Here is a 44,981-nt window from a genome sequence, read left to right on the forward strand (position 1 = left end):
GACATCGGTCTCGGCGTGCCGGGGATCCCCGCGCCCCAACACGGCACGCCGCTCTCGGGGTTCGTGGAGCGGGCCGCCGCGCTGTGGCGCTCCGACGAGCAGCAGCGTCCGCACATACTGGGTGCGCCAGCGGTCACGGGTACGCCCGCCGTACTGCCGGTGTGGGAGTGGGAGAACCCGCCGGAGGACGTGGACGTCTCCCGCAGCGGCCAGACGCGGGTGAGCCTCGCCGACACCGAGACACTCCGCGCGGCCCGCGCCCACTACGAGCAGATGTACCGCAAGGCGGGCGGCATCGCGACGCGCGCCCGTATCGTCGGCTTCCTCAACAACGAGACCGCGCCGCTGCTGCGCGGCAGCTACACCGACGCGACAGGGCGCCAACTGCACCGCGCCACGGGCGGGTTGGTGGCCATCGCGGGGATCTGTGCGTACGACTCCAACGCCCAGGGCCTCGCCCAGCGCTACTTCCATCAGGCGCTGCGCCTGGCCAAGGCCAGCGGGGACCGCGGGCTCGGTGCGTATGTCGTGGCCCTGCTGGTCAACCAGACGCTGTTCATGAAGGAATACCGCCAGGCCGTGGCCTTTGCCGAGGCGGCGCTGCGAGCTGCGGGCAAGGAGCTGACGCCGGCGCTGGCGACCGATCTCCACGCGATGCAGGCGAAGGCCTACGCCTATCTCGGCGACAGCAGCAACGCCCTGGCGTGCATCAGGCGTGCGGAGGCGGCCGCCGAGCGCATCAGCACCAGTGCGGAACCGGATGAGACCGGCTACGTCCAGCCGGGTCTGGTCAATGTGCAGGTGGCGGAGGCGCTGCTCAGACTCGGTGACCTGCCGGCTGCGCGGGAACAGGCCGCCGCGGCGGCCGGCGCTCCCGCACACGACCGGGGTCGGGTCCACCGGCTGGCGATGCTCGCCCAGATCGAACTGCGCCAGGGGGAGGCTGACAGGGCCGTGGCCACCGCTGTCGAAATGGCCGAGGCGGCCCGGGGGATGGAGTCGCAGCGGCTCAGGGACCGGCTGCGTGTGGTCCGGAATCATCTGGCCGCGAGCGGATTCGCACAGGCCGATGAGGCCGCTGCACTCATCGACAGGGCTTTGCGCGTTCCCCTGTGACCGTGCTCCTGCTGCGATGTTGCCATCTACTTGTCGGAAGGTGGCAGAAACGTGCAGTGGACGAACTTAAGCGAACAGACTGTGTACAAGAACCGCTGGTTCCGGGTCAACCTGGCGGACGTCGAACTCCCCGACGGCCGCCACCTCGACCACTTCGTCATACGGCTGCGGCCGGTGGCCGTGGCGACCGTCGTCAACGAGGCCAACGAGGTGCTGCTGCTCTGGCGCCATCGCTTCATCACCGACAGCTGGGGCTGGGAACTCGCGGCCGGCGTCGTCGAGGACGGTGAGGACGTCGCGGTGGCCGCGGCCCGCGAGATGGAGGAGGAGACCGGCTGGCGGCCGGGCCCCCTCCAGCACCTGCTGACCGTCGAGCCGTCCAACGGACTGACCGACGCCCGGCACCATCTCTACTGGTCGGACCAGGGGACGTACATCGGTCATCCCGAGGACGACTTCGAGTCCTCGCGCCGCGAATGGGTCCCGCTGAAGCTGGTCCCGGACATGATCGCCCGCGGTGAGGTACCGGCCTCCAACATGGCTGCCGGACTGCTGATGCTGCACCATCTGCGGCTCGGCTGAGCGCTGAGCCTGTCGGCTGGGGCGTGTTGTGAAAGCAGCGTCGTCCGCCCGAAGGGCGGGCCGCGCGGCGTCAGGTGCACCGCACTCGCTTCGCTCGCTCCGTCTCGGCTCATTCCTTCATTCTCCGGATGCCGAGCGCTCTCTGCGTGCCGGCCGGAAGCCCTCGTAGTGGACTGCTTGGGCTCTCGGCCGGTGCGGCGAGAGTGCGTGCATGGCGTCGCGTGGCAGACGGGACTTTCACAACACGCCCTAGTGCCCGAGGGCCTGCCAGACCGCCACCGCCAGTGCGCCGACGGCGGCCAGGACGGCTACCGTGGGCAGTGGCCAGCGGGTGTGCTCCAGGGTGCTGATGCGTACGGTCAGATCGGTCAGGTCCTTGTCGATCTGACCGTCGCGCTGACTGAGCAGGGCGAGCCGGCCGTCGATCTTGGCGAGACCGACGTCGAGGCTGCGGTGCAGCTCGGCGAATTCTTCGACGACCACGGGAAGGTCGGGGTCGGAGGACACGGTTCCGCTCCCTTTCTCTCTGAGGAGGGCCGGAACCGAGTCAACTCGCCTTGTGCACAAGGCGACAGGCAGTGCGCGGGGCATATGCGAGCACGCCCCGCACACTCCGTGCGAATCAGGAGTACGGGTAGAAGCCAGAGCCCGTCTTGCGGCCGAGACGACCCGCGTCCACCATCCGCTGCAGCAGCGGGGGAGCGGCGTACAGCGGCTCCTTGAATTCGGCGTACATCGAGTCAGCGACCGAGGCCACCGTGTCCAGGCCGATCAGGTCCGCGAGCTTCAGCGGGCCCATCGGGTGGGCGCAGCCCATCTCCATGCCGTTGTCGATGTCCTCGCGGCTGGCGATTCCCGACTCGAACATCCGGATCGCGGAAAGCAGATACGGAATGAGCAGCGCGTTGACCACGAAGCCCGAGCGGTCCTGCGCGCGGATCGCGTGCTTGCCCAGGACGTTCTGCACCAGCGCCTCGGAGCGCTTCACCGTCTCGTCGGACGTGGTCAGCGCCGGGATCAGCTCGACGAGCTGCTGGACCGGAGCCGGGTTGAAGAAGTGGATGCCCATGACCTGGTCGGGACGGGAGGTCGCGACCGCCAGCTTCACCAGCGGGATGGACGAGGTGTTGGAGGCGAGGATCGCGTCCGGGCGGGTCACCACCTGGTCGAGGACCTGGAAGATCTCATTCTTGACCTGCTCGTTCTCCACGACGGCCTCGATGACGAGATCGCGGTCGGCGAACTCCCCGAGGTCGGTGGTGAAGCTGAGGCGGGCGAGCGTGGCGTCGCGCTCCTCCTCGGTGATCTTGCCGCGCTCGGCGGCCTTCGAGAGGGAGTTGTGCAGCCGGGTACGGCCGATCTCCAGGGCCTCGCCGGTGGTCTCGGCGACCATCACTTCGAGGCCGCTGCGCGCGCACACCTCCGCGATGCCCGCGCCCATCTGGCCACAGCCCACCACTCCGACACGAGTGATGTCCGTCAGCGAGTCCGTCACATCCAGCCTTCCGCAGATCTGTCCGGACGAGTCCCCCGTATGATTCCGGCGCCCGTCCCGGCCCTTGACGTTACTCCTGACCTGCGGGTGAATGGCGTGTCGGGTTAACAATCGCTTACTGAGCAGGGGGCGACGCATGAGGTCTGTCAGCCGAAGAGGACTGGTGGCGGGGGCGGCCGCGGTGGTGTCGGCCCTGGTGCTGCCGGGTGAGGCCGTCGCCCGACCGCTTCCTTCGCACCGCGAGATGCGCGGGATGTGGATCGCGACCGTCGCCAACCGGGACTGGCCCTCAGTGGCGGGACTCACAGCGGCGCAGCAGCGCGAGGAGCTCATCGCGTACCTCGACACGGCGGTGAAGCGGAAGCTGACCGCCGTGATCCTCCAGGTCAGGCCGACCGCCGACGCCCTCTGGCCCTCGCCGTACGAGCCCTGGGCCCAGTACCTCACCGGGGTGCAGGGCCAGGACCCGGGCTGGGACCCGCTGGGCACCGCGGTGAAGGAGGCCCACCGGCGCGGGCTCGAGCTGCACGCCTGGTTCAATCCGTACCGCGTCGCCAACCACACCGACCCCTCACGGCTGGCGCCCGGGCACCCGGCGCGCGTCCACCCGGACTGGGTCCTTCCGTACGGCGGGAAGCTCTACTACAACCCCGGTCTGCCCGAGGTCCGGCGCTTCGTGCAGGACGCGATGCTCGATGCCGTACGCCGCTACGACATCGACGCCGTCCACTGGGACGACTACTTCTACCCGTATCCCGTGGCCGGGCAGACCTTCGCCGACGACGACGCGTACCGGCGCTACGGCGCGGGCTTCGCCGACAAGGCGGCCTGGCGGCGGGACAACACGGACCGGCTGGTGCACGAGACGGCCGCCCGCATCAAGAAGATCAAGCCGCGGGTGCGCTTCGGGATAAGCCCCTTCGGCGTGTGGCGCAACCAGGCGACCGACCCCGCCGGGTCGGCCACGACCGCCGGCGTGCAGACCTACGACGATCTGCACGCGGACACCCGTAAATGGGTCAGGGAAGGCTGGATCGACTACATCTGCCCGCAGGTGTACTGGAACATCGGCTTCGCTGCGGCGGACTACGCGGCGCTGGTGCCCTGGTGGGACGGTGTCGTACGGGGCACGGGCGTCGACCTGTACATCGGCGAGGCCCTGTACAAGGCGGGCGACCCGGCCCAGCCCGCGCCGTGGCAGGACCCGGCCGAGCTGTCGCGCCACCTCACCTTCGCCCACGGCTGCCGCCAGGTGCGCGGCCATGTCTTCTTCTCCGGCAAGGAGGTCGCCACGGACGCGACCGGCGCGATGGCCAGGGTGGTGGCCGACCACTACGCCTAACTGGTCTCGCGGTGCTGCACCACGGAGTCGGGGCCCGGTGACATCAGGGCCTCGTGGCCGTCCTCGAAGCGCACACGGTACGGAGGCAGCCCGCCGGTCCCCAGCACTTCGACGATCTCCGCGATCCTGTCCTGCTGTCCGACGGTCCTGCCATGCACCAGCAGATGGTCCCCCACGCTTGCTTGCATGGGATCAATTCTACGACTGGCAGCGGGAGTTGAAGCCCGCTGCGTCACGGCGATGCACACCAGAACGGCCCCCGCCGCCACCGGCGCGGCGGGGGAGAGGTGCTCCCTGAGCAGTGCCACCGACCAGACGAGCGTCAGCAGGGGCTGGGCGAGCTGGAGTTGACTGGCCTTGGCGACGCCGATGTCCGCCATGGCCCGGTACCAGATGACCAGTCCGAGGAACTGGGCCCCCACCGCTACCCAGAGCAGGCCCGCGACGCTGTGGACCGTGAGATGCACCGGTTCGACGGACAGGGCGAAAGCCGCTGCCGGAACGGCGACCGGCAGGCACAGCACCAGGGTCCAGCCGATCACCTGCCAGCCGGGCATCTCCCGTGCCAGCCGCCCGCCTTCGGTGTAACCGGCCGCGCACACCAGGAGTGCGGCGAAGAGGAAGCCGTCCCCGGCGGACAGCGCGCCACCGGACTGCTGCACGGTGAACGCGATCACCACGGCGGCCCCGGTCAGGGCGGCCGCCCAGAAGGTCCGCGAGGGCCGCGCCCCGGTCCGTACGGCGGCGAAGACGGCCGTGGTCAGCGGGAGCAGGCCCACCACCACGGCGGCATGGGAGGTGGTCGACGTCTGCAGCGCGAGCGTGGTGAGCAACGGGAAACCGGCGACCACGCCCAGTGCCACCACCGCGAGCCCCGCCCAGTGGCGGCGAGGGGGGAAGGGGGCCCGGCAGGCGATCAGTGCGGCGCCCGCGACCAGCGCGGCGAGCACGCACCGTACGGTCACCAGCGACCAGGGGCCGAAGCCTTCCAGGCCCCAGGCCGTCGCGGGGAAGGTGAGGGAGAAGGTGACGACAGCCAGGGCGGCCAGGAGGGTTCCCGAGCTGACCGCTATCGAGCCGGAGTGAGTAGCGCTATTCTCTGCTGTCATGCATGAGCGTAGCAGTGTGGCTGATCTGGTGAAATCCCTGCGGGACGAGCTGAACCGCTATCCAGTGGATGGAAAACTGCCGTCGAGCCGCGTCATGGTGGAGCACTACCGGGTCAGCCCGGTGACCGTCTCGCGCGCCCTCGCCCAGCTGGCCGCCGAGGGGCTGGTCGTCACCCGCCCCGGCGCCGGCGCCTACCGTGCCGAGCCCCGCGCCCGGCCCGCCGAGTCCGGCGACACCTCCTGGCAGGAGGTCGCACTCGGTGTGGAGGGCGCCACTGGCGCCACCCCGCGAACGGTCGACGCCTCGGGTGTACTGGTCTCGCTCGCCACCCCCGCACCGGGCGTCATCGAGTTCAACAGCGGCTATCTGCACAGCTCGCTCCAGCCCGAACAAGCGATGGCCGCTGCCCTCGCGCGCGCCGGACGCCGTCCCGGCGCCTGGGGACGGCCGCCGACGGACGGACTCCCCGAGCTCCGCGAATGGTTCGCGCGCGGGATCGGCGGCATGATCACCGCGGCGGAGGTGCTGGTCACCTCGGGCGGCCAGAGCGCACTCACCACCGCGCTGCGCGCCGTCGCCCCGCCCGGCGCCTCTGTCCTCGTCGAATCGCCCACCTACCCGGGCATGCTGGCCATCGCCCGCGCTGCCGGGCTTCACCCGGTGCCCGTCCCGGTGGACCGCGACGGTGTACGCCCCGAACTCCTCGCCGCCGCTTTCAAGGCCACCGGCGCCCGCGCGTTCGTCTGCCAGCCGCTCTTCCAGAACCCGACCGGCGCCGTGCTCTCCGACGAGCGCCGCCCCGAAGTCCTGCGCATCGCCCGCGAGGCCGGGGCCTTCGTCATCGAGGACGATTTCGTACGCCGGCTGGTCCACGAGGACGCGGGTCCGCTGCCGCGCCCGCTCGCCACCGACGACCGCGACGGCACTGTGATCCACGTCTGCTCGCTCACCAAGGCGACCTCGCCGAGCCTGCGGATCGGCATCCTGGCCGCCCGTGGACCCGTACTCGAGCGGATGCGCGCCATCCAGATCGTGGACAGCTTCTTCGTGCCGCGCCCGCTCCAGGAGGCCACCCTCGAACTCGTCGGCTCACCCGCCTGGAACCGCCATCTGCGCCGGGTGTCGGTCGAGTTGAGGAAGCGCCGCGACACCCTGACCACCTCCCTGAGCCTGAACCTCCCCGAACTCGCCCTGCCGCACATCCCCTCCGGCGGCTACCACCTCTGGCTCCGCCTCCCCGACGGCACCGACGAGGCCGCCCTCACCTCTGCCGCCCTTCGTGCGGGCGTCTCGGTCACACCCGGCCGCCCGTACTTCTCCGCCGAGCCACCCGCACCGCATCTGCGGGTGAGCTTCGCGGGCGTATCGGGCCCCGCCGAGATCATCGAGGGGGTGCGCAGGCTCCGTACCGCCTGCGACGAGGTGCTCGGATAGCCTCCGTTAGCCTCCGTACATGAGCGAAACGACCTTCGGCGCGTACGAGATATCCGCCGACCCGGGCCGCCTGGACGCGGCCCGCATCCACCACTGGCTCTCGACCGACGCGTACTGGGCGCTCGGCCGCAGCCGCGAGAAGCAGGACTCGGCCATCGCAGGGTCGCTCAACTTCGGTGCGTACGACGCCACTTCGGGTGAGCAGATCGCCTACGCCCGGGTGGTCACCGACCACGCCACCTTCGCCTGGCTCTGCGATGTGTACGTCGACCGTCCGGCCCGCGGCACCGGCCTCGGCACCGCCCTGGTCGCCGCCGTCCGCGACCACCTGGAGCCCAGCGGGCTGCGCCGCATCCTGCTGGCGACCGCGGACGCGCACGGCGTGTACGAGAAGATCGGCTTCACGACGCTGGAGAACCCGGACAAGTGGATGGCCCTCGGAATCCAGTGACCACGTGCTGAGTGACTAGGGGAGGGACCGCTCGAGTTCCGTGACGAGCAGCAGCTCCTTGGCGGGGCCGCCCACCTGCCAGACCATCCGCCAGCTGTCGGGTCCGTAGACCTCGAACTCGCCCCGGTAGAGGTCCGCCGAGCACGGATGGTCGGCGGTGTGGCGCCCCGTCCGCAGATCCAGATCGTGGAAGAACCGCCCGTCGGAGAAGTGGACGTCCATCGTCCCCGCCGTGTCACCGGGCAGGAACCGCAGCGTCCGCTCCGCGGGCCGCGCGACGCCCTGCCAGGTGAAGGTGCCGGACTCGTGGTGCAGCAGCCCGCCGCCGTCGAGCGGCCCGAACTCAGTACGCCCCGTGAAGTGCCCCTCGGCGCCGTTCGCCAGATCGCGGACGGTGCGCTCGACCCGCCAGGTCCCCGCCAGATAGGCCAGGGCGTCGGGCACGGGATGCATGGGGGCGGATCTCCTAGGACGGTTGCTCAGGAACTGCGTGTACGACCCGGACGACCCTACTCGTACCCCTTGACCAGCAGGGCTTTCGGTCGGACGATCACCGCCATGGACATACGGGTCACGCTGGTCGCCGCCGCGCGCAGTTCCTCCCGCCTCGCCGAGCGGTTCGACGACGACCGGCCCCTCGACCAGACCGGCTGGCACGAGATCCAGCTCGTCGCCCACACCCTTGTCCCGCTCGGCGCGGCCGAACTGCGCTACTGCTCACCCACCGCCCGCTCCCGCGCCACCGGCGAGGCGCTCGGCTACGCCCCGCTCGCCCAGCCCGGACTCAGCGACTGCGACATGGGCCGCTGGCGCGGCCACACCCTGGCCGAGGTGACGGCCCGCGAACCCGGCGCCGTGGACGCCTGGCTCGCCGACCCGCGCTCGGCCCCGCACGGCGGCGAATCGCTGCTCGCCTTCATCTCCCGGATAGGCCGCTGGCTCGACACCCGCCCCGCCGACGCCGGGGACAGCATCGTCGCGGTGGCCGAACCGGCCGTCGTACGGGCCGCGTTGGTGTACGCACTGAAAGCGCCGCCCTCCGCGTACTGGAACGTGGACGTCCGGCCGCTGTCGACGGTCACGGTCAGCGGCCGGGCGGGCCGCTGGAGCCTGCGTCTGGAGGCCGGGGTCTGACCTGTCGGCACGGCCGGGGCAGGATGGCCCCGTGAATCATGTCCTGTGCGGGCTCGCCGCCAATGAAGCCCTGCCGCCCGAGCTGGTCGACCGGCTCATCGCCGTCGCGGACTCCGAGATCGCCGACCATCTCGCGCAACGGACCGACCTCAGCGGTGCGCAGGCGAGAGCGCTGGCCGCGCGCGTCGAGGATTCCGCGGTGAGGCTCGTTCACGAGGGCCGGCTCACCGCCGCCGACATCGATCCGGTGACGCAGCCGGATGCCGCGCTCGCCCTGCTCGACCGGGGCGCGGGACGCCCGGAGTGGGCGCGCCTCTTCGCGGTGGACCCGGCCGTCGGGCGCCGGGAGAAGCTGGCCGCCTGCCCGGGCCTGCCGCCCGAGGTGGTGGAGACGCTCGCCGTGGACCCGGACGTAGGAGTCGTCGCGGAGCTCGCCCTGTGGGGCACATCGGAGGTGGCGGCCCGGCTTGCTTCGCATCCGCATGCCGAGGTCCGCCGGGCGGTCGCGGCCAACGGGGCGACGTCCCCGGCCGTACTGGCGATGCTGATCACCGGCGAAGGACTGCCCCCGGCACGAAGTTGCCTGGTCTGCGACCGCGAAGAGATCCCGTACGTACACGATCCGCAGTGCCCTCGGCCCGACTGCGACCTGCTGCCCGGCGCCTCCTGCGACGGATCGCACGAGTCCACCGTGCACAACATGCAGTGGCAGGTGCTGGGGAACGAGGCCACGCCCACAGAGGCTGTCGTCGCCTTCGCCGATCACCCCTCGATGCTGCTGCGCTGCCAACTGGCCGCCCGCCCTGACCTGCCGCCCGAGGTGGCGGAACGGCTCGCCGTCGATCCCCTTCCCGGGGTACGGGCCGACCTCGCCGAGAATCCCGCGATCGGCGAGGCGCTGATCCGCACACTGGCCGCCGACCGCGGTCACGACGTACAGCGCAGGCTGGCGCACCACCCGCAGGTGCCGCTCGACGTGCTCGCCGCCCTGGCAGGCTCCACCAAGATCGGCGCGACTCCCGTTCCCCGGATCGCCGCTGCCTCTCCCGCCGAGATCGAGGAACTGGCCAAGTCGCCCTGTCCGGCGGTACGGATGCTCCTGGCCCAGCGCCGTGATCTGCCGGCCGCGATCCGCGACGCGCTGGCCGACGACCCCGACGCGAAGGTGGTCAAGTCCGTCGCGCCGCACCCTGGCCTCCCGGAGGACCGGCTCCGCGCCCTGCTCGCCCGGCACGGTTCCCGGGTCGCCGCCGGGGTGGCGGCCAATCCGGACGCCACCGCGGACCTCCTGGTGGAGCTGAGCCGGCAGGAGCCGCCGGTACGCAAGGCCTTCCGAGAGATCGCCCGTCACCGCAACGCGACGGCACCGGCCCTGCTGGCCTGCCTGGCGGACCGGCGGGCGAGACCGATCGCCGCCGGTCATCCGGCCCTCCCGCCGCCGGTCGTCGTGGAGCTGCTCGCCGACGCCGACTGGCAGGTGGTGGAGGCCGCGGCGGCCAATACTTCGCTGCCGCGCGCCGTGATGACCGAACTGGTGCCCTAGCCCCGGTCGGGGTCCGCGCCCAGTTGCTCCTCGATCCGCTCGATCCGCCGCAGCAGCGGCTGGAGCTCCCGGCGTACGGCCTCGGCGACCGGCTCCGCACTCTGTGCGGCCGGTGCCGTCGCCTGGGTACGGAGGTGGAGGTATCCGGCCAGGGCCGCACTCACCGCGCGGCGGACCGCCCGCGGCTCGGCGCCGAGGGCGCGCAGCACCTGGCCGCCGGTGCCGTCGGGTTCCGTGACGATGCCGAGCAGGAGGTGCTCGCAGCCCACGTAGTGGTGGCCGAACGATGTCGCCTCGGTGACCGCCAGCTCCAGCGCCTCGGCCGCAGGACCGTCGAACCGGGCCGGGTCCGCGGGCCCGGCAACCTCTGCCGCCGCCTCTGCCGCCGCCTGTTGTTTCGCCAGATCGCGGGTGATCTGCTGCGGTTCGATCTCCATCGCCTGCAGGACCCGTACGGCCAGATTGCCGCCCTCCTCCAGGATCGCGCCCAGCAGGTGCCCGGTCCCCATGCGGGGCGCACCGGTGGCCCGCGCCTGCTCCGATGCCAGCTTCAGGACCTGCTGGGCCCGCTGGGTGAAGTTCGTGAGTGCTCCCGCGGGCTCCGCGCCGGTGGGGGCCGCGACGGTCTCCCGGATGGCGATCACTCTCCGTACCGCCTGCTCCAGGGCCCGCTGGCAGACCGCGGACACCGGGACGCCGGTCTCCTTGACCGCTTCCGCCAGCTCGTCCGGCAGATAGACGTTGATCTTCGGCATGAGCTCCGCCTCACTCTCGCGTGATGGAATAACCCCAAGCTACCCCCAGTGGGGTTATGATCGCTACTCTTTGCATAACACTGCATTGTTACGTATAGTCATGCCATCAACGAGGAGGGTCCGATGGCGGTACGAGCAGCAGTGGCAGGGGCGAGCGGGTACGCGGGCGGGGAAGTCCTGCGTCTGCTTCTCGCGCACCCCGGCATCGAGATCGGCGCCCTCACCGGAAACTCCAACGCGGGCCAGCTGCTCGGCGCACTGCAGCCGCATCTGCTCCCGCTGGCAGGCCGGACGCTGGAGCCGACCACCGCCGAGGTGCTCGCCGGTCACGACGTCGTCTTCCTCGCGCTGCCGCACGGCCAGTCCGCCGCCGTCGCCGAACAGCTCGGCGACGATGTGCTCGTCGTCGACATGGGCGCCGACTTCCGGCTGAAGGACGCGGCCGACTGGGAGACGTTCTACGGCTCCCCGCACGCCGGCACCTGGCCCTACGGCCTCCCCGAACTCCCCGGCGCGCGTGCCGCGCTGGCCGGCACGAAGCGTATCGCCGTCCCCGGCTGCTACCCGACCGCCGTCTCCCTCGCGCTCTTCCCGGCGTACGAGGCCGGAATCGCCGAGCCCGAAGCGGTGATCGTCGCGGCCTCCGGCAGCTCCGGCGCGGGCAAGGCCGCCAAGCCGCATCTGCTCGGCTCCGAGGTCATGGGCTCCATGTCCCCGTACGGCGTCGGTGGCGGCCACCGCCACACCCCCGAGATGATCCAGAACCTCTCCGCCGCGGCGGGCGAGCGCGTCGGCGTCTCCTTCACCCCGACGCTCGCCCCGATGTCCCGAGGCATCCTCGCCACCTGCTCGGCGAAGGCGAAGCCCGGGGCCCGGGTCACCGCGGAGACGTTGCGTGCGACGTACGAAAAGGCCCTCGCCGACGAGCCGTTCGTGCACCTTCTCCCCGAGGGGCAGTGGCCCGCCACCGCCTCCGTGTACGGCTCCAACGCCGTCCACATCCAGGTCGCGTACGACGAGGCCGCCGGCCGCATCATCGCGATCAGCGCCATCGACAACCTCGCCAAGGGCACCGCGGGCGGCGCGATCCAGAGCATGAACATCGCCCTCGGTCTTCCCGAGGACACCGGACTTTCCACGATCGGAGTAGCACCGTGAGCGTCACGGCAGCACAGGGATTCACGGCGGCGGGCATCACCGCCGGAATCAAGGAGAGCGGCACCCCCGACCTGGCCCTCGTGGTCAACAACGGGCCGCGCCGCGCCGCTGCGGGCGTCTTCACCTCCAACCGCGTGAAGGCCGCCCCCGTCCTCTGGTCGGAGCAGGTCCTCAAGGGCGGCGAGGTCACTGCGGTCGTCCTCAACTCCGGTGGAGCCAACGCCTGTACGGGCCCCAAGGGCTTCCAGGACACGCACGCCACCGCCGAGAAGGTCGCGGAAGTCCTCGGACAGAACGCGGGCGAGGTCGCCGTCGCGTCGACCGGTCTGATCGGCGTGCTCCTCCCGATGGACAAGCTGCTCCCCGGTATCGAGAAGGCCGCAGCCGCACTCTCCGCGCACGGCGGCGAGAAGGCCGCCATCGCCATCAAGACGACCGACACCGTCCACAAGACGTCGGTCGTCACCGGCGACGGCTGGACCGTCGGCGGCATGGCCAAGGGTGCGGGCATGCTCGCCCCGGGCCTCGCCACCATGCTCGTCGTCCTCACCACCGACGCCGACCTGGACAGCGCGACGCTCGACAAGGCGCTGCGCGACGCCACCCGGCAGACCTTCGACCGGGTCGACTCCGACGGCTGCATGTCGACCAACGACACGGTCCTGCTGCTCGCCTCCGGAGCGTCCGAAGTCGCCCCCGCCTACGCGGAGTTCGCCGAAGCGGTACGTACCGTCTGCGACGACCTCGCCCGCCAGCTGATCGGCGACGCGGAGGGGGCCAGCAAGGACATCCGTATCGAGGTGATCAACGCCGCGACTGAGGACGACGCCGTCGAGGTGGGCCGCTCCATCGCCCGTAACAACCTCCTCAAGTGCGCCATCCACGGCGAGGACCCCAACTGGGGCCGGGTGCTCTCCGCGATCGGCACCACGGGCGCCGCCTTCGAGCCCGACGAGCTGAACGTCGCCATCAACGGCGTCTGGGTCTGCAAGAACGGCTCGGTCGGCGACGACCGCGACCTGGTCGACATGCGCTACCGCGAGGTGAAGATCACCGCGGACCTGGCCGCAGGCAGCGAATCGGCGGTCATCTGGGCCAACGACCTGACCGCGGAGTACGTCCACGAGAACAGCGCGTACAGCTCATGAGCGCGCGCAAGCACACCGCGCTGCCCAAGGCGCAGATCCTCATCGAGGCACTGCCCTGGCTGACCCGTCACCAGGGCAAGACCGTCGTGATCAAGTTCGGCGGGAACGCCATGATCGACGAGGAGCTCAAGGCCGCCTTCGCCCAGGACGTCGTCTTCCTGCACCACGCGGGCCTCAAGCCCGTCGTCGTGCACGGCGGCGGCCCGCAGATCAGCGCACAGCTCGATCTGCAGGGCATCGTCAGCGAGTTCAAGGCGGGCCTGCGCGTCACCACCCCCGAGGCGATGGACGTCGTACGGATGGTCCTCGCGGGCCAGGTCCAGCGCGAACTGGTCGGCCTGCTCAACCAGCACGGCCCGCTCGCCGTCGGTATGACCGGCGAGGACGCGCACACCATCACCGCCACCCAGCACTTCCCGCAGATCGACGGCGCACCGGTCGACATCGGCCGGGTCGGCGAGATCACCGAGATCAACACCGGCGCCATCGAGGCGCTGCTCGCCGACGGCCGTATCCCGGTCGTCTCCTCGATCGCCCGATCCCAGGACGACCACCATGTCTACAACGTCAATGCTGATACGGCGGCTGCGGCACTCGCTGCTGCGCTGGGCGCCGAGACCCTGATGGTCCTCACGGACGTCGAGGGCCTCTACGAGGACTGGCCCAACAGCGACGACGTGATCAGCCGCCTCACCGCCACCGAGCTGGAGAAGCTCCTGCCCGAGCTGGCCAGCGGGATGGTCCCCAAGATGGAGGGCTGTCTCCACGCGGTACGCAACGGCGTCACCACCGCCCGGGTGATCGACGGGCGGGTCCAGCACTCGATCCTGCTGGAGATCTTCACCGACGAAGGAATCGGCACGATGGTCGTGCCCGACGCAGTACCCGGTCCGGAGGGGGACTCATGAGCAACCAGGAGCTGTCGCAGCGCTGGCAGGGCGCGCTGATGGACAACTACGGCACCCCGAAGCTCTCCCTCGTACGCGGCGAGGGCGCCAGGGTCTGGGACGCCGACGGAAAGCAGTACACCGACTTCGTCGGCGGCATTGCGGTCAACGCACTCGGCCACGCCCACCCGGCGGTCGTCGCCGCGGTCTCGCGGCAGATCGCCGAACTCGGCCACATCTCCAACCTCTTCATCGCCGAGCCTCCCGTGGTGCTCGCCGAGCGGCTCCTGCAGCTCTTCGGCCGTCCGGGCAGGGTCTACTTCTGCAACTCCGGGGCCGAGGCCAACGAGGCCGTGTTCAAGATCGGCCGGCTCACGGGCCGGACGCACATGGTCGCCACCGAGGGCGCTTTCCACGGCCGTACGATGGGCGCCCTGGCGCTGACCGGCCAGCCCGGCAAGCAGACCGGATTCAAGCCACTCCCGGGCGATGTGACGCATGTGCCGTACGGGGACGTGGAGGCGCTGCGCGCGGCCGTCACCGAGAACACCGCCTTTGTGATCATCGAGCCGATCCAGGGCGAGAAGGGCGTGGTCGTACCGCCCAAGGGCTATCTGCGGGCGGCCCGCGAGATCACCCGCGCCACCGGCACCCTCCTGGTGCTCGACGAGGTGCAGACGGGCATCGGCAGGACCGGCACCTGGTTCGAGTACCAGGCGCACGAGGGCGTCGACCCCGATGTCGTCACGCTCGCCAAGGGCCTCGGCGGCGGGCTGCCCCTCGGCGCGACCGTCGCCTTCGGCGAGACGGCCGAACTGCTCCACCCCGGCCAGCACGGGACGACCTTCGGCGGGAACCCGGTCGCCTGCGCCGCAGGCCTCGCGGTCGTGGACACGATCACCAACGACGGAATCCTCGATCATGTGAAGCGGATCAGCGAGAAGCTCCGCGACGGAATCGAGACGCCGGGCCACCCGCTGGTCGCCCATGTCCGTGGCTCGGGCCTGCTCCTGGGTATCGTGCTCACCGAGCCTCTCGCACCCCAGGTGCAGCAGGCGGCTCAGGACGCAGGCTTCCTGGTGAACGCGCCCGCCCCCGATGTCGTACGGCTGATGCCGCCGCTGATCATCGGCGACGACGAGGTGGACGCGTTCCTGCGGGCGCTGCCCGGCGTTCTCGACACGGCCAACGGGGAAGAGCGATCCGGAGAATGAGGCGACGACGATGACCGAGGCGCAGGAGACCGAGCACGGAGGACCGTCCGTGCCGCAGACCCGCACGGCCCGCCACCGCCGGATCGTGGACATCCTCAACCGGCAGCCGGTGCGCTCCCAGAGCCAGCTGGCCAAGCTCCTCGCGGACGACGGGCTGAACGTCACCCAGGCGACGCTCTCCCGCGACCTCGACGAGCTGGGCGCGGTGAAGATCCGCAACACCGGCGGCGAGCTGATCTACGCGGTGCCCAGCGAGGGCGGTTACCGCGAGCCCAAGGCGCCGCTCGGCGGGTCGGCCAAGGAGGACCGGATGCGCCGCCTCTCCTCGGAACTCCTGATCTCCGCCGAGGCCTCGGCCAACCTGGTCGTCCTGCGGACGCCGCCGGGCGCGGCCCAGTTCCTCGCCTCGGCCATCGACCAGGCCGAACTGCACGACATCCTCGGCACCATCGCGGGCGACGACACCCTGATGCTGATCAGCCGCGACCCGGCCGGCGGCCAGGCGCTGGCCGACCATCTGCTGCGCCTGGCCCAGAACGACCGCTAGGACACCGGCTCCTAGGCGAGACTCCCCGCCAGATCGGGGTCGACGGCGTGCTGCAGCGGTTCGCCGTGGACCAGGCGGCGGAGCTCTGCCAGGACCAGCTCGCCCATGCGCGCCCGCTCCCGCCCCATGGCTCCGGCCAGATGGGGCGTCAGGACGACGTTGGGCAGCGTGAACCAGGGCGAGTCCGGGTCCGGGGGCTCGGGATGCGTCACATCGAGTACGGCGGTGAGGTCGGGACGGCGGCGCAGTACGCCCACGGCCTCCTCCTCGTCCACCAGGCCGCCGCGCGCGGTGTTGATCAGCGTCGCCCCCTCCCCGAGCCGCGACAGCAGCCGCTCGCCGACCAGCCCTTCGGTCTCCGGCAGCAGGGGCGCGTGCAGGCTGACGACGTCGCAGGTCGCGAACAGCTCGTCCGTACCGACGAGGCGCAGGCCGAGCTCGTGCGCGGTGGCGGCGTCCGTCATGGGGTCCGAAGCCAGGACATCGACGTCGAAGTGGCGCAGATGCGCGGCCACCAGACGGCCGATGCGGCCCAGGCCGAACAGGCCGACCCGGGAGCCGTAACCTCCGGGGACCTGCGGGTCGGCGGGGAAGCCGCGGTTCTCCCGCGCCTCGCGGCTGATCCGGTGGACCTGCTTGAGACCGAGCAGGATCTGGGCCAGGGTGTACTCCGCGACCGGTACGGCGTTGGCAGCGGCGGCGGAGACGATGGGGATCCTCCGCGCCCAGAACTCCGGTGTGGTCAGCGGGCGTACGGATCCGGCGGCCACCAGCACCGCGCGCAGCTCGGGGGCGTGCCCGAGCAGCCCTGCGTCGAGCACCGGAGCTCCCCACCCGGTGAGCAGGACGTCCACCCCCGCCAACACACCCGGATCCGAAGCCAGTTGGGCACGGGTGAGCGGCGGCCCCTGCCAGCGGGCGATGCGCCCGATCTCCTCCAGGAGCGCCGGGGGATAGACGTCGCTCCTGCGGTTCTCCTCCATCACGAGCAGTGCGGTCGGTGGCGTCGGATCGGTCATTCCGGCTGCTCCCAGGCTTGTTGACGGTCCGTTGCCGTCTTGCATGGCCGGGACGATACGTCGGACGTGTGCTGTAGGGCGAGCGGGCGATGAAAGTAACTTCCCGGACTTAGTCCACAGATTTAACAAAGTCATCGGACTATTGACCCCCGTTTAACGCAGACGTTACCGTCCCCGGCAAGCGCTTTCCACAAGTGCGAACGCAGTTCACACATCCGATCAGGAGTCGTTATGAACAAGCCATGGTTGACCGGCGCCGGGATCCTCACGTCCGCCGTGCTCCTGACCGGGTGCTCGTCGAGTCCCGCAGGCACGCAGGCCAAGCAGAACCCCGACGCGCCGCTGGAGCTCTGGATCAGAACCACGCCGGGCGGGCCCGGCGAGGCGGCGACGATCAAGCTGGCGGGGGGCTTCGAGAAGGCCACCGGCAAGAAGGTCAAAGTCACCGCGATCTTCGACGACTTCGAGACCAAGCTGCAGCAGCGAGCGGCCCAGAAGAACCTCCCCGACATCGTCCTCAACGACGTGACGCAGATCGGGACGATGCACAGCCAGGGCCTGCTCCGCGAGATAGACCTCGACAAGATCAAGAGCAGCAAGGACATCACGGCCCAGGGTCTCGCCTCCGGCAAGAGCGTCGACGGCAAGCAGTTCGGTCTGCCCTACTCCGCCCAGGCCAGCGCGCTGATGATCCGCAAGGACTGGCGCGAGAAGCTCGGCCTGAAGGCCCCGCAGACCTGGGACGAGTTCGCCGCCATGGCCAAGGCGTTCACCGCCAAGGACCCCGACGGCAACGGCAAGCAGGACACTTACGGCCTCGCCGCCCCGCTGTCGACCAAGCGCGGATACGCCTCGTGGTACTTCTCCAACTTCCTCTGGGCGGCGGGCGGCGACTTCATCACCGAGTCGGGCCAGGGCAAGTACAAGCCGTCCATGACGACCCCGGAATCCGTCAAGGCCGTCCAGTGGTTCCGTGACCTCGGCTGCAAGGACAAGGCGATCCAGCCCGGCTCCGTCACCATGGACACCCCGCCGACCAACGAGACGTTCGAGGCGGGCAAGACCGGCATGTACGTGGTCGGTCCGTACCTCATCCCGCGCTTCGACAAGTCCCTCGGCAAGGACAAGTACGAGGTCGTCCCCATGCCCAAGGGGCCCAAGGACGCCACGGTGCTCGCCGAGGGCGGCTCGGTCTATCTGATGGCCGGCTCGGACAACCAGGCAGGGCAGGACGCCTTCGCCGACTACGCGGTCTCCGCAGAGGGCCAGAAGCTCGGCATGCAGGGGACCGAGGGCTACATCGTGCAGTTGCCGGTCAACAAGACGGTCGACATCTCGACGGTGCGCCCCGACCCGCGCTGGAAGACGTACTCCGACATCTACAGCGCCTCGGGCCGCTACGCCCCGTCGATCCCGAACTGGACGCCCGTGCGCCAGACGACGGCCGAGACCATCAACGCCCTGGTGGCCGACTGCGGCCTCGACACCGGCGCCAAGCTGAAGGAACTGGACGCCAAGCTCAAGGCAGTTCTCGAGGAGCAGGGGATCGCCGCGTCATGAGCGTCGACCAGGTGCGGCCGTCCGCGAACGGCTCCGCCGCCCCGAGCGTCCGGCCCCCCGCCGGCCGGCCGGCGAAGAGCCGGACGCGGCACAGCCGCAGGGCAGGACGATGGTGGACGCCCTGGCTGTTCCTGGCCCCGGCGCTGATCCTCTTCCTGTACTTCAAGTTCATCCCCATGGCCAACGCGATCACCATGTCGTTCCAGGACGTGCAGCCCTACCTCGGCAACAAGTGGGTCGGCACCGACAACTACGCGACGGTCCTCACCTCGGACGGTTTCCGCGAGGCCGCCTGGCACACCATCGTGCTCGCCGTCGGACAGACCACGGGCTGCCTCGTGCTCGGTCTGGCACTCGCCCTGCTGATGGAGGGGCAGAGCAGGCGGCTCGGCGTCATCCGCTCCGCGGCCTTCCTCCCCGTCGTCGTACCGATCGCGGTCGTCGCCGAACTCTGGCGGATCATGTACCACCCCACCGGGGACGGCATGATCAACTCCCTGCTCGGGCTGGTGGGTTCGGGCCCATCGGGGTTCATCAACGACCCGCACACCTCGATGGCCTCCATCATGGTCACCGGCATCTGGCGGGGCGCGCCCTACGACATGATGATCTTCCTCGCGGGTCTGGGAAGCGTCGACCGCGGTCTGTACGAGGCCGCCAAGGTCGACGGCGCCTCCCGGCTCCAGCGGGTGCGTTACGTCACGATCCCCGGCCTGCGCTCGGTCTTCTCGATCCTGTTCATCCTCGCCGCCATCCGCGGCCTGCGCGTCTTCACCGAGGTCTTCCTCCTCACCAACGGAGGCCCCGACGGCTCCACCGAGGTCGTGATGACGCTCATCTACAAGCTGGGACTCGAACAGAACCGGCTGGGCGTCGGCGCGGCCGGCGCGGTCCTGCTGTTCCTCGCGACGCTCGTCCTGACCGTCTGCGTCCACCTGTTCCGACGGAGGGGTAACGAATGAGCGCGCCGACCGAGACCGCGCTGGGGCTCACCGAGAGCAGGAGCATCGGCGGCAGGGTCGCGAAGGCGGTCACGTACGCCCTCGTCCTGGTCGTCTTCGCGGGCCCGCTGCTCGCCCTGCTGGTCGGCGCGTTCAACCACGTCAAGGACCCGACGCAGCTCAGCCTCATCCCCTCAGGCGCCACCCTGGACAACTTCAGGACCGCCTTCGACCAGGGCGTCCTGAAGTACCTCCTCAACTCGTTCTTCGTCGTCGGCTTCGGACTGCTCCTGCAGGTCGCGGTCTCGGTCCTGGCGGGCTACGCGCTCGCCAGGAAGAAGTTCCGCGGGATGACCGTGGTGATGGTGGCCATCCTCGCGACGCTGATGCTGCCCGAGGAGATCCTGGCCATCCCGCTCTCCCTGATCCTCGCCGACCTGCCGGTGGTGCACTTCAACCTCATCGGCACGCTCGCCGGCATGATCGTGCCGCTCGGCGCCTGGGCGTTCTCCATCCTGGTCATGACCGAGTTCATGAAGGACGTGCCCCGCGAACTCGAAGAGGCCGCCCGTATCGACGGCGCCGGTGACCTGCGGATCTTCGCCCAGATCATTCTGCCGATGTGCAAGCCCGCGCTCGGCGTCATCGGGGTCTTCGGCTTCACCATGATCTGGGACCAGTACCTGCTGCCCCTCCTGGTGGCCACCAACTCCTCCTCGTACACCCTCCCGCTCGCCCTGCGGACCCTGAGGATCGACCCCTCGGTCACCCCGGGCGTCGTGATGGCCGCATCGCTCCTGGCCCTGCTGCCCTCGGTGGTCGTCTTCCTCTTCTTCCAGCGCTCGTTCGTCCAGGGCCTGACCTCCGGCGCACTCAAGGGCTGACCGGCCCCCATTCCCCCCTGATGTAAGGAGCGGCACGTTGAGTGCGCGCAGCGACACCACCTGGTTCACCCATGACCGCTTCGGCCTGTTCGTCCACTGGGGGCTGTACGCACTCCCGGCCCGGCACGAGTGGGTCAAGAACCGGGAGAGGCTCACCGACGACCAGTACCAGGTCTACTTCGACCACTTCGACCCCGACCGCTACGACCCCGTCGAGTGGGCCAGGACGGCGAAGGCCGCCGGGATGCGGTACGTCGTCCTCACCACCAAGCACCACGACGGCTTCTGCCTCTGGGACAGCGCCCTCACCGACTACAAGGTCACCAGGACGCCGTACGGCCGCGATCTGCTCGGCCCGTTCGTCGACGCCTGCCGCGCCGAAGGTCTCAAGGTCGGCTTCTACTACTCGCTGATCGACTGGCACCACCCCGGCTTCCCCGTCGACGGGACGCACCCGCAGCGCGACGACGCGGAATTCGTCGAGGCGGCGGCCGACCGGGACATGGCCGGGTACCGGAGCTATCTGCACGGCCAGGTACGGGAGTTGCTCACCTCGTACGGCACGATCGACTACCTCTTCTTCGATTTCTCCTACGCCGGCCACGAGGAGTACTGGGCCGGCAAGGGCGCCGACGACTGGGATGCCCCCGGCCTGCTCGCACTCGTACGCGAACTCCAGCCGGACATCCTGGTCAACGACCGGACCGGAATCCCCGGGGACTTCATCACCCCCGAGCAGTACCAGCCGTCAGGACCGATGACCGAGAACGGCCGCCCGGTGGTGTGGGAGGCCTGCCAGACGCTCAACGGCAGCTGGGGCTACGACCGTGACAACGTCGACTTCAAGAGCGCCGATCTGCTGATCAGGATGCTCGTCGACGGGGTGTCCAAGGACGGCAACCTGCTCCTCAACGTCGGACCCACAGGGCGCGGTGACTTCGACCCGCGCGCCGTGGAGACCCTCGCCGAGATCGGCCGGTGGATGGAGCTGCACGAGCGGTCCGTACGCGGCTGCGGCCCCTCCGCACACGAGCCGCCGGCCGACTGCCGCTACACCCGGCGCGGCGACCGGCTCTATCTCCACCTCTTCACCTGGCCGCTGCGCCATGTGCACCTGCCCGGACTCGCCGGGCGGGTGCGGTACGCGCAGCTCCTCAACGACGCGTCGGAGATCGTACGCGTCGAGGTGGACCCGGATCAGCCCGCCCAGAACACCCGGATGGGGGGCCAGCCCGACGGCACCCTCACGCTCCAACTGCCGGTACGGCGGCCCGAAACGCCCGTGCCCGTCATCGAGCTCTTCCTCAACTGACCAGAACCGACCCGTCCGCTCAGCACTGTGGAGGCATCATGCAACGACGTACGTTCCTCACCGGCACCGCGCTCGGCATCACCCTGGCCGCGTTCCCGGCGGTCGGCGCTCAGGCAGCGACGACGGTCAGCTCGCTGACCGCGCTGCAGTCCGCCATCAACGCGGCGGTCCCCGGCGATGTGATCACCGTGGCCAACGGCACCTACGCCGTGCCGGACGGCAAGCCGATCACCATCACGGGCAAGCACGGCACGGAGGCCGCGCCCATCACGATCGTCGCGCAGTCCCGTGGCGGCGTCGTCCTCACCGGGAAGCAGAGCTTCGTCTTCTCCGGCTCCGACAACATCACCCTCTCCGGCTTCGCGTTCCGCCAGAGCACCACGCTCGACGTCCCGCCGGACTCCTCGTACATCCGCCTCACCCGCAACGACTTCCAGCTCGCCGACATCAGCGGACTCCACTGGGTCATGATCCGGGGCGACCACAGCAAGGTCGACCGCAACCACTTCCACAACAAATCCCAGCTGGGCATCATGCTGGGCGTGGAGGGCGCGGACACGGACAAGATGGCCTACAAGGTCCTGATCTCCAAGAACTACTTCTCCGACCACTCCTTCACCGGCGACAACGGCGGCGAGCCGATCCGGCTGGGTGTGAGCCCGCGCGCGCTCGCCAACGCAGAGGCCACCGTCGAACTCAACCTCTTCGAGCGGACGAACGGCGACCCCGAGGCCATCTCGATCAAGTCCTCGGGCAACTTCATCCGCCACAACACCATCCGTGACAGCAAGGGCGGCATCGTCCTGCGGCACGGCAACGGCACCCAGGTCGACAGCAACTGGATCCTCGACGGCCAGGAGGGGATACGTATTTACGGAAACGACCACCAGATCGTCAACAACTACGTCTCCGGCCTCTCCGGTACGGCCCTGATCATCGGCAGCGGCACAGAGCGCGACCACATCCCCAACGAGCCGCCCGCGTCCCGGACCGGCAACGACGCACCCGACCGCGTGACCATCGTGCACAACACCCTGCGGAACAACGCGAAGACCCTCGCCGGGGAGTCCCAGCGCACCGAGGAGCCGCGCGACTGTGTGGTCGCCGACAACCTGCTCGTCGGTGACGCGGGCTCCCTGGTGGCGATGGCGACCACCGTCCGCTTCACCTGGCAGAGCAACATCCTCTTCGGTGCGGCCGCCGACGGGAACATCCCCGCCGGGACCTACACCCGCACCGACCCCAAGCTGGTGACCGGCTCCGACGGCATCGCACGTCTGTCGGCGGCCAGTCCGGCGATCGGCGCGGCCACCTCGCAGCAGCTGACGGTCGGGTACGACATCGAGGGCGACGCACGCGGCACGGCCAGGGACGTCGGGTGCGACGAGTACTCGACGGCGGCTCCGGTCTACCGGCCGCTCACCACGGCCGACGTGGGCCCGAACGCGGCCTAGGCGGCCCCGGCCGCTTCGGCGGCCTCACTCTTCCTGGCCCGGTACGACATCCAGGCGGCGACCAGCGCCCCCGACACGTTGTGCCAGACCGAGAAGATCGCCGCGGGCAGGGCGGCGAGCGGGCTGAAGTGGGCGGTGGCGAGCGAGGCGGCAAGACCGGAGTTCTGCATCCCGACCTCGAACGCCATCGCCCGGCTCGCGGGCTTCCCGAGCCGCGCGGCCTTCCCTGCCCCGTAACCCAGGAGCAGGCCGAGGCCGTTGTGCAGGACGACGGCCAACAGCACCATCGCCGCAGCGGACTTGATCGCCGCCGCGCTGCCCGAGACCACGATCACCACGATGAAGGCGATGGCGACGGCCGAGAGCCAGGGCAGGGCGCCGAGCAGCCTGTCGATGTACTTGCCCGCGAAGAACCGTACGGCCAGGCCGGCCAGGACAGGCAGCAGCACGGTCTTGAGGATGTCGGTGACCATCGAGCCCGCGTCGACGGGCAGGTACTCGCCCGCGAGCAGCAGCGTCAGCGGGGGAGTGACCAGCGGCGCCAGGACGGTCGAGACGGTGGCCACCGACACGGAAAGGGCCACGTCGCCGCGCGCGAGATACGTGACGACGTTGGACGCCGTGCCGCTGGGCGCACAGCCCACCAGGATCACGCCGGCGGCCAGTTGGGGCGAGAGGTTCAGCGCGTGGGCGATCAGCCAGCCCAGGCCCGGCATGATCACGTAATGCGCCACCAGGCCGAGCCCCACGGCCCAGGGGCGCTTCAGCACGCCCTGGAAGTCCACCGCGGTCATCGTCAGGCCCATGCAGAACATGACGACGCCGAGGAGGTAGGGCACGGACGTCTTCCAGCCCGCGAAGGTGTCGGGGGTGGCCAGGCCGGCTGCCCCTGCCGCGAGGACGAGGACGGGAAAGACGGTGACCGCGCGGCGGGCCGCGCGGTCGGTGGAGTCTGATGTGGGGGACGTACGGGGTATCGCTTGTTCGGTCTGCACGGCGCGATGCAACGCCCTGACCGGCCCGTTCCGCAACAGCGTCTCGTTATGTGGTCCTTACACGGACAACCGCGTGGCCAGCGGGTCGTCACCCAGGAAGGCGATGAGCTGTGCCAGATCGGGAGCGGTGGCGGGGCCGCGGCGGCTCACCGCGTACGCCGCCGAGGCATTGGCGCCGCGTGCCGCCGAGAGCGGGTCGAGGCCCCGGCCGACGAGGGCCAGGAACGCGCCGACGTGGGCGTCGCCCGCGCCGTTGCTGTCGACCGCGTCCACCACGAAGCCCGGGACGTGCACAGGGTCCTCCCCGGGCGCCGCGAGCCAGCAGCCGTCCTTGTCGGCGCGCAGCAGGATGCCCGCTCCGGGGGCGAGCCGCTCCCGGAGAGCTGCGACGGCCTTGCGGGGGTCGTCGTGGCCGGTCAGCAGCCTGCCCTCGCGGGCGTTGCAGCTCAGCCAGTCGGTACGGGCGAGCACCGGGTCCAGGATCTCCGCCGGGATGTCCGCGACCAGCGGAGCGGGGTCGAAGCAGACCGTGAGGGACGGCGGGAGCTGTGCGGCGAAGCGCGAGAGGAGCGGACCGTTGACGGGGGTGACCAGGCCGTAGCCGGAGATCTGCACCATGTCGTCGGGCCTCAACTTGCCGGTCACCACGGCCAGTTCGGCCTGGGTGAGCTGCGCGTCGACTCCGAAGCTGGTGACGAAGGTGCGCTCGCCGCCCGCGTCCACCAACGCCACGCAGAAGCTGGTGTCGCCGTCCTCGCGGACCGGCAGCATGGTCTCCACGCTCTCGGCGGCGAGGGAGGCGCGGACGAGATCGCCGTACGGGCCGGTGCCGTGCAGTCCGGCGAACACCGCCTCCGCGCCGAGCCTGCGGGCCGCGACAAGGGTGTTGAAGCCGCCGCCCGCCGTCAGTTCGGTACGGGTCCCGATGACGTCGCCGCCGCGCTCAGGGAGGGCGGGGACCTCGATGACGAGGTCGGCGATGACGTTTCCGGCGAGTACGAGACGGGGGTGCGCAGAAGTGCTCATCGGACGGCTTCCTCTAGAGGGGCGGGGGAGGACGGGACATCGGTGACGGAGGCGCGGCGGCCGAGGACCGCGTACAGCAGAGCGCCGACGGCGATGGCGATCGCCCAGCCGAGACCGTTCTCGCCGAGCCAGGTGTTGGTGAGCGGGCCCTTGAACCACACGTCGTCCGCGCTGGTCGACGCGGTGGTGAAGAGCAGTCCGCAGACGATCGCGGCGACCCAGGCGAAGACCGCGGGGAGGTTGAAGCCCCCGGAGTACCAGTAACGGCTGCTGCGGGTGGTGTCCATGAGGCCGGCCGGGTCGTAGTCGCGGCCGCGCAGCATGTCCACGCCGATCACCCCGATCCAGGCGGAGATCGGTACCGCGAGGAGGGTGAGGAAGGTGGTGAACGGGCCGTAGAAATCACCGGCGATCAGCATGAAGTAGATGCCGCCGAGGAACATCACCACGATGTCGATGCAGACGGCCCAGGTGCGCGGCACCTTGAGACCCAGCGTGATCATGGTGAGGCCGGCCGAGTAGGTCGACAGGTGGTTCGACATCAGCAGTCCGCCGAACGCGGCGATCAGATACGGGATGGCCATCCAGGACGGCAGCATCGCGTTGATCGCGGAGACCGGGTCCGACGAGGTGGCCAGGGTCGGGTCGCCCGCGGTGAGCAGCGAGCCGAGCGAGATCAGCAGGACCAGGGGGATGCCCGCGCCGAACGCCGATGCGGTGACCAGGCGGCCGCCGGGGATCGAGCGGGGGAGGTAACGGGCGTAGTCCGCACCGGCGTTGGCCCAGCCGATGCCCGTACCCGCGGCGATGAAGCCGATGCCCGCGATGACGCCGCTCGTGGCGCCCGCAGGTGCGTCGAGGACCTTGGTCCAGTCGACCGTGGCGACCAGGAAGCCCATCACGACGAGGTTGAGGACGCCGAACGCGACCGTGGCCCACTTGTTGATCCACATGATCGTGGCGTGCCCGAGACCGCTGATGAGCAGGGTGCAGGTGATGAAGACGAGCAGGCAGAGAATGGTGAGGAAGTTGTTCTGGTCCACCCCGAAGGCGACCCCGAGCAGCGCCAGCAGGGCGTACGCGGCGGTGGTCGTGGTGATCGTCTCCCAGCCGACCCGGCTCAGCCAGGTGACGACGGTCGGCCCGACGTTGCCGCGCTGCCCGAAGGTCGCGCGGGAGAGGGTCAGGGCGGGGGCCCCGCCCTTCTTGCCCGCCAGACTGAGTGCTCCCACCAGGGCGAACGAACCGAAGGCGCCGACGACGGCGACCAGTGCCGCCTGCCAGATGTTCAGCCCGCGGAAGGCGACGAGCGAGGCGCCGAGCGGCAGCCCGAGGATGGAGATGTTGGCGGCGAACCAGGTCCAGAACATCTGGCCCGCGTGGCCGTGACGCTCGCTGTCGGGGACCGGTTCGATCCCCCGGGTCTCTACGGTGCCGACGCGATCGTTCGTCGTTGAATCGGTCATGACGGAACCTCCTTGCACGGTATGCGGGTGGGTGGGGGAGCGGAACTCGGCGGAACTCAGCGCAGGGCGAGCAACTGGGCCGTGAGCGGCTCCAGTTCGAGGTGGTTGACCGTGCGCAGGGTCTGCACGGCGTCGGCGGGGAGGGCCTGAAGTCCCCGTACGGAACCGGCGATCGCGCCCGCGATGGCGCCGATCGTGTCGCTGTCGCCGCCTAGATTGGCCGCCATCAGCGCACTGCGCCACGGGTCCCCGCCGGTCAGAGCGAGCACCGCGAAGGCCGCGGGCACCGACTCCTGGCTGGCGACGCTGGTGCCGATGAGCGCGACGATACGGTCGAGCGCCTCGGCCTCATCAAGACCGGCGACGAGCTCACGGGCCCAGCCGATACGGGCCGAGATGGAGGCGCCCGCAATCCAGTGCCCGCGCCGGGACCCTGCGGCAGCGGCGGCGATCGCCGCGTCGAAGGCCTGGTCGAGCGTGCCGCCCGCGATGCCAGTGGAGACGGCGGCGGCGACGGCTGCCGCGCCCGCGATCCCGACGGTGGTGTCGTGCGTGACCTGGCAGGACTCCACGACCCGGTCCAGGAAGGCTTCGAGGTCGTCGGCGGCGAAGGCGATCCCGACGGGGGTGACGCGCATGGCGGCCCCGTTGGTGGTGCCGTACCTGCCCGCCTCCTTGGGGTCGGTGCCGCGTGCGACCGCGTCGAGCGCGGCCTTCGTGGACGGGCCGAGGAGGTCGAAGGAGCCCTTGGCCTTCATCTCCCTCTCCCAGTCGAGGAGTTCACGCGCGAAGGCCGTGGGGTCGATGTGCCCGCCGCCCTCGGTGAGGAGCCGGGCCACGATGACGGCCTGTTCGGTGTCGTCGGTGACCGAACCTGAGGGCATTCCGGCGCTGACCGGGTTGTCGGGCAGGGCCGCCTCGAAGCCGGTGAGGGTGCCGTAGACCCGTACGACGTCCTCACGGGCCATGATCTGCGTCGGCATACCGAGCGCGTCGCCGAGGGCGAGTCCGTAGAAGGCGCCGAGCGCACGGTCGAGCCGGGGGTCGGTGGGGGGTGCGGGGGTCATACGAGGCCTCCTCGGCCGGTGGTGCGGACGTGCAGCTGGAACCGGGACGGGTCGAGCAGGCTGCTGACCTGCTCGACGACGGAGCCGTCGGCGGCCCGGAACACCTGGGACAGATGGAGGAAGGATTCACCGGGGGAGCGGTGCAGTACGGCCGCGTCGCTCCCGCTGATCCCGGCGACCGCGATCCTGGCCTCGCCGCTGTCGGCGACCCGGCCCGCGGCGATCAGCGCCTTGTTGAGGGAGCCGCCCGCCAGGCCGCGGCCGGGGAGTCCGGCGAGCGGACCGACGGCGGGGACGCGGCTGCGCTCCAGCGACACACCGTCGCCTCCGGGCAGTCGGCGTACGCGGTCCAGGGCGATGAACTCACTTGCGTCCAGGCCGAGTTCGGCGGCGAGAACGTCATCGGTGACCGTCTCGAAGCGGAGTATCTCCGTGGTCAGTTCGGTGCCCTGCTCGGCGAGCGCCTGAGTCCAGCCGAGCCGGTTGTCCAGCGGCGTCCCGTCGAAGGTCACGAAGGAGCCGATGCCCGCGTGGGTGGCGATGAGCCCCTGCTCGCCGAGCACGTTCAGCGCTTGGCGCACGGTGGTGCGGCTGACGCCGAAGCGCCCGGTGAGCGCGTGCTCCCCGGGCAGCCGGCTGCCGTCGGAGTGGACTCCGGCCCGGATCTCGTCGGCGAGAACCTTGGCGATGTGATGGTGTTTATGGACCTGTCCAGGCATGTCTAAACCGTAAGCGGAGCTTCCCCTTCAGGTCCAGCGTTTCCGGATGTCGGTTTCCTGTCAGGGGGTAGGCGGCAGCGGGAGCGGCAGTCCCGGGAGGCCGTCGATGCTGGTCGCGATGTACTCCTTCTTCTGGAAGTACGCGTCCAGACCGGCGTCGTCCTTGCGCGCGAAGAAGTCGCTGTGCAGATCGCGGTCCTCGTCGTACGACATGAACGGCACGGCGTACCCGCAGGTGTCCCTGACCAGCTCCGCGCTCACGACGATGATCGCGCGCAGCCCGTTCCGGGACGGGTCGATGTCCGGGAAATGGCCGAGCAGCTCCTTGAAGCGCGGGTCGTCACGGAAGACCGGCTCACCGCGCCCGTGCACCCGCACAATGTTCGGCGGCCCTTCGAAGGCGCACCACATCAGCGTGATCCGCCCGTTCTCACGCAGATGCGCCACGGTCTCCGCGTTGCTGCCCGCGAAGTCCAGATAGGCCACGGTGAGTTCGTCGATCACGGCGAACGATCCGTTGAGCCCCTTGGGGGAGAGGTTGACCGTGCCGTCGCCCGACAGGGGCGCGGTCGCGGTGAAGAAGATGTGCTGCGCCTCGATGAAGGCGCGCAGGCGGCCGTCTATTCGCTCGTATGTCTTACCCATACGGTGGATTATGCGTGGCGACCGGCGCGGCGGATCCGGCATTTCACCCCGTGGACCGGGCGCGGAGCAGCCGGACGGCGGCGGTACGCGTGTGCCGCGGGGTCCCGTCGCCGAGCCTCGGGTGCAGCCAGGCCCAGGGGATGGCGTTCGCGGACGGCAGCAGCGCGGCGGTGGCCGCGCGGACCACCGGCGGCGAGGGGTCGTCGAGGTAAGGCAGAAGCCGGTCGGTGTCCGCCGCGTCGAGGATGCGCAGACCGGTGATCGCACTGGTCCGTACGGCCGGGAGCGCGTGCGGGACCAGCGACCACAGCAGGGCCGCGTCCGTGCGGGAGCCGCACTCGGCGAGCCCCGTGAGGGCGTTGGGGTGTGCGGCCGGATCGGCGCACATGGCCAGGTAGCCGGCGTAGGGATCGATGCCGTGCTGCTTCAGCACCCAGCGCGCGCAGGCCCGTACGAGACCCGAGCGGTCGGCGAGGAACGGCCGGGCCTCCGGTGCGCGCCCGGCCCGCCGCAGGAGCGTGACACCGGCCGAGCGGACCTGGGGCAGCCGGGAGGGGAGCAGGTGTGCCAGCACGTCGTCGTACGCGGCGGCATCGGCCCGCTGGAGCGCGGCCTCGGCGCAGAGGTTCTGTACGACCACGTCGCCGCCGGTGGCTGCGGTACGGGCGAGCTCCCCGGCGCTGAACAGATCCCGCTCGACGGCGATGCGGTACGCGAGGCGCCGTACGACCCGGTCTTCGGAGTCCAGCAGGGCCGCGAGGGACCCGCGCGGCGCCCGGTGCAGCGCCGCGGTGAGCAGGTCACGCGTGAACCCGCCCCGGTTGCGGCGGGTCAGACGCAGGATCAGGGCGGCCGTCGAGGGGGCGATCAGCCACGCCTCCGGTGTGCGGCGCAGCGTTTCCCTGGCCCGCTCCCGTACCGGACGAACCCAGTCCGTGCAGCGGACGACCACCAGCGGAAGCAGCTCTGGGTGGTCGGCGGCCCGCTCCAGTGCCGCCTCGCGGACGTGGCCGTCGGGGTGGCAGAGGGCGAGGGCGGTATCTGCGGCGGTCGGCGGTGTCCGGGTCCAGAAGGGCAGTCCGGGGGCCCAGGACGCGAGCCGCCGTACATCCAGGTCGAGGGTGATCCAGGCCTCGGCGGACGAGGTGTCCAGCGCCTCGCTCGGCTGCGTGCCGTCCGCGAGCCGCTCCACCGCCGTGCTGTTCCCCGTGTTGATCCACCTGGCCATGGGCACAAGAGTACGCATTGACGAAACATACGGAGGAGCGCATACTTATGCCTATCGTCGTATGCGCCATAGGAAGAACCCGTGACCGAGCGCGTCGTACTCGCCCCCGCGAAGATCGCCGCCCGGCGCGACCCGGCCCGACCTCCATCGTTTACGCGTACGACAGCTGCCTCCCCGTTCCTCCGCGGCGGGGAGGCAGCCGCACATCCACCCTTCTGAGGAGTACGAGCTGTGAGCAGCAACACCGGTGACGTCAGGCTCTGGGGCGCCCGTTTCGCCGACGGACCCTCCGAGGCCCTGGCCGCGCTGTCGGCCTCGGTCCACTTCGACTGGCGGCTCGCGCCGTACGACCTCGCGGGCTCCCGCGCCCACGCCCGCGTGCTCCACAAGGCGAACCTGCTCACCGATGACGAACTGACGCGCATGCTCGCTGGACTCGACCAGCTCGAGGCGGACTTCGAGGCAGGCACGTTCGTCGCCACCGTCGCCGACGAGGACATCCACTCCGCTCTGGAGCGTGGCCTGCTGGAGCGGCTCGGCGCGAACCTCGGCGGCAAGCTGCGCGCCGGACGGTCCCGCAACGACCAGGTCACGACGCTCTTCCGGATGTACCTGCGCGACCACGCCCGGATCATCGGCGGTCTGATCGCCGACCTCCAGGACGCCCTGGTCGGCCTCGCCGACGCCCACAAGGACGTCGCGATGCCGGGCCGCACCCACCTCCAGCACGCCCAGCCGGTGCTCTTCGCCCACCATGTCCTGGCGCACGTCCAGGCCCTGTCCCGGGACGCGGAGCGGCTGCGGCAGTGGGACGAGCGCACGGCCGTGTCGCCGTACGGATCGGGCGCACTGGCCGGCTCCTCGCTCGGCCTCGACCCCGAGTCCGTCGCCGCCGACCTCGGCTTCGAGCACGGCTCGTCGGGCAACTCCATCGACGGGACGGCCTCGCGCGACTACGCCGCCGAGTTCGCGTTCATCACCGCGATGATCGGCATCAACCTCTCCCGGATCGCGGAGGAGGTCATCCTCTGGAACACGAAGGAGTTCTCCTTCGTCACCCTGCACGACGCCTTCTCGACCGGCTCGTCGATCATGCCGCAGAAGAAGAACCCGGACATCGCCGAGCTGGCGCGCGGCAAGTCGGGTCGCCTCATCGGCAACCTCACCGGGCTCATGGCGACGCTGAAGGCGCTCCCGCTCGCGTACAACCGCGACCTCCAGGAGGACAAGGAGCCGCTCTTCGACTCCTGCGAGCAGCTGGAGGTCCTGCTCCCCGCCTTCACCGGCATGATGGCGACGCTCACCGTCCACCGCGAGCGCATGGAGGAGCTGGCCCCGGCCGGCTTCTCGCTCGCCACCGACGTCGCCGAGTGGCTGGTCAAGCAGGGAGTGCCGTTCCGTGTGGCGCACGAGGTCGCGGGCGAGTGCGTCAAGGTCTGCGAGCAGCAGGGGATCGAGCTCGACCAGCTCACCGACGAGCAGTTCGCGAAGATCTCCGAGCATCTGACGCCCGAGGTGCGCACGGTGCTCAACGTGTCCGGCGCGCTCGCTTCACGCAGCAGCCGGGGCGGTACGGCTCCCTCGGCGGTCAGGGTCCAGACCATCGAGCTGAAGGCCAACCTGATCATCCAGCACGCCTGGGCGGCCGCCAAGCAGAAGTAGGCCGCGGGGACAGACACGAGGGCCCGGCCGCGCATGATGCGCGGCCGGGCCCTCACTGCGTGCGGTGGTGCGTCAGGCGAGCGTCGCGATCGCCTGGTTGAACGTGGCCGACGGGCGCATGACGGCGGCGGCCTTCACCGGGTCGGGCTGGTAGTAGCCACCGATCTCGACGGGCGAACCCTGTACCGCGATCAGCTCGGAGACGATCGTCTCCTCCTGCTCGGCCAGCGTCTTGGCCAGCTCCGCGAACGCCCCGGCGAGCTGGGTGTCCTCGGTCTGCTTCGCCAGCTCCTGCGCCCAGTACAGCGACAGGTAGAAGTGGCTGCCGCGGTTGTCGATGCCACCGAGGCGACGGCTCGGCGACTTGTCCTCGTTGAGGAAGGTCGCGGTCGCACGGTCCAGGGTGTCGGCGAGGATCTGGGCGCGCGCGTTGTCCGTGGTCTGCGCCAGGTGCTCGAAGCTCACCGCGAGCGCGAGGAACTCGCCCAGGCTGTCCCAGCGCAGGTAGTTCTCCTTGACCAGCTGCTGGACGTGCTTGGGCGCGGAGCCGCCGGCGCCCGTCTCGAAGAGGCCGCCGCCGTTCATCAGCGGGACGACCGAGAGCATCTTGGCGCTGGTGCCCAGCTCCAGGATCGGGAACAGGTCGGTGAGGTAGTCACGCAGCACGTTGCCGGTGACGGAGATGGTGTCCTCGCCGCGGCGGATGCGCTCCAGCGAGAAGGCCGTCGCCTCGACCGGGGAGAGGATCTTGATGTCCAGGCCCTCGGTGTCGTGCTCGGCGAGGTACGTCTTCACCTTCGCGATCAGCGTCGCGTCGTGCGAGCGGCTCTCGTCCAGCCAGAACACGGCCGGGACGCCGGTCGCGCGGGCGCGGGTGACGGCGAGCTTGACCCAGTCCTGGATCGGGAGGTCCTTGGTCTGGCACATGCGGAAGATGTCGCCCGCGCCGACCGTCTGCTCAAGGACGACGTCGCCCGCGGTGTCGACGACCCGCACCGTACCGGTGGTGGGGATCTCGAAGGTCTTGTCGTGGCTGCCGTACTCCTCGGCCTTCTGCGCCATCAGACCGACGTTCGGTACCGAGCCCATGGTGGAGGGGTCGAAGGCGCCGTGCGCGCGGCAGTCGTCGAGGACGACCTGGTAGACGCCGGAGTAGCTGGAGTCCGGGAGGACGGCGAGCGTGTCGGCCTCGCCGCCGTCCGGGCCCCACATGTGTCCTGAGGTGCGGATCATGGCCGGCATCGAGGCGTCGACGATGACGTCGCTCGGCACGTGCAGGTTGGTGATGCCCTTGTCGGAGTCGACCATCGCGAGCTCGGGGCCCTCGGCGATCTCGGCCTCGAAGGACGCCTTGATCGCGGGGCCCTCGGGCAGCGACTCCAGCCCCTTGAGGATGCCGCCGAGACCGTCGTTGGGGGAGAGGCCGGCCGCGGCCAGCGTCTCGCCGTGCGCGGCGAAGGTCTTCGGGAAGAAGGCGCGCACCACGTGACCGAAGATGATCGGGTCGGAGACCTTCATCATCGTGGCCTTGAGGTGGACGGAGAAGAGCACGCCCTCCTCCTTGGCGCGGCCGATCTGCGCGGTGAGGAACTCGCGCAGCGCGGCGACGCGCAGCACGGAGGCGTCGACGACCTCGCCGGCGAGGACGGGGACGGACTCGCGCAGGACGGTGGTGGTGCCGTCGTCACCGACCAGCTCGATACGCAGCGTGCCGGGCTCGGCGAGCACCGCGGACTTCTCGGTGGAACGGAAGTCGTTCTCGCCCATGGTCGCGACATTGGTCTTGGAGTCGGCGCTCCAGGCGCCCATGCGGTGCGGGTGCGTCTTGGCGTAGTTCTTGACCGAGGCAGGGGCGCGGCGGTCGGAGTTGCCCTCGCGCAGGACCGGGTTGACGGCGCTGCCCTTGATCTTGTCGTACCGCGCGCGAACGTCCTTGTCCTCGTCGGACTTGGGGTCGTCCGGGTAGTCCGGGAGGGCGTAACCCTGTGCCTGGAGCTCGGCGACGGCCGCCTTCAGCTGCGGGATCGAGGCCGAGACGTTCGGAAGCTTGATGATGTTGGCGCCGGGCGTCTTGGCCAGCTCGCCGAGCTCGGCGAGGGCGTCCTCGATGCGCTGGCTCTCCTGGAGGCGCTCGGGGAAGCTGGCGATGATGCGTCCCGCCAGGGAGATGTCACGGCTCTCGACGGTGACCCCGGCCGTCGAGGCGTAGGCCTCGATCACGGGCAGGAACGAGTACGTGGCCAGGGCAGGGGCCTCGTCGGTGTGCGTATAGATGATGGTCGAGTCAGTCACCGGGTGCTCCGCTCCAGGTCTGCAACATTGCTTGACATCAAGATATCTCCTGCCCGGCCCGGTCAGGACAGGGCCCTGCCCACTCGGCCAGCACACCGAAGTCCGCCGGGGTCAGTCCGATGCTCTCGTTGATGCGCAGGAGCAGGGTGTCCGCGGTGTGGTGTCCGGCCACCCAGGCGCGGTCCAGGTCGGTGATGTCGTCGTCGATCCAGGCGAAGCGGCGGCCGGCCGCGTACTCCACGATGTACTGCGTCTTCCAGAAGGTCCCCGCGGGGGCGCGCCCGTGCATCTGGGGCCAGTCGATGAAGGGCAGTTCGGGCAGGCCGAGATGCGGCCCGATCCACTCGTTGGCCTCGTTCTTCCAGGTGGTGGCCCAGACGAGGTCGTAGCGCCCGGCGAGCGCGAGCAGCTGGGCCCCGTGCCCGTGGTTGAGCCAGACGCGCAGCGGCCTGGCGCCCGCCCAGCCGACCGGGCTCATCCGGTGCGTGGTGTAGCCCTCGGGTCTTCGGCTGGGCTTCGCCGCGTACGGATTGAGCGGGCCGTCGACGTCGATCAGCAGCAGGGGCTTCGTCATCCGCACAGGATCGCGGGTGTGTGGCGGATGCCGCGGTGAATTAATGGGTGAGACATCATTGTCTCATTCGGGTTATGGTCGTCTCATGACAGTCGACCGGGACCAGGTGCTGCGCGCCGCAGCCGTCGCCCTCACCCGCAAGGCGACCTCCACCATGGACGAGGTCGCCAAGGCCGCGGGGATCGGGCGCGCCACCCTGCACCGGCACTTCGCCGGGCGGGAGGCCCTGGTCAGGGCCCTGGAGAACCTGGGCATCCAGGAGTTCGAGGCCGCCCTCGACGCGGCCAGGCTCGACGAGGGGCCCGCGGGCGACGCCCTGCGCCGGTTCATAGGCGAAGTGGAACCCGTGGCCGGACTCCTCGCCTTCCTCGTCACCGAGAACCAGCTCTTCGAGGGCGAGGAGATGAACGACGGCTGGGCCAGACTCGACGGCCGCGTCTCCGCCCTCTTCCGGCGGGGCCAGGAGCAGGGCGAGTTCCGGATCGATCTGACCCCCGCCTGGCTGACCGAGGCGCTGTACGGACTGATCGGCAGCGCCGCCTGGGCCGTGCAGGACGGGCGGGTCGCCGCGAAGGACTTCCAGTACATGATCGCCGAGTTGCTGCTCGGCGGCGCACGACGGAGCGTGGAGCAATGACCAGTACAGACCAGCGGGCCACCGACGGCGAGACGGTGAGCGGCCCCGGCCGCTGGCTGGCCCTCGCCGTTCTCGTACTGGCCGTGCTGCTGGTCGCCGTCGACGCGACCGTGCTCGGTCTCGCGACGCCGTTCCTCAGCGAGGACCTCAAGCCGTCAGGCACCCAGCTGCTCTGGATCGGTGACGTCTACTCGTTCGTCATCGCGGGCCTGCTCGTCTCCATGGGCAGCCTCGGCGACCGGATCGGCCGCAAGAAGCTGCTGCTCGTCGGCGCGGTCGCGTTCGGCGCGGTCTCCGTGCTCAACGCGTACGCCTCCAGCCCCGAGATGATGATCGCGGCCCGAGCGCTGCTCGGTGTCGCGGGCGCGACCCTGATGCCCTCGACCCTCGCGCTGATCCGCAACATCTTCCACGACCCCAAGGAGCGCAGCCTCGCCGTCGGCATCTGGGGCGCCGCGGCCTCGGCCGGCGCCGCGGTCGGCCCAGTCGTCGGCGGATTTCTGCTGGAGAACTTCTGGTGGGGCTCGGTCTTCCTGATCAACCTCCCCGTGATGGCGGTCCTGGTCGTCGTCGGGATCAAGCTGCTCCCGGAATCGCGCGACCCGAACCCGGGCCCGTGGGACCTCGCCAGCGTGGTGCTCTCGCTGGTCGGCATGGTCGCCGTCGTGTACGCCGTCAAGGAGGCGGCGGTGGAGGGCTTCCGCTGGGACATCGCCGTGTCCGCGGTGGTGGGCGTCGGCGCCCTGATCTGGTTCGTCAGGCGGCAGCTGACGCTGAAGTCGCCGCTGCTCGACATGCGGCTCTTCCACAACCGGGGGTTCTCCGGCGCCGTACTGGCCGATCTGCTGACCATCCTCGGCCTCTCCGGCCTGGTCTTCTTCCTCTCGCAGTTCCTCCAGCTGGTGCAGATGCGCTCGCCCCTGGAGGCGGGGCTGATCGAACTGCCCGCCGCCGTCGGCGCGGTCGGCGCGGGACTGCTGGCCGGGTACATCGCCCGCAGGGCATCGGTGCGCAGCGCCGTCTCCGGCGGCCTCGCCGCGGTCGGTGTCGCACTCGCCGCCTGTACGGTGATCGGCGCCTCCACCGGCGTCGCCGCGCTGGGCGTCGCGCTCTTCCTCGGCGGCATGGGCGCGGGCCTGGCCTTCACCGTGACCGCCGACGTCATCCTCTCCAGCGTCCCCAAGGAGCAGGCGGGCGCGGCCTCCGCGGTCTCCGAGACGGCGTACGAACTGGGCGCCGCCCTCGGCATCGCCCTGCTCGGCTCCGTGGTGACCGGCATCTACCGGGGCTTCGCCGTCCCGGCGGGGGTCCCCGCCGACACGGCGGCCGCGGCCCACGAATCGCTCGGCGGGGCGGTCGAATCGGCGGCGAAGCTGCCGGCCGACCAGAGCGCGGCACTGCTCTCCTCCGCCCAGGGGGCCTTCACCGACGGCTTCCAGACGGCGGCCGGAGTGGGCGCCCTGGTGCTCTTCGCCACGGCGGTCGCGGCCTGGTTCATGCTGCGGGGCGAGAAGCTGGAGTCGTAGACAACGACAGCGGTGGTACGAAGAGACGAAGGGCCGCACCCCCGCGCGGGGGTGCGGCCCTTCGTCCAATTCCGCTGGCGTCAGGCGGCCTTGGCCTTCGTGGCGTACATGTCGACGTACTCCTGACCGGAGAGCCGCATGACCTCGGTCATCACCGAGTCCGTCACGGCGCGCAGGACATAGCGGTCGCGGTCCATGCCCTCGTACCGCGAGAACTCCATCGGCTCACCGAAGCGGACCGTGACCTTGCCGGGGCGCGGAACACCGGCGCCGCCCGGCTGGATCTTGTCCGTACCGATCATCGCGAACGGCACCACCGGCGCGCCCGTCATCAGCGTGAGGCGCGCGATGCCGGTGCGACCGCGGTAGAGACGGCCGTCGGGGGAGCGGGTGCCCTCCGGGTAGATCGAGAAGATCTTGCCGTCCTCCAGCACCTGGCGACCGGTCATGAGCGCGGCGACACCGCCCCGTCCGCCGTCCCGGTCGACCGGGATCATGCCGACGCCGGTGAAGAACCAGGCCATCAGCCGGCCCTTGAGCCCCTTGCCCGTGACGTACTCGTCCTTGCCGATGAAGTAGACCCGGCGGTCCAGGCAGATCGGCATGATCATCGAGTCGATGAACGTGAGGTGGTTGCCCGCGAGGATCACCGGACCCGTACCCGGAATGTTCTCGGCGCCCTCGACCTGCGGGCGGAACATCAGGCGCATGACCGGTCCGAGCAGTGCCTTGATGAGCGCGAGACGGGACAACGGGTCCTCCGGGGTCGTGGGCCGTGCCGTGGATATGAATGATGTCTGTGCAGGTGAGGACGATACTCGTGCGTCCTGTCCGATCGCACATCGGGTTCACCAAGTGGATACGCAGTGTTGACGTGCGACGCCTCTGAGTTCACTCCAGTGCACTCAAGTGTCATCCGTTTCCGTATGGAATCGAACCAGTGACCAGGGTCATATCCGCCGCTTGTCGAATGCGGCGGGATGCCCAGCGTTTGATTCGACACCTGGGAGCACCGCTGTGTTGTGTCCACGCTCTCCCGTACGTAAGGCGTGGCTGCCTACCATCGGGCACTTCGGTTGACAGGTGCGGGACATCACATGAGGAGCGTTTATGACACAGGGCGCGGACAAGAGCCCCGGCCGGCGGACCGTACTGGGAGCGGCGATGCTCTCGACGTTCGCGGCATCCGCCGTCGCACTGCCCGCCGCGGCGAGAGCCGACGAGCGCAGCGGCGGCCACGGAGCCTCGTACAGGGAACTGCCCGTCCCGACGGTCATCGGACACCGGGGGACGGCCGGTTACCGCCCGGAGCACACCTTCGGCTCGTACCAGCTGGCCCTCGAACTCGGCGCGCACCTCATCGAGCAGGACCTGGTGCCGACCAAGGACGGCCATCTCGTCTGCCGTCACGAGAACGACATCACGGCGACGACGGACGTCTCCGCCCACCCCGAGTTCGCGGCGCGCAAGACCACCAAGACCGTGGACGGCATCGCGATCACGGGCTGGTTCACCGAGGACTTCACGCTCGCCGAGCTCAAGACGCTGCGCGCCAAGGAGCGCATCCCGGGCAACCGGCAGCGCAACACCCTCTACGACGGGCGATGGGACATCCCGACGTTCGAGGAGGTGCTGCGCTGGGCCGAGAAGGAGGGGCGCAAGCGCGGTAAGCCGGTCTGGCTGTACGTGGAGACCAAGCACCCCACCTACTTCCGCGGGATCGGCCTCGGCCTGGAGGAACGGCTGGTCAAGCTGCTCCGTAAGTACGGGCGCGACCACCGCGACTCCCCGCTCATCCTGCAGTCCTTCGAGCCGACCTCCATCCAGCGGCTCTCCCGGCAGGTCTCGACGCCGGGTGTCGTGCTGCTCTCCGGCACGGGCACCCGCCCGTGGGACTTCGTCGCGACGGGCGACCCGCGCACGGTCGACGACCTCGTCACGCCCGCGGGGCTGAAGTGGATCGCCTCCTACGCCCAGGGCATCGGCCCGACCCTCGACCTGATCATCCCCAAGGACGCGTCAGGGAAGCTCACCCAGCCGACCACGCTGGTGCGGGACGCCCATGCGCAGGGGCTGATCCTCCATCCGTACACGATGCGCAACGAGAACACCTTCCTGCCCGCGGAGTACCGGCGGGGCACCGACCCCAATGCCTACGGCGACGCGTTCGGCGCCTTCCAGCGGTACTTCGAGACGGGCATCGACGGGGTCTTCTCCGACAACGCGGACACCGCGCTGCTGGCCGCCGCGGACTTCAACCGTCGTTGACCAGGCCTTCTCGTACGGGTGAGATGCGGCCACCGCGGAAACCACAGCCCGCGGCCGCCGCGTCCCGCCCGGCATGGACCTCGTAGAAGAACTGGCTCCGCTTCTGGCCGCGGAGGCCGCCGCGGAAGCCTCCGCAGCCGGGATCGACCCGGCCGACCTCGAACAGGCAGTCTGGGTACGGCTCCTGGAGCAGGCCCCGGCGGAGCCCAGGCGCTGGGTGCGCTCCGCCGTACGGGCCGAGGCCAGGCGCGCCCGGCGGGTGGCCCGGCGCGAACTCCCGTACGCCGTCGAGCCGTCGTCGGAGGCCGAGGCCGAAGCCCGCCCCGAACACCGCGCGCTCTCCGCCGAGCGGCGGCGCGCGGTGCGCGCGGCCGTGACGAGGACGCCCGGCCGCTGCCCTGAACTGCTGGCCGCGATGCTGTCGCCGGAGGATCCCACCTACCGGGAGATCGCAGGCGAGTTGGGAATGTCACAGGGGAGTCTTGGCCCGGTTCGTTCCCGATGCCTTGGATGCCTGCGCAGAATGCTGGCGGCGGAGGTTGCAGCTCCTGAAGTCCGGGGAAGGGAGCGTTAGACAACCGGCGGATCAGGTGAGCGGGAGGCGTGCACACATGGGCATGAGCGTGACCATCCATGCGGCAACTTCGCAGGACGCCGAGCAGATTCTGAAGCTCCAGTACCTGTGCTACCAGAGCGAGGCCGAACTCTACGGCGACTACTCCATCGAGCCGCTCACTCAGACCCTCGACGGCCTGCGGGCCGAACTGGCCGACGGATACGCCCTGGTGGCGCGCCTCGGCGACGAGGTGGTGGCATCGGTGCGAGGAAAGGCCGACGGCGGCGGTACGGCGCTGATCGGCAAACTGATCGTCCATCCGCGGATGCAGCGCCATGGGCTCGGCGGCCGACTGCTCGATGCGATAGAGGGCCATTTCGCCGCGGAGCCGGCGGCCAAGCGCTTCCAGCTCTTCACCGGCCACCGCAGCGAGCACAACCTGCGGTTGTACCGGAGCCACGGTTACGTCCAGGTCTCCGCGAAGGAGGCCGGTCCCGCCCTGACGATCGTCACCCTGGAAAAGGAGACCGAGACAGGCGCGTACGCAACAAGCGCCTAGCGCATCAAGCCGATCCGGGGCAAATCAAGCCCCTCCGGCGATTGAGGAGCGGGGTCTGGGGCGGAGCCCCAGAAGGAGCCCCGCCGCAGCCCCCGCCCCTACCGCTTGGCCTTGCGCAGCCACAGCATGCCGAGCACCGGCAGGATCACCGGGATGAACAGATAACCCATCCCGTAGTCCGACCAGACCGTCGCGTCCGGGAAGGCGGACGGGTCGGCCAGCGTCCAGGTCCCCACGACGAGTACGAAGACCAGCTCGGCGGCGCAGCAGACCAGCGCCGCCCTGCGGGCCTTCTCACCGCCGCGCACCAGGGAGTACGTGATGAACCCGTACACCACGGCCGCGAGGGCCGACAGCGTGTAGGCCAGCGGCGCCTTGCCGTAGTCCATGATCATCTGGACGATCGAGCGGGACGCGGCGGCGACGGTGAAGACGCCGTAGAACCAGACCAGGACCTGTCCGGGCCCGGTGCCCAGCTGGTACGTCGGCTTCTCCTCAGCTGCGGTCATCGTCAGCCTCCCCAGATGTCGTAGAGCCGTACTTCGAGTACTGCGAGCACCACCGCACCCGCGGCGACCGTCACCGAACCCCAGCGGGTCCGCTCGGACAGGGACAGGACCCCGGCGGCGGGGACGGCGGCGAAGGCACCGATCAGATAGGCGACGAAGACTGCCGTGCCCTGCTCCGGCCGCTCTCCGCGCCCCAGCTGTACGAAGCCGATCACCATCTGTACGAGGGCGAGGACCGAGACCACGGCCATGCCGATGAAGTGCCAGTCCTTGGTGGGCTGGTCCCGGTAGGCGGCGTAACCGCACCAGGCGGCGAGTACGAGCGCGGCGGCTGCGACCGCGAACGTGAGGGCGTCAAGCATGACGACGAGGGTATTACGGGCCGAAAGGCCCGATGCGCGCGGCCCCACGACCGCACGTAGGGTCGAGGACCATGAAGATCTACGCCGACGCCCTGCTGTTCGACAACGACGGAACCCTCGTCTCCTCCATGGAGTCGGTGAAGCGCTGCTGGACGCGGTGGGCGCAGGAGTACGGCATCACGGCTGAGGACTTCGCACGGGTCGAGCTGCACGGCCGCCCCGCAGCCGAAATCGTCGCCGATCTGTTGCCCGCGGCGACCATCCCCGAAGCTCTGGCCCGGATCGAACAGCTGGAGGTCGGGGACGTACGCGGGGGAGTCGAACTTCTCCCCGGCACCGCCGCGCTCCTCGCGTCGCTGCCCCCGGACCGCTGGGCGGTCGTCACCTCGGCGGGCCGCCGTCTCGCCGAGGCGCGCCTGGCCGAAGCGGACATCACCCCCAAGGTGATGATCGCCGCCGACGACATCACCCGCGGCAAGCCCGACCCCGAGCCGTACCTCCTCGGAGCCGCCCGTCTGGGCGTCGATCCGGCGCGCTGCGTGGTCTTCGAGGACGCCCCGGCGGGGCTTCAGTCCGGCCGGGCAGCGGGAATGAAGACCGTGGCCTTGGCCACAACGCACGAGCGCTCGGAGCTGCTCGCCGACGTGGTCCTCGCGGACCTTTCCCAGGTGTCCGTGCAGGTCGTGGCGGGTGGACTGGAGATCACCACGGCCGACTGACGTGAGACAAAGGCGTCCGCTATACGGACAGCCTGCCGTGCTCCGTACTCATGTCTGGTTTACTTGCGAGCATGACCACGACGAGCAGCCGCACCCTTGCGACCGAGGCGATGATGACGCCCGGTGCTCGTTGTATGTGTCGAATGTGCGACTTCTGAGGGTCCCTGCCTGAGTCCCGCGCCCCGAAGCGGGACCAAGAGCCTGCCCCGCGCACGAATTGCCTTCCGGTAGCCACCGCTGTGGCCGTGCTGCGCCTCCAGACGAATGCCCCGTGCCCGGCGGACATCGCGCCGTGCACTCGACAGTGACGGAAATTCTGTGATCACCACCACCGGCCTGACGAAGGTCTATGCCTCGCGCGGCCGTGAGGTCACCGCCCTGGACGGCGTCGATCTGCACGTCCGTGAAGGTGAGGTGTACGGCGTCATCGGCCAGAGCGGCGCCGGCAAGTCCTCCCTGATCCGCTGCATCAATCTCCTCGAGCGCCCCACCACGGGCACGGTGAGCGTCGACGGCGTCGACCTCACCGCCCTCGCGGGACGCGGTCCGCGTGCGGGCAAGGAACTGCGCGCGGCACGCACCCGTATCGGCATGGTCTTCCAGCACTTCAACCTGCTGTCCTCGCGCACCGTGCAGGACAACGTCGAACTGCCGCTGGAGATCCTCGGGGTCACCGGCCGCGACCGCACCCGCAAGGCGCTCGAACTCCTCGACCTGGTCGGCCTCGCCGACAAGGCGAAGTCCTACCCCGCGCAGCTCTCGGGCGGCCAGAAGCAGCGCGTCGGCATCGCCCGCGCGCTCGCCGGCGACCCGAAGGTGCTGCTCTCCGACGAGGCGACGAGCGCGCTCGACCCGGAGACCACCCGCTCCATCCTCCAGCTGCTGCGCGACCTCAATCAGCAGCTCGGCCTGACCGTCCTGCTCATCACGCACGAGATGGACGTCGTCAAGACGGTCTGCGACTCGGCCGCGCTGATGCAGAACGGCCGGATCGTCGAGGCCGGCACGGTCAGCGAGATCCTCGCGACGCCCGGCTCGGAGCTCGCCCGCACGCTCTTCCCGGTCGGCGGCGAGCCGTCAGGCGCCGACCGCACCGTCGTCGACGTCACCTTCCACGGTGACGCCGCCGCCCAGCCGGTGATCTCCCAGCTCGCCCGTACGTACAACATCGACATCTCGATCCTGGGCGCCGCGATGGACACCGTCGCGGGCAAGCAGATCGGCCGCATGCGGATCGAACTGCCCGGCCGCTTCGAGGAGAACGTCGTGCCGATCGGATTCCTGCGCGAGCAGGGGCTCCAGGTCGAAGTGGCGGGCGAAGAGCCCGTCCTGGTGAAGGAAGGTGCCAAGTGACCTGGTCCGAGATGCAGCCCCTGCTGTCCCAGGGATGTTGGGACACCCTCTACATGGTGGGCTGGTCGGCGCTCATAGCCGTCGCCGTCGGTACGCCGCTCGGCGTGCTCCTGGTCCTCACCGACCGCGGCGGACTGCTGCAGAACACCCCGGTCAACAAGGTCGTGGGCTTCGTCGTCAACGTCGCGCGCTCCTTCCCCTTCCTGATCCTGCTCGTGGCGCTGATCCCCTTCACGCGCATGGTCGTCGGCACCAGCCTGGGCGCCGAAGCGATGGTCGTGCCGCTCTCCATCGGCGCGATCCCGTTCTTCGCCCGGCTCGTCGAGACCGCCGTGCGCGAGGTCGACCACGGCCTGGTCGAGGCCGTGCAGTCCATGGGCGGCTCCACCTGGACCGTCGTACGCAAGGCGCTGCTCCCGCAGTCCCTGCCCTCGCTGGTCTCCGGCATCACCACCACGATCATCGCCCTCATCGGATACTCCGCCATGGCGGGCACGGTCGGCGGCGGCGGACTCGGCGCGCTCGCCATCTCCTACGGCTACCAGCGCTTCGAGAGCGACTTCATGATCGTCACGGTCGCGCTCCTCGTCGTCCTCGTGGTCCTGGTCCAGCTGATCGGCGACCTGATCGTGAGCGCACTGGCCCGGCGCGGCACCGGACGGGCCCCGACCCGGCTGCTCGGCCGCCCGCGGCCTCGTACCGCGGAAGCCGAACCGGCCGCCTCCTAGAACGCCACCGAACTTCATCTCCCCTGAGCCCGGACCCTTTGCCGGGCGGATCCAACCCGTCCCATCCGCAAGAAAGGCACTCTTCGTGCGTACTTCTGTCAAGCTCTCCGCCTCCCTGGCCGCCGTCGCAGCCCTCTCCCTGGGCCTGACCGCCTGCGGTTCGGACTCCGGCAAGGCCGGCACGTCCGCGGACGACGCGCTCGTGGTCGGCGCCAGCCCCACCCCGCACGCCGACATCCTCAAGTTCGTCAAGGACAACCTGGCGGCCAAGGCCGGCCTCAAGCTGGAGGTGAAGGAGTACACGGACTACGTGACTCCCAACACCGCCCTCGAGGACGGTGACATCGGCGCCAACTACTTCCAGACCGCCGCGTACCTCAAGGACTTCAACGCCAAGAACGGCACGCACATCGTGGGCGTCGAGAACGTCCACGTCGAGCCGATGGGCCTGTACTCCAAGAAGGACAAGAAGGCCTCGGAGTTCAAGAGCGGCGACACCATCGCCATCCCCAACGACGCCGTCAACGAGGGCCGCGCGCTGCAGCTGCTCGCCGCCAACAACATCATCACGCTCAAGGACGGTGCGGGCTCCACCGCCACCGTCGCCGACGTGAAGGACGCCAAGGGCCTGAAGTTCAAGGAGATCGAGGCGGCCCAGACGCCCCGCTCGCTGGACGACGTCACCGCCGCGGTCATCAACGGCAACTACGCCCTGGAGGCGAAGTTCAAGCCGTCCAAGGACGCGCTGGTCCTGGAGTCGGGCACCGACAACCCGAACGCCAACTTCCTCGCCGTCAAGAAGGGCAACGAGAACGACCCCCGGGTCAAGAAGCTGGAGAAGCTGCTCAACTCCGCCGAGGTGAAGCAGTTCATCGAGAAGACGTACTCCGACGGTTCGGTCATCCCGTCCTTCGGCGCCGTCAAGTCCTGACGCCCGCAAGGCCCTTGCGGATGAAGGCCCCGCACTCCCCGACCCCCACCGGCCGGAGAGTGCGGGGCCTTCA

45 protein-coding genes are annotated in these 44,981 nt (G+C 69.9%); 27 read left to right on the forward strand and 18 right to left on the reverse strand.

The annotated features are described in order from the left end of the window. Both J0695_RS02415 and J0695_RS02420 read left to right on the forward strand, forming a co-directional pair. On the forward strand, nucleotides 1-1,116 hold a 1,116-nt coding region (locus J0695_RS02415; RefSeq protein ID WP_206959670.1), incomplete at its 5' end, for an NsdA family TPR-like regulatory protein. 51 nt (nucleotides 1,117-1,167) lie between these two features. Beyond that, nucleotides 1,168-1,698 carry an NUDIX hydrolase gene (locus J0695_RS02420; RefSeq protein WP_206959676.1) on the forward strand — a complete coding sequence of 177 codons (531 nt, stop codon included), beginning with the start codon at nucleotides 1,168-1,170 and terminating at the stop codon, nucleotides 1,696-1,698. A gap of 249 nt (nucleotides 1,699-1,947) precedes the next feature. Here J0695_RS02420 and J0695_RS02425 read toward each other — a convergent pair whose 3' ends face one another. Both J0695_RS02425 and J0695_RS02430 read right to left on the reverse strand, forming a co-directional pair. Beyond that, on the reverse strand, nucleotides 1,948-2,205 hold the full coding sequence (locus tag J0695_RS02425; protein ID WP_206959678.1) for a hypothetical protein: 258 nt from the start codon (nucleotides 2,203-2,205) through the stop codon (nucleotides 1,948-1,950). A gap of 115 nt (nucleotides 2,206-2,320) precedes the next feature. Further along, on the reverse strand, nucleotides 2,321-3,181 hold the full coding sequence (locus J0695_RS02430; protein WP_206959759.1) for a 3-hydroxybutyryl-CoA dehydrogenase: 861 nt from the start codon (nucleotides 3,179-3,181) through the stop codon (nucleotides 2,321-2,323). 148 nt (nucleotides 3,182-3,329) lie between these two features. Between J0695_RS02430 and J0695_RS02435 the strand changes: the two genes are divergently transcribed. Continuing rightward, the gene (locus tag J0695_RS02435) at nucleotides 3,330-4,535 is read left to right on the forward strand and encodes a glycoside hydrolase family 10-like protein (protein ID WP_206959685.1); all 1,206 of its coding nucleotides are present in this window, start codon (nucleotides 3,330-3,332) and stop codon (nucleotides 4,533-4,535) included. On the opposite strand, the gene J0695_RS02440 is transcribed toward J0695_RS02435, so the two are convergent. After that, nucleotides 4,532-5,644: an EamA family transporter gene (locus J0695_RS02440; protein WP_206959687.1), complete on the reverse strand. Its 1,113-nt coding sequence runs from the start codon at nucleotides 5,642-5,644 to the stop codon at nucleotides 4,532-4,534. The genes J0695_RS02435 and J0695_RS02440 overlap by 4 nt on opposite strands. Between J0695_RS02440 and J0695_RS02445 the strand changes: the two genes are divergently transcribed. Further along, nucleotides 5,643-7,079, forward strand: coding sequence for an aminotransferase-like domain-containing protein (locus J0695_RS02445; protein ID WP_206959688.1), 1,437 nt, complete (start codon nucleotides 5,643-5,645; stop codon nucleotides 7,077-7,079). The two genes, J0695_RS02440 and J0695_RS02445, sit on opposite strands and share 2 nt — an antisense overlap. A gap of 19 nt (nucleotides 7,080-7,098) precedes the next feature. Beyond that, nucleotides 7,099-7,530 (forward strand): GNAT family N-acetyltransferase, encoded by a 432-nt coding sequence (locus J0695_RS02450; RefSeq protein ID WP_206959689.1) that lies wholly within the window; start codon nucleotides 7,099-7,101, stop codon nucleotides 7,528-7,530. Nucleotides 7,531-7,545: 15 nt separating this feature from the next. Here J0695_RS02450 and J0695_RS02455 read toward each other — a convergent pair whose 3' ends face one another. Continuing rightward, nucleotides 7,546-7,983 carry a DUF6314 family protein gene (locus J0695_RS02455; RefSeq protein ID WP_206959690.1) on the reverse strand — a complete coding sequence of 146 codons (438 nt, stop codon included), beginning with the start codon at nucleotides 7,981-7,983 and terminating at the stop codon, nucleotides 7,546-7,548. A 105-nt stretch (nucleotides 7,984-8,088) separates the two neighbouring features. Here J0695_RS02455 and J0695_RS02460 point away from each other — a divergent pair, with 105 nt between their 5' ends. Together J0695_RS02460 and J0695_RS02465 are read left to right on the forward strand one after the other, a co-directional pair. Then, nucleotides 8,089-8,664 carry a histidine phosphatase family protein gene (locus tag J0695_RS02460; protein ID WP_206959691.1) on the forward strand — a complete coding sequence of 192 codons (576 nt, stop codon included), beginning with the start codon at nucleotides 8,089-8,091 and terminating at the stop codon, nucleotides 8,662-8,664. 31 nt (nucleotides 8,665-8,695) lie between these two features. After that, nucleotides 8,696-10,207 (forward strand): hypothetical protein, encoded by a 1,512-nt coding sequence (locus J0695_RS02465; protein WP_206959692.1) that lies wholly within the window; start codon nucleotides 8,696-8,698, stop codon nucleotides 10,205-10,207. Here the strand turns inward: J0695_RS02465 and J0695_RS02470 are convergent. Beyond that, nucleotides 10,204-10,962 carry a Clp protease N-terminal domain-containing protein gene (locus J0695_RS02470; RefSeq protein WP_206959694.1) on the reverse strand — a complete coding sequence of 253 codons (759 nt, stop codon included), beginning with the start codon at nucleotides 10,960-10,962 and terminating at the stop codon, nucleotides 10,204-10,206. The genes J0695_RS02465 and J0695_RS02470 overlap by 4 nt on opposite strands. A 123-nt stretch (nucleotides 10,963-11,085) precedes the next feature. Between J0695_RS02470 and argC the strand changes: the two genes are divergently transcribed. The 5 genes from argC to J0695_RS02495 are packed head-to-tail and all read left to right on the forward strand — an operon-like array spanning nucleotide 11,086 to nucleotide 15,916. Further along, nucleotides 11,086-12,120: an N-acetyl-gamma-glutamyl-phosphate reductase gene (gene argC, locus J0695_RS02475; protein ID WP_206959695.1), complete on the forward strand. Its 1,035-nt coding sequence runs from the start codon at nucleotides 11,086-11,088 to the stop codon at nucleotides 12,118-12,120. Next, complete coding sequence (gene argJ, locus J0695_RS02480) at nucleotides 12,117-13,268, forward strand: bifunctional glutamate N-acetyltransferase/amino-acid acetyltransferase ArgJ (RefSeq protein ID WP_206959696.1); 1,152 nt, start codon at nucleotides 12,117-12,119, stop codon at nucleotides 13,266-13,268. Before argC ends, argJ begins: the two co-directional genes overlap by 4 nt. Beyond that, nucleotides 13,265-14,176 (forward strand): acetylglutamate kinase, encoded by a 912-nt coding sequence (gene argB / locus J0695_RS02485; protein ID WP_206959697.1) that lies wholly within the window; start codon nucleotides 13,265-13,267, stop codon nucleotides 14,174-14,176. Before argJ ends, argB begins: the two co-directional genes overlap by 4 nt. Next, the gene (locus tag J0695_RS02490; RefSeq protein WP_206959698.1) at nucleotides 14,173-15,369 is read left to right on the forward strand and encodes an acetylornithine transaminase; all 1,197 of its coding nucleotides are present in this window, start codon (nucleotides 14,173-14,175) and stop codon (nucleotides 15,367-15,369) included. The genes argB and J0695_RS02490 overlap by 4 nt, the downstream gene beginning before the upstream one ends. Nucleotides 15,370-15,379: 10 nt before the next feature. Next, nucleotides 15,380-15,916: an arginine repressor gene (locus J0695_RS02495; protein WP_206959699.1), complete on the forward strand. Its 537-nt coding sequence runs from the start codon at nucleotides 15,380-15,382 to the stop codon at nucleotides 15,914-15,916. Nucleotides 15,917-15,927: 11 nt separating this feature from the next. Here the strand turns inward: J0695_RS02495 and J0695_RS02500 are convergent, their stop codons facing one another. Then, nucleotides 15,928-16,935 carry a hydroxyacid dehydrogenase gene (locus tag J0695_RS02500; protein ID WP_206959701.1) on the reverse strand — a complete coding sequence of 336 codons (1,008 nt, stop codon included), beginning with the start codon at nucleotides 16,933-16,935 and terminating at the stop codon, nucleotides 15,928-15,930. Nucleotides 16,936-17,166: 231 nt separating this feature from the next. Here J0695_RS02500 and J0695_RS02505 point away from each other — a divergent pair, with 231 nt between their 5' ends. From J0695_RS02505 to J0695_RS02525, 5 genes are read left to right on the forward strand one after another with little or no spacing between them, the layout of a single operon-like run. After that, entirely contained in the window at nucleotides 17,167-18,495 is a 1,329-nt protein-coding gene (locus J0695_RS02505) for an ABC transporter substrate-binding protein (RefSeq protein ID WP_206959702.1), read from the forward strand. Next, the gene (locus J0695_RS02510) at nucleotides 18,492-19,457 is read left to right on the forward strand and encodes a carbohydrate ABC transporter permease (RefSeq protein ID WP_206959705.1); all 966 of its coding nucleotides are present in this window, start codon (nucleotides 18,492-18,494) and stop codon (nucleotides 19,455-19,457) included. The genes J0695_RS02505 and J0695_RS02510 overlap by 4 nt, the downstream gene beginning before the upstream one ends. Next, nucleotides 19,454-20,320 (forward strand): carbohydrate ABC transporter permease, encoded by an 867-nt coding sequence (locus J0695_RS02515; protein WP_206959707.1) that lies wholly within the window; start codon nucleotides 19,454-19,456, stop codon nucleotides 20,318-20,320. The genes J0695_RS02510 and J0695_RS02515 overlap by 4 nt, the downstream gene beginning before the upstream one ends. A 37-nt stretch (nucleotides 20,321-20,357) precedes the next feature. Beyond that, complete coding sequence (locus tag J0695_RS02520) at nucleotides 20,358-21,632, forward strand: alpha-L-fucosidase (RefSeq protein ID WP_206959708.1); 1,275 nt, start codon at nucleotides 20,358-20,360, stop codon at nucleotides 21,630-21,632. A gap of 38 nt (nucleotides 21,633-21,670) precedes the next feature. After that, nucleotides 21,671-23,086, forward strand: coding sequence for a polysaccharide lyase 6 family protein (locus J0695_RS02525; RefSeq protein ID WP_206959710.1), 1,416 nt, complete (start codon nucleotides 21,671-21,673; stop codon nucleotides 23,084-23,086). Here the strand turns inward: J0695_RS02525 and J0695_RS02530 are convergent. The 7 genes from J0695_RS02530 to J0695_RS02560 are packed head-to-tail and all read right to left on the reverse strand — an operon-like array spanning nucleotide 23,083 to nucleotide 30,232. Further along, nucleotides 23,083-24,081 carry a bile acid:sodium symporter family protein gene (locus tag J0695_RS02530; RefSeq protein ID WP_206959712.1) on the reverse strand — a complete coding sequence of 333 codons (999 nt, stop codon included), beginning with the start codon at nucleotides 24,079-24,081 and terminating at the stop codon, nucleotides 23,083-23,085. The two genes, J0695_RS02525 and J0695_RS02530, sit on opposite strands and share 4 nt — an antisense overlap. Nucleotides 24,082-24,138: 57 nt before the next feature. Next, entirely contained in the window at nucleotides 24,139-25,107 is a 969-nt protein-coding gene (locus tag J0695_RS02535; RefSeq protein WP_206959713.1) for a PfkB family carbohydrate kinase, read from the reverse strand. Further along, nucleotides 25,104-26,573: a purine-cytosine permease family protein gene (locus tag J0695_RS02540; protein ID WP_206959714.1), complete on the reverse strand. Its 1,470-nt coding sequence runs from the start codon at nucleotides 26,571-26,573 to the stop codon at nucleotides 25,104-25,106. The genes J0695_RS02535 and J0695_RS02540 overlap by 4 nt, the downstream gene beginning before the upstream one ends. Before the next feature lie 56 nt (nucleotides 26,574-26,629). After that, nucleotides 26,630-27,640 (reverse strand): ADP-ribosylglycohydrolase family protein, encoded by a 1,011-nt coding sequence (locus J0695_RS02545; protein WP_206959722.1) that lies wholly within the window; start codon nucleotides 27,638-27,640, stop codon nucleotides 26,630-26,632. Further along, nucleotides 27,637-28,359 carry a GntR family transcriptional regulator gene (locus tag J0695_RS02550; protein ID WP_206959725.1) on the reverse strand — a complete coding sequence of 241 codons (723 nt, stop codon included), beginning with the start codon at nucleotides 28,357-28,359 and terminating at the stop codon, nucleotides 27,637-27,639. The genes J0695_RS02545 and J0695_RS02550 overlap by 4 nt, the downstream gene beginning before the upstream one ends. A 60-nt stretch (nucleotides 28,360-28,419) precedes the next feature. Further along, the gene (locus J0695_RS02555; RefSeq protein WP_206959728.1) at nucleotides 28,420-29,004 is read right to left on the reverse strand and encodes a pyridoxamine 5'-phosphate oxidase family protein; all 585 of its coding nucleotides are present in this window, start codon (nucleotides 29,002-29,004) and stop codon (nucleotides 28,420-28,422) included. Nucleotides 29,005-29,047: 43 nt separating this feature from the next. Then, entirely contained in the window at nucleotides 29,048-30,232 is a 1,185-nt protein-coding gene (locus tag J0695_RS02560; protein WP_242552118.1) for a hypothetical protein, read from the reverse strand. Nucleotides 30,233-30,463: 231 nt separating this feature from the next. Here J0695_RS02560 and argH point away from each other — a divergent pair, with 231 nt between their 5' ends. Beyond that, a complete protein-coding gene (argH, locus tag J0695_RS02565) occupies nucleotides 30,464-31,894 on the forward strand; it encodes an argininosuccinate lyase (protein ID WP_206959730.1) in 1,431 nt (476 codons plus the stop codon). Nucleotides 31,895-31,966: 72 nt separating this feature from the next. On the opposite strand, the gene J0695_RS02570 is transcribed toward argH, so the two are convergent. Together J0695_RS02570 and J0695_RS02575 are read right to left on the reverse strand one after the other, a co-directional pair. Then, nucleotides 31,967-34,186, reverse strand: coding sequence for an NADP-dependent isocitrate dehydrogenase (locus tag J0695_RS02570; protein ID WP_206959732.1), 2,220 nt, complete (start codon nucleotides 34,184-34,186; stop codon nucleotides 31,967-31,969). 37 nt (nucleotides 34,187-34,223) lie between these two features. Then, the gene (locus tag J0695_RS02575; protein WP_206959735.1) at nucleotides 34,224-34,760 is read right to left on the reverse strand and encodes an HAD domain-containing protein; all 537 of its coding nucleotides are present in this window, start codon (nucleotides 34,758-34,760) and stop codon (nucleotides 34,224-34,226) included. Between the two features lie 85 nt (nucleotides 34,761-34,845). Between J0695_RS02575 and J0695_RS02580 the strand changes: the two genes are divergently transcribed. Next, nucleotides 34,846-35,397, forward strand: coding sequence for a TetR/AcrR family transcriptional regulator (locus tag J0695_RS02580; protein WP_206959738.1), 552 nt, complete (start codon nucleotides 34,846-34,848; stop codon nucleotides 35,395-35,397). Next, complete coding sequence (locus tag J0695_RS02585) at nucleotides 35,394-36,923, forward strand: MFS transporter (protein ID WP_206959739.1); 1,530 nt, start codon at nucleotides 35,394-35,396, stop codon at nucleotides 36,921-36,923. Before J0695_RS02580 ends, J0695_RS02585 begins: the two co-directional genes overlap by 4 nt. A gap of 80 nt (nucleotides 36,924-37,003) precedes the next feature. On the opposite strand, the gene J0695_RS02590 is transcribed toward J0695_RS02585, so the two are convergent. Beyond that, on the reverse strand, nucleotides 37,004-37,675 hold the full coding sequence (locus J0695_RS02590; RefSeq protein ID WP_206959741.1) for a lysophospholipid acyltransferase family protein: 672 nt from the start codon (nucleotides 37,673-37,675) through the stop codon (nucleotides 37,004-37,006). A 358-nt stretch (nucleotides 37,676-38,033) separates the two neighbouring features. On the opposite strand from J0695_RS02590, the gene J0695_RS02595 reads away from it, so the two are divergent. From J0695_RS02595 to J0695_RS02605, 3 genes are all read left to right on the forward strand, one after another. Beyond that, the gene (locus J0695_RS02595; protein ID WP_206959743.1) at nucleotides 38,034-39,191 is read left to right on the forward strand and encodes a glycerophosphodiester phosphodiesterase; all 1,158 of its coding nucleotides are present in this window, start codon (nucleotides 38,034-38,036) and stop codon (nucleotides 39,189-39,191) included. A gap of 73 nt (nucleotides 39,192-39,264) precedes the next feature. Further along, nucleotides 39,265-39,765: a sigma-70 family RNA polymerase sigma factor gene (locus tag J0695_RS02600; protein WP_206959745.1), complete on the forward strand. Its 501-nt coding sequence runs from the start codon at nucleotides 39,265-39,267 to the stop codon at nucleotides 39,763-39,765. Between the two features lie 37 nt (nucleotides 39,766-39,802). Next, the gene (locus J0695_RS02605) at nucleotides 39,803-40,306 is read left to right on the forward strand and encodes a GNAT family N-acetyltransferase (protein WP_206959747.1); all 504 of its coding nucleotides are present in this window, start codon (nucleotides 39,803-39,805) and stop codon (nucleotides 40,304-40,306) included. A 98-nt stretch (nucleotides 40,307-40,404) separates the two neighbouring features. Here J0695_RS02605 and J0695_RS02610 read toward each other — a convergent pair whose 3' ends face one another. Beyond that, nucleotides 40,405-40,815, reverse strand: coding sequence for a hypothetical protein (locus J0695_RS02610; RefSeq protein ID WP_206959749.1), 411 nt, complete (start codon nucleotides 40,813-40,815; stop codon nucleotides 40,405-40,407). Between the two features lie 2 nt (nucleotides 40,816-40,817). Further along, nucleotides 40,818-41,177, reverse strand: coding sequence for a hypothetical protein (locus tag J0695_RS02615; protein ID WP_206959751.1), 360 nt, complete (start codon nucleotides 41,175-41,177; stop codon nucleotides 40,818-40,820). 71 nt (nucleotides 41,178-41,248) lie between these two features. On the opposite strand from J0695_RS02615, the gene J0695_RS02620 reads away from it, so the two are divergent. The 4 genes from J0695_RS02620 to J0695_RS02635 all read left to right on the forward strand — a co-directional run bounded on the left by J0695_RS02620 (nucleotide 41,249) and on the right by J0695_RS02635 (nucleotide 44,908). Then, nucleotides 41,249-41,896, forward strand: coding sequence for an HAD family hydrolase (locus J0695_RS02620; RefSeq protein WP_206959753.1), 648 nt, complete (start codon nucleotides 41,249-41,251; stop codon nucleotides 41,894-41,896). A gap of 318 nt (nucleotides 41,897-42,214) precedes the next feature. Further along, a complete protein-coding gene (locus J0695_RS02625; RefSeq protein WP_206959756.1) occupies nucleotides 42,215-43,249 on the forward strand; it encodes a methionine ABC transporter ATP-binding protein in 1,035 nt (344 codons plus the stop codon). Continuing rightward, on the forward strand, nucleotides 43,246-43,977 hold the full coding sequence (locus J0695_RS02630; protein WP_307798373.1) for a methionine ABC transporter permease: 732 nt from the start codon (nucleotides 43,246-43,248) through the stop codon (nucleotides 43,975-43,977). Before J0695_RS02625 ends, J0695_RS02630 begins: the two co-directional genes overlap by 4 nt. Nucleotides 43,978-44,062: 85 nt before the next feature. After that, a complete protein-coding gene (locus tag J0695_RS02635; protein ID WP_206959758.1) occupies nucleotides 44,063-44,908 on the forward strand; it encodes a MetQ/NlpA family ABC transporter substrate-binding protein in 846 nt (281 codons plus the stop codon). Nucleotides 44,909-44,981: the final 73 nt, after the last annotated feature.

It is taken from the genome of Streptomyces beijiangensis (assembly GCF_017315755.1).
GTDB classification, from domain to species: Bacteria; Actinomycetota; Actinomycetes; order Streptomycetales; family Streptomycetaceae; genus Streptomyces; species Streptomyces beijiangensis.

What these genes read in the sequence shown, in the direction of transcription:
- J0695_RS02435 (WP_206959685.1), top strand. Translation starts at nt 3,330, where the DNA reads ATGAGGTCTGTCAGCCGAAGAGGACTGGTGGCGGGGGCGGCCGCGGTG.
- J0695_RS02445 (WP_206959688.1), top strand. Translation starts at nt 5,643, where the DNA reads ATGCATGAGCGTAGCAGTGTGGCTGATCTGGTGAAATCCCTGCGGGAC.
- J0695_RS02440 (WP_206959687.1), bottom strand. Translation starts at nt 5,644, where the DNA reads ATGACAGCAGAGAATAGCGCTACTCACTCCGGCTCGATAGCGGTCAGC.
- J0695_RS02450 (WP_206959689.1), top strand. Translation starts at nt 7,099, where the DNA reads ATGAGCGAAACGACCTTCGGCGCGTACGAGATATCCGCCGACCCGGGC.
- J0695_RS02455 (WP_206959690.1), bottom strand. Translation starts at nt 7,983, where the DNA reads ATGCATCCCGTGCCCGACGCCCTGGCCTATCTGGCGGGGACCTGGCGG.
- J0695_RS02460 (WP_206959691.1), top strand. Translation starts at nt 8,089, where the DNA reads ATGGACATACGGGTCACGCTGGTCGCCGCCGCGCGCAGTTCCTCCCGC.
- J0695_RS02470 (WP_206959694.1), bottom strand. Translation starts at nt 10,962, where the DNA reads ATGCCGAAGATCAACGTCTATCTGCCGGACGAGCTGGCGGAAGCGGTC.
- argC (WP_206959695.1), top strand. Translation starts at nt 11,086, where the DNA reads ATGGCGGTACGAGCAGCAGTGGCAGGGGCGAGCGGGTACGCGGGCGGG.
- argB (WP_206959697.1), top strand. Translation starts at nt 13,265, where the DNA reads ATGAGCGCGCGCAAGCACACCGCGCTGCCCAAGGCGCAGATCCTCATC.
- J0695_RS02490 (WP_206959698.1), top strand. Translation starts at nt 14,173, where the DNA reads ATGAGCAACCAGGAGCTGTCGCAGCGCTGGCAGGGCGCGCTGATGGAC.
- J0695_RS02495 (WP_206959699.1), top strand. Translation starts at nt 15,380, where the DNA reads ATGACCGAGGCGCAGGAGACCGAGCACGGAGGACCGTCCGTGCCGCAG.
- J0695_RS02500 (WP_206959701.1), bottom strand. Translation starts at nt 16,935, where the DNA reads ATGACCGATCCGACGCCACCGACCGCACTGCTCGTGATGGAGGAGAAC.
- J0695_RS02505 (WP_206959702.1), top strand. Translation starts at nt 17,167, where the DNA reads ATGAACAAGCCATGGTTGACCGGCGCCGGGATCCTCACGTCCGCCGTG.
- J0695_RS02510 (WP_206959705.1), top strand. Translation starts at nt 18,492, where the DNA reads ATGAGCGTCGACCAGGTGCGGCCGTCCGCGAACGGCTCCGCCGCCCCG.
- J0695_RS02515 (WP_206959707.1), top strand. Translation starts at nt 19,454, where the DNA reads ATGAGCGCGCCGACCGAGACCGCGCTGGGGCTCACCGAGAGCAGGAGC.
- J0695_RS02525 (WP_206959710.1), top strand. Translation starts at nt 21,671, where the DNA reads ATGCAACGACGTACGTTCCTCACCGGCACCGCGCTCGGCATCACCCTG.
- J0695_RS02535 (WP_206959713.1), bottom strand. Translation starts at nt 25,107, where the DNA reads ATGAGCACTTCTGCGCACCCCCGTCTCGTACTCGCCGGAAACGTCATC.
- J0695_RS02540 (WP_206959714.1), bottom strand. Translation starts at nt 26,573, where the DNA reads ATGACCGATTCAACGACGAACGATCGCGTCGGCACCGTAGAGACCCGG.
- J0695_RS02545 (WP_206959722.1), bottom strand. Translation starts at nt 27,640, where the DNA reads ATGACCCCCGCACCCCCCACCGACCCCCGGCTCGACCGTGCGCTCGGC.
- J0695_RS02550 (WP_206959725.1), bottom strand. Translation starts at nt 28,359, where the DNA reads ATGCCTGGACAGGTCCATAAACACCATCACATCGCCAAGGTTCTCGCC.
- J0695_RS02555 (WP_206959728.1), bottom strand. Translation starts at nt 29,004, where the DNA reads ATGGGTAAGACATACGAGCGAATAGACGGCCGCCTGCGCGCCTTCATC.
- J0695_RS02560 (WP_242552118.1), bottom strand. Translation starts at nt 30,232, where the DNA reads ATGGCCAGGTGGATCAACACGGGGAACAGCACGGCGGTGGAGCGGCTC.
- J0695_RS02575 (WP_206959735.1), bottom strand. Translation starts at nt 34,760, where the DNA reads ATGACGAAGCCCCTGCTGCTGATCGACGTCGACGGCCCGCTCAATCCG.
- J0695_RS02580 (WP_206959738.1), top strand. Translation starts at nt 34,846, where the DNA reads ATGACAGTCGACCGGGACCAGGTGCTGCGCGCCGCAGCCGTCGCCCTC.
- J0695_RS02585 (WP_206959739.1), top strand. Translation starts at nt 35,394, where the DNA reads ATGACCAGTACAGACCAGCGGGCCACCGACGGCGAGACGGTGAGCGGC.
- J0695_RS02595 (WP_206959743.1), top strand. Translation starts at nt 38,034, where the DNA reads ATGACACAGGGCGCGGACAAGAGCCCCGGCCGGCGGACCGTACTGGGA.
- J0695_RS02600 (WP_206959745.1), top strand. Translation starts at nt 39,265, where the DNA reads ATGGACCTCGTAGAAGAACTGGCTCCGCTTCTGGCCGCGGAGGCCGCC.
- J0695_RS02605 (WP_206959747.1), top strand. Translation starts at nt 39,803, where the DNA reads ATGGGCATGAGCGTGACCATCCATGCGGCAACTTCGCAGGACGCCGAG.
- J0695_RS02610 (WP_206959749.1), bottom strand. Translation starts at nt 40,815, where the DNA reads ATGACCGCAGCTGAGGAGAAGCCGACGTACCAGCTGGGCACCGGGCCC.
- J0695_RS02615 (WP_206959751.1), bottom strand. Translation starts at nt 41,177, where the DNA reads ATGCTTGACGCCCTCACGTTCGCGGTCGCAGCCGCCGCGCTCGTACTC.
- J0695_RS02620 (WP_206959753.1), top strand. Translation starts at nt 41,249, where the DNA reads ATGAAGATCTACGCCGACGCCCTGCTGTTCGACAACGACGGAACCCTC.